This window comes from Actinoplanes sp. NPDC051470 (genome assembly GCF_040682035.1).
GTDB lineage: Bacteria > Actinomycetota > Actinomycetes > Mycobacteriales > Micromonosporaceae > Actinoplanes.
In genome coordinates this window covers 1-57,671 of the sequence record NZ_JBFBAA010000030.1, presented here as the reverse complement: position 1 = coordinate 57,671, position 57,671 = coordinate 1, and the positions used below count along the sequence as shown (strand labels likewise).

Sequence of the window (57,671 nt, the reverse complement as noted above, 5' to 3'; positions counted from 1 at the left end):
ATTCGATCGGTTGGCGATGGCTGTTCTGCTTCCTCGCGGCGCACCCGATACTCGCGGTCTACTTCCGCCGCCCCCTTCCCGTCCCGCGCCTTCTGCTGACCCAGCAAGGCGGCGGCCTCGCGGTGGCCGCCTTCATGCGGCCGATCAAGCAACCCGCCGACGGCGAACCACTCGCTCCCGACAACCGCCCCGATACCGGCTGCAGCGAGGCCTACGATGGCAAGGCGAATGCGGCTTCGCGATCCTGTCATCCGAGACAGCGGCGAAGAGTTGCGGTGGGTTCAGTGGGCTTTCGGCGGGAGGAGTTCGGTGGCGAACTGAGGGGCCAGCTCCTGTGCTTTCGCGCGGAAGGCGGCCTCGGCCTGCGAGTCCAACGACGCCGGTGGTTCGGTTCGAGTGCCGACGGGCTGCCCTAACAGCGTAAAGAATTGTTCCTGCCCTGAAGGCGCGCAGAGGCACAGCAGTCGGGCGGGCCCGGTGCCGGCGTTGATGAACGAATGCGGTGCGTTCGCGGGGATGTTGATGGTCTCGCCCGCGCGTAGGGTCATGGTCTCACCGCGGAAGGTCGCCTGGACCTCGCCTTCGAGTACCGTGAACATCTCCTCGAAGTCGTGGCGGTGAGGCGGCGGCCCGCCGTTCGGCGGCACGTGCATGTCGATGAGCGTGTACTTGCCCGCGGTGTCCTCGCCTCTCATGAGGATCGTGTACGTGTCGCCGACGAGTCCAATGTGGGTAAGGCCTTGGTCCGTATCGGGTCGGGCAACGGTAATCCCGCGCGACAGGTCGTCAGCCGGGATGGACGTCTTCTCGTAGGGCACGCTTACTCCTCGATCGACAACACATATACGGAGGGTTTCCTCCGCTTACACTTCGCGTCTGGGGGGTGTCCATCCGGTGGAGCGGAGCCAGGTCGGCAGGTCCCAGGCGCTGGGGTGGATCGCTTTGACGGCGCTGACGTCGGCCTGGTAGGCGGGGGTCTCGGCGAACCAGCGGAACATCGCCTTGGCATCTTCGCTGTCCCCGAGGACCTCCAAGGGCAGTGCCTCGTACCGGGCCGGAAGCCCGGCGTGCTCGCCGAACGCTGCGGCGATCTGGCTGCCGGTGCGCTCGTCGCCGGCGATTTCGATGGCCCCGTCGGGCGCTTTGGCGTCTTCGAGCAGGAGCACGGCGCTGATCTGCCCGATGTCGTGGACGGCGATCAGCTGTAGCGGGATGTGGTCGGGCAACGGCAAGCGCAGCACGATCTCGCCGTTTTCCACGGTCAGTCCCCTGGAGACGAAGTTCTCCATGAAGGCGACCGGGCGGACGTACGTCGCCCGCAGGCCTGACTGATCGAGATGCTGCTCCACGCGGCGTTTCGACTCGAAGTGCGGGATGCCAGAGTCGCGTTCCGCGCCGCCGACCGAGCTGAACACGACGTGTGGCACGGCCGCCGCGACCGCCGCGTCGACCAGGGCAATGCCCTGTCGCGTTTCGCCCTCGATGGCGGCGGCGCTCTGACCCTCGGGGGTGGTCATGAAGAAGAAGGCAGCCACCCCTTGCAGGGCGGCTGACAGCGACGCGGCGTCATCGATGTCGATTCGCGCGAGTTCGACGCCGCGGTCGGCGAGCGCCTGCGCCTGGCCGGATGCGGGGTTGCGGACGAGGGCGCGCACCCGCGCACCGCGGGACAGAAGCGCGTCGACGACCGACCCGCCCTGTTTGCCGGTCGCGCCGAAGACGGCGATCCGGCCAAGCGAATGTTCGTTCATGGTTCCTTCTCGCGTCAGGTGCACGTCCGCACCTCATCAAGTTTGTTCATCCACTATAAGGTTCATCGACTGAACTATCTGGCACAGCGTACACTACTTCAGTCGGTGAACAATCGCGCTGGAGGATCGATGGGCCGCACGGACCGAGCTGGTCGTCTGGCCGAGGCGCGGCGGCTCTCACGGATGCTGGTGACGTTGGCCGAGCGGTCGCGTTTCGACTTCGTCGAAGCGATCGAATCACTCGGCCTGCCCCTACACCTCGCCCGCGCCCTCCTGCGGCTGGAGACGCCGGCGGCGATGAGCGACCTCGCTGACCGGCTGGACTGCAATCGCTCGAACGTCACCGCCATCGCCGATCAACTCGAACAGCGGGGACTGGTGATGCGGGTGCCGGGTGCCGACCGGCGGGTAAGACTCCTCGCGCTCACACCGGACGGGAAAGCCGAACGTGACCGGGTGGAGACCGCTGTGGCAGAGCAGAGCCTGGTGCTGCGGCGCCTCAACGACCGGGAACGCGCGGTGCTCGCACCGATGCTCGAACGCCTCCTCGAGCCGGAGGAGAGAATCGACTAACGGCACCACGTCGGAGATCTTCAGTCGGGCACGTGGATTGCGGCCAGGTGAGTGCACATGATCTCGTCTTGCGGCAGGTCAGTCACCGACCAGCCGCAGAGCCAGGTTTCGGTCGTCGCGGCGCCGTTCCGCAAGGCTGTACGCCGCCGGTTCGGCCGAAATCGAACGAGGGCGTCACCCTCGCCGCTTCCGCGGTACGGGTATTTGAGGTGCTGGGTTGCGCTGGCCTGGTCCATATGACACTGGTTGAGCGCCGCGCAGCTGACGGCGAGATGGCTGCGGACGTCCACCATGTCGAACCCATGCCGAGTCCCGCTACGTGCCGCTGAGGTAGCGCAGCACCGCGGCGACCCGCCGGTCCACCTGGTCGTCGGGCGCGAGGTTTAGCTTGGCGAAGATGTTACCGATGTGCTTGTGTATTGCTCCCAGTGTGATGAACAGTCGCTCCGCGATGGCGGCGTTGCCCAAGCCTAGAGCCATCAGGCTGAGCACCTCCCATTCCCGCGAGCTCAGCAGGTGCAAAGTGCTGCCGGGCCGGGTGGCGGCGAGTAGCGGGCCACCCGGTTCCACCTTGAGGGTCGTCTCGCCGTCTATCCGGCGCAGCGAACTGACCAGGAACGCACCGTAGGTCTCGAACGCCTCGCGCAGGCTGGCCTCGTGCGCGCGGAGCGCCGGGCCCCCCGGGGAGCCGGACCACATCGGCGAACCAGCATTCCGAGCTACGGTGCTCTGTTCGTTGTCATTCATCGACGTTCTCCTGGTTGTGTTCCGACTCCGGGAAATGCGGAGTGAACGGCCGACGCCCGGTCCGAACCGCCAGCAAATCGGTGAGTACTTCGCGGGCCTGTGCGTCGCGGGCCGGTGCTTGGTAGGGCCGCCTGCGTCATCGGCCGCGACCGGTAACGTGTTCGACCTCTCCCATGTCCTGAGTCTGCGACGAGTCAGCCGGCGGATACAGGCACAAGTGAGCCCCGGATCAGTGCGGCACCCCTGGACGTGAACCCCATCGCCGGAAGTGAGCGCGCTGCCGGGGCGAGGGTGGACGGACCCTGTCTGTCAGCAGTCCCACCGCCATCATCAGCAGAATCAGCACCGAGCCGATATTGAGCGCGACGCGCAGCGACCCGAACTTCTCGGCCTCCGGTGTCATCGCGGTGAACGGGGCCAACGGGTCGAACTCGGCAGCGAACCAACGCGGCCGCCCCGGCCACGTTCTACGGCGGTGACCACCACGGCTACACCGACTACCCGGCTCTCGCCGTCGCGTTGAGCTGACCGACGACCGGCTCGGCGCCAACGTGATGCGGGCTGCGCTGTACGGCCGAGGGCAGCCCGCCATACCGAGTTCGTTGCGGGGGCGCGTCAGTCCCGCGGTGCCGGCTCGTTCGCGAACTCTCCGGTTCGCGCGGCCCATAGGGCAACCTCGACCCGGTTGCTGACGTTCAGCTTGGTGCGGATGTTGGTCAGGTGGCTGGCGACCGTGCGCGCGCTGATAGAGAGCTCGCCGGCGATCTGAGCGTTCGTCAGACCGTCGGCCACTCGCATCGCGACGGCGAGCTCCCGGCGAGTCAGGACGCCGGTGGGGTCTTCGTCGATCGGCCGGTCACCGTTGACCGCGAGATCGATGAGCTGCGGAAGGGTCATCGCGGAGCCGGCCGCCGAGGCCGCTCGCGCCGCCGCGAGGCCGATGGTGTGTTGCGCGGTGCTCGTCGCCGCTTCGAGCTGCCGAGTCCAGAACGTCTGTACCTGGCGGCCGATGGCGGCAGTTCCGGCCATCAAGGTGAGTGCGAGCACGTGTTTCTTCCGACGCACGGCGAGGAGCGCCGCGCACTCGATAGCGCTGAGGACGTTGTCGTGATCGGGAACCGGGATGGTGAGCACGGCCATGACGTACTCGGCGGCGGCCGCATCGTCGCGTTGCATGGTGGCGGTCACAGCGGCGGTGTGCAGCAGATTCATCCCGGCGTGGTTGGCGAAGCGGACCGTGATCGGCTGGTCCTGGTCGGCCTGCGACTCGTACGTCTGGATGGCCTCCGCGACGGCGTTGCTCGCCGCCGCCAGGTCTCCGCCGGTGAGCAGCAGCCACGCCTGTTTGGTGAGGATCCAGTCGACCTGGTCGGTCCGGCCCGCCCGGAGCAGCAATGCGATCAACTCCTTGCTCACCTCTACACCGCCGGCGAGGTCGCCGTTCGAGCCGCGCGTCATCATGAAACTGGTGAGCGCCATCGTCAGCGCGTTCACGTCATCGAGCTCACGTGCCAAGACGACAGCGTCGTCCGAGTGACGGACCGCCGCGTCGAGATCGCCTTGGCGGGCGGCGTTCTTGGAGAGCCAGGACAGCGCATTCGCGCGATGGAGTGGCGAGGTCAGGGGATTGTTCAGTACGTCGGAGAGGAGCTTTTCGACCTCGGCCAGATCGGAATTGTGGGCGAGGAAGCGCGAGAGCAGAATGGCCAGGCCTGGGTACGACGGATGACTGATGGTGGCCGCGACGTCCACTGCGTTTCGAAGGTTGTCCAGCTCGGCGACGATCCTTCGCTGTGTCATCGTCATTTCGTCACGCCGCTGGTATTCCGCGAGCTGCCGTTCGAAGGTGGCGAGCCAGTCCAGCAGCAGGAGCTGAGTGGGCACGACTCCGCCGGCATCGAGCAGGCGCTCCTGGCCGAACATCCGCAGCGATTCGAGCATCCGGAATCGGCCGGGGCGCTGCGGATCGATGACGATCATCGACTTGCGGGCCAGGCCGGTCAGCTGTGCCCACACGTTCGCCGGCGGCAGGCCCAGGTCGGCCGTCACGGCGGCGGCGCTCTGCTGATCGAAGCCGCCGGGCAGGACGGAGAGCCGGGCGAACATCTCCTGTTCGGGCTTGTCCAGTAGGTCGTAGCTCCATTGAATCGCGTCGCGAAGGCTCCGCCGGTGACCGACTGCTCCGCGCCGGGCATCGACCAGCAGATCGAGCCGCTCCGCCATCTTGGGCAGCAGGGTCTCCGGCGTCAGCACGTCCATCTGGCCCGCGGCAAGTTCGATCGCCAGCGGCAGACCATCGAGGCGATCGCAGATTTTCGCGATGACGTCGGGCCAGTCGGCGGGATCGAAGTCGGACCTCGACTCGGACGCCCGCGCACTGAACAGGAGTACCGCGTCGGCCCGCATCGGCTCGAGCACCATGACGATCTCGCCCTGCGCGCGAAGGGCCTCCCGGCTCGTGGTCACGATGTGCAACTCCGGTGTGGCGGCCCGCATCTTCGAGACGACATCGATCAGGCCGTCGACCACGTGCTCGCAGTTGTCGAGCACGAGCAGGGCGGGTCCGACCCCGGCCGGCTCACCCGTTCTGCCCACCACTGACGCCACCTGCCACGGCTTGGTGACGCCGGCCAGGCCGACCCACCTGACTCCACCGGGGTAGGCGGGCTCGACTCGCCGGGCGAACTCCGCGGCGAGTCGCGTCTTACCGACACCGACGGGGCCGATGACGCTGAGCAGCCGCGTCCCGGGCAGCAACTCGGACAGGTCAGCCAGTTCGCGCTCGCGTCCGACGAAGCGATCGAACCACGGTGGCACCCAGCCCGCCGCCGGTGGTGAATCCTGCGGGTGAGGTTGGGGCTCGGGGGTTGCCAGGTCGGCGCCGCCACTGCGGTACTGGCGGTGCAGTGTCGAGACCGGGATGTCGAGCAGATCAGCGAGTTGCCGCCAGCTGAGGCCCCTCTCGCGTCCGAGTTCCACCGCGGACCGAAGTCCCCAGGCGGCCACGCGTTGCGCCTCGGCGAGCGCCGACGCGATGGCCGCCGTCCCAGAGGCGTTGATGGCGGAATCCGTCACGGCGGCGAGCCGTCGCAAGTAGAACTTCACGTCCCGGCTCAGACTGTCGTCTTCCTGGCGTCCCAACGTGCCTCCGTGAGCTCATGACAGGCCGCGCCGATCGCTTCGCCTTCTGGGCCGAGTCGACGACCGACGAATCAACCGTTGCCGAACACGCTAATGGGGAGGTCGAAGGTGATCCTCTCACGGTGGGTGCTCAGGGGTGCGAATCGCCCATCACCGCATGCCGGGCTGCGCTCTTGAGGGGTTGATCAACTGCGGGTTTGGTGTTGAGGCAATCACGACGGCACGATGGCGGTGTGTGTGCGGCCGTCTCGTCTCGTCCCGCTCCGCAGGTCCAACTGCGGTGCTCGAGCCGCTGACGTACGTCAACGAGGAGACCGGGTACACCATCGCCCGGGCCGCGACCGGTCGTGGTTCGGATCTGCTGACTGTGGTCGGCGCCCTGCTGGGTGCACAGCCAGGTGAGAGTCGCGGTTGCAGGGCTGATGGTCGTCGCATCCGAGTACGCCGTCCGGGTACCGATGTCGAGGCGGCTTGCCTACCTCACCTAGGGTCAGCGGGTGTCTGAGGAGCCGCACCGTGTCGGGCGTGGTGGTACCGCCGCCTTCCGCGAGGTCATGCTGGGGTTGGACTGCGGCCAATGATCTCGACGTTCCTGGTCGAACATCGATGGCTGCCCGCGGTCGCCTTGGTGCTGCTGTTCCTCGTCGGACCATTGATGGGAAGCTGGTTGGTCACCCGGCCGAGGACAGCCTGGGTAATGACCGGTGTCACGTTGCTGCCGCTGGCGTTCCTGACCCTGCTGCCAGAGAACCGCCAGCTTTTCGCGCGCTGCCAGGTGCAGTGGGAAATCCCCCCGCTCACCGGTCCCGAGTCCATGGCGAACATCCTGCTCTTCGTCGCGCCGGTGTTGCTGGCGGGAGTGGCCACGCGACGCCCGGTGCTGGTCATGGTGGCCGGCAGCGGGCTGTCGGCGATGGTGGAGGCGTTCCAAGCCGCCGTGCCGGCCCTCGGTCGTTCCTGTGACTCCGACGACTGGGTGCACAACACGATCGGCGCGGTCCTCGGCACGCTGCTGGCGGTGCTGTCGCTGGCGCTGGCTCCCTACTGGTCGCGACGGGCTCGCTCCTCGTCTGTCGAGATCCATGATTAGGCCGACGCATCTCTGGGAGCCGACGCCCCCAACTCGGCATGTCCCCGCGCGTATGCGGCCCTACAACACCACAACACGCCGCGAGCGGGTCGAAGGGTGGCTGGCACCGCACATGGTCCGCCTGCTCGGCATGCGGCGGTTCGCCCGGATAGTGGCCCGCCCCGGTACCGGCGGAGGCCCGCCCCTGGCACCCGATCAGGTCGCATGGCTTCAAGACATGCTCGCGACAAACGCCACCACGCAGATGGCCCGAGCAGCAGCAGAGCTTTCCCGCTTCGACAGCAGGCCTTGGCTGCACCAGCGCATGACCCGCTCGCGGCCCTCGACTGGATCGGGCAGCGGCGGCCGTCTTGGCTGTCTACCCGGCGAGCCGGCCGACACCACAGAATTGATCCACTTCGGGAATGGCCAGGTCGCTCGCCTCGGGCCGCCACCGCGAACACGAGACCACGCCTGGGTCGAGCAGTTCCAGCCGGTCGAGGAACCGAGTTATCTGTTGCGCGGAGCGGAAGGTGATCGGGGGCGTGGCGTTCTCGTTCCAGAACCGCCGGGCTGCCTCGGCCTCGGCGGGATTCACCTCGTTGCTGGCGTGGGCGATCGCCAGGTAGCTGCCGGGCGGTATCGCGTCAAGGAGCCGGTCGACGATCGCTTGCGCCTCGTCGTCATCGATGACGAAGTTCAACACGCCCAGCAGGGTCAGCGCGACCGGTTGGGTGAGGTCCAACGTCCGAGCGGCCTCCTGTAAGACCTTCTCAGGTTCGCGCAGGTCGGCCTCGACGTAGTCGGTGACACCCTCGGGGGTGCTGGTGAGCAGTGCGCGAGCGTGCACCAGCACCAGCGGATCATTGTCGATGTAGACGATCCGCGACTGCGGGGCCACGGACTGGGCGACCTCGTGAGTGTTGTCCGCAGTGGGCAGCCCGGTGCCGACATCGAGGAACTGGCGTATCCCGGCCTCCCCGGCGAGGTATCGCACCGCGCGGCCGAGGAAGGCCCGGTCGGCGCGGGCGGTGGTCCGCATGTTCGGCAGGAACTGGAGGATCTGCTCACCGACCTCCCGGTCGGAGGCGAAGTTGTCCTTACCACCCAGCCAGTAGTTCCAGGTCCGCGCGGTGTGCGCCACACCAGTGTCGAACTTCGACGCGTACTCCGGGCTGTCGGCCATCTGTGCACCCTCCGACTTCACATGCGCGGCGACCTCGACGCTACGCGCAGCATAGGCGCCCGGTTCCTGCCCGCTACGACCGCCCGCGCCCGCTCAACCCATTGACGTCAGTTGCCCGGACACCGCTCCGGGGCGTGGTTGTGAACCGCCGTTGCGTCACTCGTCCGTGGCCACTCCACCGCGGTTGTGGCGGCAGGCGGAACGTTCCGCACGGCTCGGAGGGCGTTCCGGAGCGGCGGGAGCCGCTGTTCCGGGTAAGCGGGCAGGCGTGAAAGGGACATTCATCGCTGGGCCGGATCGCCGGACTACCGATCCAGGAAGTCAAGATCGACACGAGTTTCGTACGCGACCTCACCACCAAACGGGACCGGCAGGCGGTCACCGGCGCCGTCCTGCATCTGGGCCGTGGTACAGATGCGAAAATGGCCGGCATCGCTGATTCGTGGGAGTGACATGACATCCTTGTTGCCGGGTCGGGCGGCGGCTGTCCTGGATTTCGGGCCGGGCCGGGTGCTGCTGGACTCGGTCACCGGTGGCCCGACCCAGTTCGTCGATCTGGATCGGCCGAACCGTCGGTATCTGTTGGATGCCGGCGTCAGCTGGCACAGCGTGGAGCATCAGTGGGGCGACCAGGCCGCTCCGGCGCCGGTTCGCGACGCTGCTGGCAGACAAGGCCTACAGCAGTGCGACGTTCCGCCAGGCCTGCCGCGAGCGCGGCAACGAACGATCATCCCCAAGCCCAAGACCACAGGGATCAAGGGCCTGGGCAAGCTGCGCTACGTCGTCGAGCGGACCTTCACCCTGCTGCATCAGTTCCGTCGCCTCGGCGTGCGCTGGGAGGCATAACCCATCGATGAGATCCCGAATCCGCAGCCGACCGGCGAACGCCGCGACCACCGGCAACGACCACCGACGTACGGAACGCGGGTCTAGCCGACCTCCTCCTGCACCCGCAGGACCACCACCCGCTCGGGACGTGCACCGGGGATACGGAGTCCGGTGACGGCCAGGGCCCGACCGCTCAGGACGATGCCCGTGCCGTCGTGGTACCACGGTGGCGGCGCGAGGCCGGCGTCCGGCGTGCCGACGACGACGGGAACGATGCGGTACCGCCTGTGCGGGTCGAGGCCGGGCAGCGTGAACCGCCCCCGGGGCGACCCGTCAGAGCGGCTCAGGTAGCCCAGGAACACCAGCGCCTCCGACCGGTCCGCGCTCACGACGCCGTGGATGGACAGGGTGGCGTCGCTGTCGTCCGAGCGGATCACGTCACCGGTGTGCAGCAGCTCCCGGTGCGCCTTGTGGAACGCCACCCACTCGGCGAGGTCGTGGATCTCGCTCGCGGAGGCCTTGGCGAGGTCACACTCGATCCCGAAGTGCCCGTGGACGGCGGTGCCGGCCCGGAACGACAGCTCGTGCCGCCGTCCGGTCGTCTCGTTGACCGGCGAGCCCACGTGCGCTCCGACCAGTTCGGGCGGGAGCAGCTGCATGGTCCACAGGTTGATGCCCTGGCGCTCGAGAGGGTCGACGCAGTCGCTGGCCCACACCCGGTCCGTCCGCTCGAGGACGCCGAGGTCCACGCGCCCACCACCCGAGGAGCAGGACTCGATCTCGAGCCCCTGGAAGCGCCGCTTGAGCTCGTCCATGAGGCGGTATGCCGCGAGCGTCTGCCGGTGCGTGCCCGCGGCGCCGGTCGGCATGGTGCCCGCGTCGACGAGGTCACGGTTGTGGTCCCACTTGATGTAGGCGACGTCGTAGTCCGACAGGACCCGGGTCATCTGCTCCAGGACGTGGGCGTAGGCCTCGGGGCGGGCGAGGTCGAGGACCTGTTGGTTCCGGCTGCGGAGGGGGAGTCGTCCGCCGGTCTGCATGACCCACTCGGGATGCGAGCGGGCCACGTCGCTGTCCTCGTTGACCATCTCGGGCTCGAACCACAGCCCGAACTCCATCCCGAGCTGGGTGACCCGGTCGACGAGCGGTGAAAGGCCGTGCGGCCACACCGTCTCGTCGACGACCCAGTCGCCGAGGCCCCGCCGGTCGTCCCGGCGTCCGCGGAACCAGCCGTCGTCGAGGACGAAACGCTCGACTCCGAGTGCGGCCGCGCGCTCGGCGAGGTCGAGGAGCCGGTCGACGTCGTGGTCGAAGTACACCGCCTCCCAGACGTTGAGCGTGACCGGCCGGGGCCGCGCGGGATGGGTGGCCCGGCCCCGCAGGAAGCGGTGGAAGCGGTGCGCCTGGTCGTCGAGCCCGTCGCCGTATGCCGCGTAGAGCCAGGGCCCGCTGTAGCCCTCGTCCCGCCCGAGCCGGACCTCGCCCGGGAGCAGGAGCTCGCCGCCTCCGATGACCTGCGCGTCGGTGGGGAGGCGCAGCGAAGTGACGGTGGTTGCCGCTGAAGGCCACGTGCACACCCCAGACTTCGCCGCGGGAGAAGCCGAAGCCCGGGACGCCGGCACTGAGGATCGTCGCCGCGTCGTGGCCGGTACGTCCCTTGCGGCCCTCGCGCTCGTGGATCCCGGTGATGAGCGCGCGGCGCTGGGGGATGCGCTCCTTGCTCCAGCGGCCCGCGAAGTCGAGGATCTCTCGCGCTCGGGAGGGGATCGGCATGGCCAGGCTGAGTTCGCTGACCGTGTAGGCGGTGTCGCCACGGTTGGTCAGGTGGGCACGGGCGCGCAACAGGCCGCTGGCCAGGAGTTCGACCTCGAGCTCGAGGCCGAGCATGGCCACCTCGTCGCGGGCGTGGAACACGATGGCGCTGGGCCCGCCGTCCACCAGCCCGTCGTCGACCGTCGCTCCGGACCCGACGTCGAGGCTGGTCACCTGGAACCGCGGTGACCAGTCCGCGCCGTCGCGGTGTCCTGCGGCGCCGGGTCGGCCCTGCCAACCGGCGTGGTGTTCGGGGAGGATGGCCAGGCGGACCGGCTCGTCCACGACGTTGCCCTCGCGGGACTCCACGTTCGCGGTGCTGAGTGCGCGCAGGTCCTCCCTCGACTGGGCACCCAGTGCGGCACCCCAGTGCACCACGGCCGGCAGCCGGCCCTGCGTCGAGTCGAGGACGACGCTCACACCGGACGCGGTGAGGTGCACGAGCACGTCCGGCGCGGACTGCGGCACGTCCGTCACGACAGCGCCGTCAGGCGCAGGTCGAGGGTGCGCGTCTCGGGACGCAGGAGCGCGTCCGGCCATACGTCCGGTCCACAGGCCCGTGATCCCAGGCCGGTCTGAGCCGCGTCCAGGTAGAGGTGGCTGTGTCGCGGCGCGGGCAGCTCGTGCTGGTGCGTCGCCTGGCCCACCTCCTCCGCGGTGTGTCGAGCCAGGGTGAACCCCGGTCGCCGACCCTGATGGTCCGCGGCGGCCTCGATCCGGAGCCAGCCCCCTCCGGCCGTGGCGAGGTCGAGGCTGCGCAGGTCGCTGCGGTGACCGCTCTCCTGGGGCCACGCGTAGGGGAACGTCAAGTCGGCGATGCCGGCCTGGTATCGGCCGACGAGCACGCCACGACAAGAGTCGGGGTACGACTCCCCGGGACCCGTGCCGAACCACGCTGCCCGGTCCACCTCGACGGGCAGGTCGAGGCGGACACCCAGTCGGGGCCACACGAGGTTCCAGCGGGAGGAGGGGACCAGTCGCAGGCCGAGCCGGACGCCATCACCCTCGACCTGCCAGAGCTCCTCCACGGTGACCGACAGGCGCGAGTCGGCGGCGGCCCAACGGCTGCTGCGCCGGAGGCCGTCGGCGGTCCGGTGCACGCTCACCAGACGTCCGTTCAGCCGGTCGAGCCCGGCGTCCCGCCATTCGGAGGCGTACGACGGCCCCGGCGTGCCCAGTCCCAGGTGCTCCATCGGGTCGGTCACGTCGTAGCTGCCCATGTGCGAGCCGGCGTCGTTGTCGGTCGGGGCGCGCCAGAGAGCGAGAAGCGGACCACGGACCGGCGAGCCGGCCAGGGCCACGAGGTGGCCGTCCGTGAAGTCCGCCAGGCCGATGGAGTAGTTACCCGCGACGGGGAGCGCGGTCGTGTTCGCCGGCCTCTTCGTGGGCATGGCGGCAGCGGGACCGGTGGGAGCGGTCCGAGCCTGGGCGGAGGCCAGGACGTGGCCGGCCGGGGCCCAGGCCGTCCTGTCCTGCAGTGCCGCCGACACGGTGAACCATTCCTCGCCCGCTCCGGCCCGCACTCCCTCGCCGGGCAGGGTCAGCTCGACCACGGCGGTGCCGCCCGCTGAGACGGGTCCACCGTCGTCCCCCACGACCTCGAGCACCCCCTCGTGGACGACCCGGCCGTCGTGCTCGAGGCGCCAGGGAAAGACGAGGTCGTCCGTCGGCGCGGAGTGCCGGGCGTTGGTGACGGTCACGACGACGCTGCGCCCGTCCGTGCGGACGTCGAAGCGGATCGGTGCCACTACCGCGGCGAACTCGACGAGGCCCGGTGTGGGTGTGCCGTCGGACAGCACCATGCCGTCCATGCAGAAGTGGCCGTCGTGGACGCCGGTCTCCCCGAAGTCACCGCCGTAGCCGAAGTACTCCACCCCGTCCGCCGTGCGGGTGCGTAGGCCGTGGTCGCGCCACTCCCAGACGAAACCGCCGTGGAGCCTGGGGTAGCGCCACACGAGGTCCTCGTAGAGGTCGATGCCCCCGGGGCCGTTGCCCATGGCGTGGACGTACTCGCAGAGCAGGAAGGGCTTCGTGCGCTGCCGGACCGACTCGGCCACGGAGGCCTTCTCGAGCGCGCCCGTCGAGTCGCTGCCGATGCTCACGACCTCGGCGACCGAGGGGTACATGCGCGAGTAGACGTCGGTGTACTCGCCGGCGCGGTCGCCCTCGTAGTGGACGGGGCGCTCCGGGTCGCGCGCGTGGACCCACGTGGCCATCGCGGCGAGGTTGGCCCCGGTGCCCGACTCGTTGCCGAGCGACCACATGACGACGCTCGGGTGGTTCTTGTCCCGCTCGACGGTCCTCTCGATGCGGTCGAGGAAGGCGTCGCGCCACCGCGGGTCCTCGCTCGGGTTGCCCATCCACTCGTCGATGCCCGGCGCCAGGGCGCTGCCCCCGTGGTGGAAGGAGTGCGTCTCGACGTCGCACTCGAGCATGACCCAGAAGCCGAGCTCGTCGGCGAGGTCGAGCACCCGCGGGTGGGGCGGGTAGTGCGCGGTGCGGATCGCGTTGACGTTGTGGCGCTTCATCAGTTCGAGATCATGGCGTACGAAGTCTTCGTCGAAGCCGCGGCCCAGGTCGGGATGGGTGTCGTGCCGGTTCATCCCGTGCAGGACGACCCACCGCCCGTTGACGAGGAAGCGGTCGCCGACGACCTCCACGGTGCGGAACCCCAGCCTGAGCGAGACCGTCTCCGCACCGCCCGCGGAGACGACCGTCGCGTCGTACAGCCGGGGTCGCTCCGCCGTCCAGGGCTGCACGACGCCCACGTCCACGGGCGCGGTGTCGTCGGGGGTCGCCCACTCGACGTCCACCCCGAGGTCGGGGATGCGCAGTCGCACCGGGTACGCGGTGTCCGCGGCGGTCAGCTCGGTGGTGACGAGTCCGTGCCCACTTATGTGGTCGTAGCCCGCGCGGAGCCAGACGTCTTCGATGCCACCGACGGGCCGGGCCTGGAGGGTGACGTCACGGAAGATGCCGGGGAGCCACCATTGATCCTGGTCTTCGACGTACGTCGAGGCCGACCACTGGTGCACCCGTACCGCCACGGTGTTGGTGCCGGCCGTCACGACGCCGGTGACGTCGAACTCCTGGGCGAGCCGCGAGCCGGTGCCGACGCCTACCTCGGTCCCGTTGACCCAGACCCGGTAGCGCGATTCGACGCCGTCGAAGCGCAGGACGACGGCCTCGTAGGCGTCGCGGTCGTCCCACTCGGCCGGGACGACGAAGGTGCGACGGTGGTCGCCGGTGGGGTTCTCGTCAGGAGTGAACGGCGGGTCCTGCGGGAAGGGCAGTTGCACGTTGGTGTACTGCGGTGAGCCGTAGCGTCCCTCCCCGTGCAGGACCCAGTGGCTCGGGACCGGCAGGCTGTCCCAGCCGGAGTCGTCGTAGGCGGGCTCGGCGAACGCGTCCGGTGCCTCACCCTCCGGCAGCACCCCGGGTGCGCCGAGCGTGCCCGGCACGCCGGCCAGGAGCCGGAACCGCCAGTCTCCGTGCAGAGACAGGTGGGGCGCGTCGGTGTGGAGCCACGACCGCGCCTGCCGTCGCAGGCCACGTCCGGGGCCGACGTCATCCAGATAGGAGGCTGTTTCCGGTGCCAACGTTGGTCCTCTCATGCCGCGACGCGTGGCGCGCGAAAGCGCAGGGTCAGCAGCTCGAACGGTCGCAGGGTCACCTCGACCCGGCGTGGCTCGACCCGCCGGACCGCGCTGCCATCGATGGGGCGCTCGAGCAGGTCGGTGGCCTCGACGGCGTTCCAGTCCACCGATGTGGTCACGGCCGCCTCGGAACGGTCGCCGTGGGCCTCGTAGAGCCGCAGGACGAGGTCGCCGCTTCCATCCTCGGCCAGCTTGACCGCCTCGACGACGACGGCGGGGTTCGAGACGGCGACGAGCGGAGCCACGGGCGCGCCATGCAGGGCGCGCAGCGGGAGGTGCTGCCGGTAGCCGTCCGCGACGGCCTCGGGAATGCCACCGGGACGCAGGCTGACGGTGAAGCTGTGCTGCCCCTGATCGGCGGAGGGGTCGGGGTACCGGGGCGCACGCAGCAGCGAGAGCCGCGCCATCACCATCGGGCGCCCCGACGGTGCCGCGATGGTCCGCAGGTCGTGGCCGTACACCACGTCGTTCGCGATCGCCACGCCCCAGCTCGGTTCGCCGACGTGGATCCAGCGATGGGCGACGGTCTCGAAGCGCGCGGCGTCCCACGACGTGTTGCGGTGGATCGGCCGGTGCAGGTGTCCGAACTGGAGCTCCGACGTGGCCCGGTCCGCGCGTACGTCGAGAGGGAAGGCCAGTTTGAGCAGCTTCTGCGACTCCTGCCAGTCGATGTCGAAGGCCAGGTCGAGGTGGCCGTCCACCACGCTGATTCGTACGTCGACCGCGGACTTGCCGATCTCGTGCCGGACGACGACCGCGTCGCTGTCACCCTGGACCCGGGCCGGCTCGAGGAGCTCCCGGCCGGACCGCTGGTCCTCCTCGTTGATGTCCCACGCGTCCCACTCGCGGGGGGTGTCACGCAGCAGCTGCAGCACCCCGCCCGCGGTCCCCTCCGGGAGGACCTCACGGTCCGCCACGAGGTCGCGGATCGAGACCAGGGCGCCCCTGGCGTCGACGACCACCCGCAGCCGGTCGTCCTCGAGGACCCAGGTTCCGTCCTTCGCGCGGGGTGCTGCCGGTGCGGGCGCGGACGCCGGACCGATCCCCATGGCCGGAACGCCGTGCTGCGCCAGGGGACCGGCGTTCGCGGCCAGCGGCACGTCATCGTCATCGTCACCGTCACCGGCCAGGGCGGCCAGCGCGGTCTCGATGAGTCCCTGGAGCAACGACTCGACCCGCGCGTACCCTGCTTCGGCGTCCTGGTGGACCCAGGCGATCGCGGTGCCGGGCAGGATGTCGTGGAACTGCTGGAGCAGGACGGTGCGCCAGGCCTCCTCCAGCTGCGCCATGGGATAACTGGCGCCCTTCAGGATGGCCGCCGTGGCGGCCCACAGCTCGGCCTGGCGGAGCAGTGCCTCGCTGTGGCGGTTGCCGCGCTTGGTCTTCTGCTGCGAGACGAGCGCGCCTCGATGAAGTTCGAGGTACATCTCGCCGACCCACACGGGTGGGGCCGGCAGCTCCGCCTCGGCGGCCGTGAAGAAAGACGTGGGGTCCGTCAGGCGTACGCGGGGTGAGCCGTCGAGGTCGGCCTTGCGCGCCGCCATCGCCAGCATCTCCCGCGTCGGGCCACCTCCTCCGTCGCCCCAGCCGAAGAGGCCGAGCACCTCGCGGGCCACGCCCTTCTCGCTGAAGTTCCGTTCGGCGCGAGCCAGGTCGGGGGCGTCGAGGTCGGAGTTGTAGGTCTCGGACGGAGGCAGGTGCGTGAAGAGGCGCGACCCGTCGATGCCCTCCCAGAGGAAGGTGGAGTACGGGATGGCGTTCGTCTCGTTCCACGACGGCTTCTGGGTGACGAAGTACCGTGCGCCCGCCGCCGTGGCGATCTGCGGCAACGACGCGGTGTAACCGAAGGAGTCCGGCAGCCACACCTCGTCCGACTCGACCCCGAACTCCTCGAGGAAGAACCGCTTGCCGAGAACGAACTGGCGGGCCAGCGCCTCGCCCCCCGGCATGTTGGTGTCGGACTCGACCCACATCCCGCCCACCGGGCGGATGCGGCCCGCGGCGACGGCGTCGCGAACCCTCGCGTAGAGCCCCGGCTGGCGGTCCTTCAGCCAGGCGTACTGCTGGGCCGAGGAAGCGGCGAAGACGAACTCGGGGTCGCGCTCGATGAGGTCGAGCACGTTGGCGAAAGTGCGCGCCACTTTGCGCTCGGTTTCGCGGGTGGGCCACAGCCAGGCACAGTCGATGTGGGCGTGTCCCACGGCCGAGACGCGAAGCGCGCTCGCCGGTGCCTTCGCCGAAAGGACCGGCGCGAGGACCTCGCGCCCTTGCGCCGCCGTCCCGGGCACGTCGTCGGGGTCCATGACGTCGACCATCCGCTCGAGGGCGCTGACGATGGCCGCCCGGCGCATGCCCTCCGGTGGCAGCACGTCCACGAGCCCGTCGAGTGCGGCCACGTCCTGCAGGAGCTCCCACACGACGATGTCGCGTCGCGCGACTTCGATGCGGCGCAGGGTGTAGTGCGGCTCGTCGCCGGAGGTTCGCAGGTCACCGAGCAGGGTCGGCTCGTACTCGTGGGGGACCTGCACCACGGGGTTGGCCGCGGCCTCGATCAGGAGGTGGAAGGGGCCGCGCTGCGGCAGCGGCACCCACGCGTTGAGCGGCTCGATCGCCTTCACGATCGAGCCGTCCGGTCGGTAGGCCGTGGCCTCGGCCTGGAACCCAGGCTGCTCGGCGGTGAAGCCGAGGTCGACGACGAGTTCGGTCTCCTCCGGCGCCCAGGAGGTGGGCGCGACGCCCCGCACATCGAACCACACGGTGTCCCACGGCCGGCCCCACGGCATTCCCATCTCCACGGGCTCGAAGCGCCGGCCGCGGGCCTCGTCGAAGGGGACGGGCTCACCGCCGACGACCCAGGCGCTCACCTCGACCGGCCGGGTCTCCGAGTAGACCGCCGGAGCGAGGCGGAACCGGGTGAACCGGCGGACCCGCTGCATGGCCAGGGCGACGCTGTCCAGACGTACGCGTCCGTGGGGGTTCTGCTCGACGGTCACGAACTGGTCATCCCTTCAGCGCCCCGCCGAGGCTGGAGCGCAACAAGTGCTTGCGGACGAAGACGTAGAGGATCGCGGGCGGCGCCATGTAGACGATCGAGCTGGCGGCGAGCAGGCCCCAGTCGACCTGATTGTGCTCGCTGAAGGCGCGGAAGAGCCCGATGGACAGGGGGTAGAGCTCCTGGCTCTGGAGCATCACCAGGGGAGTGAGGAAGTCTCCCCAGACACCCATGAACGTGAGCATGGCGGCGGCGCCCAGGCCGGGTCCGACGAGCGGGAGGACGACGCGGCGGATCGCCTGGATGCGGGTGCTGCCGTCGAGCCAGGCCGCCTCCTCGAGCTCGATCGGCACGGCCGAGACCGTCCCCTTGAGCAGCCACAGGGTGATGGGCAGCTGCAGCACCGCCTCGACGAGGATCAGACCGTGCAGGGTGTTGGTGAGCTCGAGCTTCACCATGATGAGGTACAACGCCACGATGGTGGCGGGCGCCGGGACGACCCTCACCAGCAGGATGCCGAACATGAACAGCCGTCGTCCACGGAACTCGAACCGGGCGAGGGCGTAGCCCCCGGCCAGCCCGAGGACGAGGTTGATCGCCGTCGCGCCGACGCCGATGACGAGGCTGTTGACGAGCAGCCGAGGAGTGCCCGAGTCGGTGAAGAAGTGGACGAAGTTGTCGAGGGAGAGGGAAGGGGCCTGGACGTTGGGTCCGGCGTTGGCGTCGACGGCGCTGAGCACGACCCAGGCGAAGGGCACGACGCAGAAGACGACGAGCAGGGCGATCAGCATGTAGCCGAGCACCCGCTTCACGACATCGATGCTCGTGAGACGCCGTTTCCTCCTCGGCGCGGCGAGGTCTGCCGCAGGCGACGGCTCCCGGCGGCTAGTGACGGCGGTCATCTCACACCTCGACCTTCGCGAGGCGGACGTAGACCAGGCCGAGGACGAGCACCAGCGCAAGCAGGATCATGGAGGCCGCGCTGCCGATGCCGATCTGCGAGAACTGCAGGGCGCGCTCGTAGATGTAGATCGCGGAGATCGTCGTGCGCCCGCCCGGACCGCCCTGGGTGAGGAAGTAGACCAGTCCGAAGGCGCCGATGGTGCTGATCGTGGTGAGGAGCAGATAGAGGAAGACCGGTCCGCGGATGAGCGGCAGCGTGACGAAGCGGAAGACCTGCAGGGCTGTGGCGCCGTCCATGCGCGCAGCCTCGATGAGCTCGCCGGGAACGTCCTCCAGCGCGGCCTGGAACATGATCATGGCGAAGGCGATGCCGCGCCAGATGTTGACGACGACGACGGACGCCAAGGGCACGACCTGCAGCCAGTCGGTGGCATCGGCGCCGAACAGCCCGGTCAGCTGGTTGAGGGTGCCCGCTGAGTTGTTCGACAGCACACTCGCCCAGGCCAGGGACGCGACCACCTCGGGAACCACCATCGGCATGAGGATCGCGGCGCCGACGAGTCCCTTCCCCCGGACCCAGGGCCGGGCCAGCAGGACGGCGGCCGTCATCCCGAGCACGGTCTGGCCGATGATCGCCGAGTAGAGGACGAACTCGCCCGTCCGGCCCAGTGATGCCAGGAACTCGGAGTTCGACAGCAGGTAGGTGTAGTTGTCGACACCGACGAACTGCGGGTCACGCGCGGCGAACCCCGTCAGCTGGGTGTTGGTGAGGCTGAGGTACGCGCCGTACACGGCCGGCGCCAGGATGAACACGACGATGAGCAGGGCCGCCGGTCCGAGCAGCAGCAGGACCACGGGCCAGGTACGTCGGCGGCGCCGCTTCGGCGACGCCTGCCCCGTGGGGCCGGCCGCCGCCGAAGCGGTTGCGGCGATGGTGGTCATGGGTGTGCGGTCACTCCTTGACGAGGTTGGGCCCGAGGAGGTCCGTCGCGTTCTTCAAGAACGCGTCGTAGGCCTGCGCACCGTCGGCCTTGCCGTTGATGATGAGCTCGGTCGCCGCGGCAACGGCCTGGGCCACCTGCTCGGCACCGTCGCCGGTCGGCACGTAGACACTGGTGGCGAGGTCTTTGCCCGCCTGCAGGAGCTTCGGCTCGTCGGCGTACGGCTTGACGTCCGCGAGGTCGTCGCGCGGCGCCGCGGCACCGGAGCTCACCAGCTGGTCCGCGAGGGGCTTGCCGGTGGAAAGGTACTGGGCGAGGAGCATCGCCGCGTCCTTGTGCGGGGACGAGGCGGGGATGCCGTAGCCGAACCCGAGGCCGCTCCACCCGAAGGGCGCGTCACCGCTGCGCAGGCCGGGGTACTGCCAGGTGTCGACCTTCTCGTTGAGGCCCTTGATGGGCGCCTTGCCCTCCGGGCCCCAGTCGAACTTCCACCCCGAGGTGCCCTGCGCCGAGACCTGGATCTTGCCCTCGGGGAACTTGACGTACTTCGTCGGCTCCCAGGGGTTGGGGTTCTCGAGGTCCTGCACCGGGAGCAGGCCCTTGGAGTACATGGTGTAGTACAGGTCGAACACCGCTCGGAAGCCGGGGCTCTTGAGGTCCCACTTGCCGGTCTCGAGGCTGTAGTAGTTCTTGTCCGTGCCGCCGAGGATGGGCTGGAAACCCTCGGTCCACGTGCTACCGCCCCACGCGGTCCCGGCCGGGATGACGATGGGCGTGCCGCCGGTCTTCTGCTTGATCTGCTCGAGGCGCGAGAGGAGATCGTCCCAGGTGGCCGGCTGGGCGGTGTCGATGCCGAACTGGGTGAGCTGGTCCTTGCGGTAGAAGAGGTTCTGCACGCCGGTGTCGTGAACGAGGGCGTAGATCTTGCCGTCCTGGCGGACCATGGCCTTCTTGATCTGCGGGTAGTAGTGGTCCCACCCGTCCCAGTCCTTGAGGTAGTCGTCCAGGGGGGTGAGGTACCCGGCGCCGGCCCACCCGGGGACGAGGCTGTCGCCGATGTCGATGAGGTCGGGGGCCTGTTTGGCGATGAGCTGCTGGGTGACCTTCGTCTTGAACTGGTCGTCGGTGAGGGGATCGGCGACGAGCTTGACCTTGATGTCCTTGCCCTGCTTCTTCATGTCGGCCTCGAAGCCGGGGATGAGCTTGGCCACCGCGTCGATGCGCGACTGCTGGAACTCCATGACCGAGACGGTCACCGGTCCGTCACTGCCGTCCTTGCCGCCATCTTCACTTCCACCGGAGCAGGCGCTCAGCGCGCTCGCCACGATGGTCCCGGCGGCGACGATGGCGATAATACGTATCCGCTTCATCGCGTCCTTCTCCTGCTCACGGTCCGTGGACCTCTTTTACCCAATCGATGGGGAAACAACGTTGCGACAGTAATCCGTCGTTAACATGCTGGTCAAGAAGGCTGGGTCTTCCGCCTGCGATGGGGTCGATCCGGGCCGGTCGCATCTTGGCCCAATCGGTGGGAGAATGAGGCGCCACGGGTGCACGCCCGGGGACTGACGGACGTGTGAGGGAGGACCGACGTGCTGCGCGGGAGCAACCTGCTCCGCCTGGCGGACTTCAATCAAGCAGTCGTCCTGGACCTCATCCGCCGCGACCCAGGACGCAGCAGGGCCGACGTGCAACGCACCTCCGGGCTCTCCTCGCAGACCATCTCGAACATCGCTCGTCGCCTCATCGAGGGCGGGATGGTGGAGGAGAGCGCGCCGCTCGACGCGGTGCGGGGGCGGCCGAGCATTCCGTTGAGGGTCAAGGCCGACGGAGCGTTCGCCGTGGGCGTGCACCTCGACCCGGCACGCCTCACGCTGCTGCTGCTCGACCTCGCCGGCGAGGTCCGAGAGCGGCTGCAGCTGCGCATTCCCGGCGACCTCAACCCTCGCGACGTGATCTCGCTCATCGCCCTCAACACGGGCCGGCTCATCAGCGCCGCCGGGGCGGATCGGCACCGCGTGCTGGGTCTGGGCGTCGCGGTGCCGGGGCCCCTCGACGTCGTCAGCGGTGTCATGCTCGACCCGCCGCAGCTCCCTCGGTGGCACGACGTGAGATTGCGGGCGGACCTCCACGACTTCACGGGCATGCCGGTCCTGCTGGACAAGGACGTCACGGCGTCGGCCACGGCCGAGCTGCGCACCTCGGCCAGCTCGGACTTCCTGTTCCTCTACCTCGGGTCGGGTGTCGGAGCCTCCGTGGTCACGGCCGGCCAGGTGCTGCGCGGCGTGAGCAACAATATCGGCGAGGTCGGCGACATCCTCGTGGACCCCTTCGCGGAGGACCTCGGCTGGGGCGGGCGACGGGGTGGACTGGCGGCTGCCTGCGTCCCCGAGGCGCTGGTCATCCAGGCCGCACAGGCCGGACTCATGCCGCTGCCCAACCTGACCGACTACTCGGCCATCGACGACGCCTGCACCCTGATCTCGGAGCTCGCCGCCTCCGGTGACCCCAAGGCCTCCGACCTCCTGCGGCGGGCGGCCCACCGCGTCGCCGTCGGGATCGCGGTGCTCGTCAACTTCCTCGACGTCTCGCGCGTCGTTGTCGGCGGGCCGATCTGGGACCGCCTCAGCGAGGCATTCCTCCCCATTCTTGGACCCGCGGTCCGGAACGAGCTCATCGTTCCGCGGGAGTCGTTCTCCGTCGAGGGTTCCGTGGTGAGCGAGCAGGTCGCGGCGCTGGGCGCGGCAGAACTCGTGATGGACCACTTCCTGGCGCCCCGGGCCAGCGTCCTCGTCATGGACTGAGGGTCCACGAGCGCGACCGAATGCCGCCGGGTGCTGCGAGATCTAGCTCTGCACGGCGTCCGATTCGGTGGGGCTCTCCCGTGTGGTCTTGGGTTGCGGGGGTAGTGCTGACCGGCAGCACCGCACCATCGGTCGGGGAGAGCAAGTGTCCAATGACCAGGAACGGTTGGACGAGGAAGAGGCGGAGCAGGTCGAGGCGGTCCGGCCGCCCGACCTGAATCAGGAGTCGGATCGGTCCGCGACCCGCCTGGAACTCTTCTTCGACTTGGCCTTCGTGCTGTTCGTGGCGCGCTGCGCGGACGTGCTCGCGAAGGACGAGACGTGGCACGGCGCGCTGGTGTTCTGCGCCGTTCTCACCATCGGCTGGTGGGCCTGGGCGGTCCCGCGTCGAGGTCCTGCTGGCCGACCTCCTCACGAAGCGCTGAGGTTGCCCAGCGACTCGACGAGGTTGTCCCAGGTCTCCCCGTCGTCCTCGGTGTCCCCGTGCGGTGCCGCGAACCACGCCAGCCCTTGCGCGATCTCGCTGAGGTCCCACCGCAGCCGATAGAGCTCGAGCGCATCGGCCCGCAACACCACCCCGGTGGCGGCCGTGTAGGCCTCCTGCATCCCGTCCAGCTGCCAGACGTCCCGCTCGGGCGGCGCGACCATGGCCGTCTCCCAGTCGATGAGCAGGCACCGCCCACCGGCCCGCATCGTGTTGCCCGGGTGCGGCTCCCCGTGCGTGAGCACCATCTCCGGCGGCGACGAGCGGACACCGTCGACCAGCGAGCCGTACCGGGCCGTGGCCGCGGAAACCGGGCTCAGGTCAAGCTTGGCCACCCGAGGCCCGTAAGGCCCGGCTTCCGGACGCACCGGACCACCGGCCGGAATCGCATAGTCATCCGCACAGGCCAGGTCCCGGACGGAGGCCGGAGCCGCGTGAACGGCCACCACGAGGTCGAGCATCGCCGCGCGATGGGAATCCGAGTAGTCGTCCCACCCGAAGCTCTCACCCTCGACATGCGGGTAGACCGTCACCGCATAGAACTCCCCGACGCGCACGACAGGCGCCCCGACCGGCGCCACGACAAAGTCGCATCCGGAGTCCCGCAGGGCGGTAGCCGCGGTGAGCGAGGCCAGTAACTGGTCGAAGCCACCCAACTGGTCGAAGCCACCCTTGCGCAGATCGACCACCGAGACGAACCACCGCCTGCCGCTGGCGTCGACGACGGCCCAGTGATGCGCCCCGAAGCCGACCGCCCGATAGTCCAGCGTCGCGGCGGTCAGCGACCAGCCGGCGGCGAGAGCGTCGCGCACCACCGGCTCGGACAGGTCATCGGGCGGAGTCAGCACAGGCTCACGATAGGACCCCCGGCAACCGGATTTCAGCCGGCGCGGCGCTGGAGGAACTCGTAGACGTCCTGGGCGTCGACGCCCGGGAAGCTGCCCGGTGGCAGCGCGGCGAGCAGGTGGCTGTGGACCCGGGCGCTCGGCCAGGCGTGGCCCTCCCACGTGTCGACCAGCGTGGCGGGCGGGCGGCGGCAGCAGGACGGATCCGGGCAGCGGGACACCGTACGCCGGGAAGTGTCGCTTCCCCGAAACCACGCCGAAGCCGCGCTACGGGCAGAACCTGTCCCGGAGCGATCGACGTGCATGCCAATCACTCAACGGACAACAGCCGACACCGATACGCGTCGATCAGCTGAGACGCGGAAGAGTCTCTGGAGAACCGTCCCACTTCATCTCATAGGCGCCGGCGTTCGACTGTCCTCGGGCGTACGGACGGCCGATGCCCGAACCGGATCGACGGGCTAGCGCAGCATGACGACGGTCCTCCAGCACCCGGGAACTTCTCGACGCTAGCCGCAAGGATCAGGGTATGACCTCGGGAAACGCCGAATTCGTGCTCGGTGGAAGGACAGTCAGATGGCGCGGGAGGCGCCATACAGGTTTGGCTGGGTATGAGGGCGCCGGAGGTGTCAGAACCGCTCAGCCCGTCATGGCGTGACGTTTCGGCCAACGAAGGCGCGCCTGGTTCGCTGCCGCGGACCTGGGCTTCTCAGTGGGGCATCTGGGCTGCTGCTGGCGGCTCGGGCGGCAGCTGCTCACGTTTGCGGCCGATGTGCTGCAGGGTCTCCTGCAGCGCGGAGACCTCGCCGAGCCACTGTTTGGTCGGTGCCTCGGCGATCCGTTCATGGGTATTGGCTTCGATGGCGTCCAGCAGCGGCCGCTGCGCCGGGTCGAGCCGCAGGTGGGGGCAGCGGATACAGGCTTAACCGAAACGATCTTGGATTCTCGGCTTCCAGGGTGACGCGACCAGTCCGCAGGCTAAGGGGCCGAAGGTCGTCGTCCACGTGTGCAATGACCTCGGCGGCTGGGGCAAGGGTTTCGTGGTGGCGATCTCACGTCGGTGGCCGGAACCTGAGAACGCCTTCCGGCGGTGGCACCGCGAGCGCGCGGGTAACGACTTCGGCTTGGGCGCCACCCAGCTCGTGCAGGTGCGGCCCGACCTGTGGGTGGCGAACATGGTCGGCCAGCACGGCATCCGCCGGGGCAGCGCCGGCCCGCCGGTCCGTTACGACGCCATCGACAAGTGCCTGCACACCGTCGCCGAGGACGCCGTCCGGCTCTCCGCTTCGGTCCACATGCCGCGGATTGGCTGCGGTCTGGCGGGCGGTCGCTGGGAACGCGTCGAGCCGCTGATCGTCGCTGCGTTCTGCGAGTGCGACGTCCCTACTACCGTCTACGACTTCGACTGATCCCGGCGATGCCCGGGGTTGCCGGGAGCATCGACCGGGCGCTGGGCTGTTCCCTGGTTCGGTGGACGAGCTTTGAGCCTGTCCTACCCGAAAGGATGGTCGGCATTTTCCGGCGTGGGACGGTGTGGCGTGGCAGGGGTGCCGGTACCCCGGCGGGGATCTTGCTGGCGAGTGTCAGCTGGCCGACGTGATGGATCGCAATGTCGTGCGCGTGCCACACTCCCGAATGGGTAGGTGCGGTGTCCGGATACCGATCGTTCGAACCCTGACGGCCGTCACCCGATCGGTTTGCGGCTTGGTGACGTCGAGTGCAATGGCTTCATGACTGCTAAGCGCCGGATCGCCGGTCGGTCGGTACGGGAAGCGATGCGTTCACAGCGGTGGCAGCTGACGACTTCGGTGCTCGCCATCATCGCCAGCGCCGCAGTCCTCGTGCCGTGGTCGTGGTCGTGGTGGCGGCAGGGTGCACGGCTGGCGGACGAGTTCGGCTGGCGGTGGTTCCCGCTCGTCCAGCCGCCAGCCGACCTGGGCCAGGTCGAGCCGAGGTCCAGGTGATGGCCGAGCATCCGGCCGGTGGCGGCACCGCCGCCGACCCGCGCAGTCCATCTCGGACACTTGTCGAAAAGGCGTGAATCCGACTGTATCGAGATTCTCGGCCCGCCGGACGGGATGCTGATCCGAGGGATTGGCCACTATGGATGAGGTGTGAGGGATGCCGCGTCCGGAACGTTCGCTGGATCCTGCTGCCGGTCCGGTGCAGATGCTGGCCGCGGAGCTTCGTGACCTGCGCCGGCTGGCGGGAAACCCGGGATATCGCGACCTTGCCGCCGAAGCCGGCTATTCGGTCGCGGCGCTGGCCAATGCCGCTGGTGGCCGGAGTCTGCCGAGCTTGGCGGTGACGTTGGCGTTCGTCCGCGCGTGTGGCGGCGATCCGGCCGACTGGGAGCGGCGGTGGCGTCAGGCCTCGGCCGAGTGGGCGGCGTCGCGGGAGAACGGTGTGCCGCGGCAGTCCTCGCCGGCCGAGAAGGAGCCGCCCTATCTCGGGCTGATCGGCTACGGCGTGCAGGACGCGGAGCGCTTCTTCGGGCGGCGGCGAATCCTGGCGCGATTGGCCGAGATGCTCGGCCGGCACCCGTTCGTGGCGGTGTTCGGAGCGTCCGGCAGCGGCAAGTCCTCGCTCCTGCGGGCCGGTCTGATCCCCGCGGTACGGTGCGGCGGCGACCACGTCGAGCTGATCACTCCGGGTGCGGAGCCGCTCAGGACGCTGCGTGACGCGCTGGAGCGGGTCCCGGTCCTGCTGGTCATCGATCAGTTCGAAGAGCTGTTCACGCAGTGCCGTGATCCGGCCGTTCAGGGCGACTTCATTGCCGAGGTCGCGGACGCGGCGGAGGGTGCCGAGCCGCGGACGCGAATCGTGATCGGGGTCCGCGCTGACTTCTACGCACGCTGTGCGGAGTCCGCGCCCCTGGCCCGGCTGCTCGCCGGGGCCAACGTCCCCGTGGGCCCGATGACCCCGGACGAGCTGCGCGAAGTGGTCACTGAGCCGGCCCGGCCCGCCGGCCTGACTGTCGAGCGCGCGTTGGTGATCAAGATCGTGGCGGATGCCGAAGGGCAGCCGGGCGCCCTGCCGCTTGTCTCTCACGCGTTGCTGGAGACGTGGCGGCAACGCCGCGGCAATGTCCTGACGGTGGCCGGGTACGAGGCCGCGGGCGGGATGAGCGGCGCGATCGCCCAGACAGCGGAGTCGGTCTACCAGCGTCTGGACGCGCGGAACCGGGAGACGGTCCATCAGGTGCTCACCCGCCTGATCACGCTGGGCGAGGGGGTACCGGACACCCGGCGCCGGGCCCGGATCGACGAGTTCGACCAGCCCGGCGTGAGTACGGTGCTCGCCGAGCTGGCCGGCGCACGTCTGCTGGTGCTCGGCACCGACACCGTCGAGATCGCTCACGAGGCGCTGATCCGGGCCTGGCCCCGGCTCGACGACTGGCTGCACGCCGACCGCGGCGAGCTTCATCTGCACCACAGGCTCACTGAGGCGAGCCTGATCTGGCGATCGCATGACCGCGACAGCGGCGCGCTCTACCGCGGCGCGCCACTGGCTGCGTGGGACGGGCGTGACCTGCGGCGCCTCAATGCCCTGGAGCGCGCGTTCCTGACCGCCGGCCGCGAACGGCGGGCGGCCGAGGCGATGGCCCAGCGCCGCCGCGTGCGGCTCGCCCTGACCGGACTGACGGCCGGTGTGGTGGTGCTGAGCGTGCTGGCCGCCGTCGCGGGGGTCCAGGCGCGCCGGGCGAACGAGCAGCGCGACCTGGCCCGCTCTAGCCAGCTGGTGGCCAACGCCCGGGCCCAGCTGCAAGTCGATCAGGAGGTCGCGCTGTTGCTGGCGATCGAGGCGGACGACACCCGGCCCACCGAGGAGGCCCAGGCGGCGCTCCGCCAGGCGGTGGCCGACTCACGGGTCCGGGCAACCGTGCCCGCGGGCCAGGGCCAGGTGATCCAGGTTTCGTACAGCCCGGACGGCCGCATGGTCGCCAGCGCCGGCGATGACGGCACCGTCCGTCTGTGGCAGCGCGCCGAGCCGGACGGGCTGATGGCGGCCCCACGCGTCCTGCGGCACGGCGACTCGGCCGTGAACGGCCTCGGCTTCAGCCCGGATGGACGTCGGCTCGCCGCGGGCGGGGCTGACGGCCTGGTCACCGTGTGGGATCTGGCCGGCGGTGCACCGGTCGTGCTGCGGGGACCGGAGACCGTCGTGCACGCTGTCGCGTTCAGCCCGGACGGCCGGCGGGTCGCCGTCGCCGGCGACGACGGCACCGTCCAGATCTGGGACCCCGCCGGCCGGCGGCCACCGCTGACCCTGACGATCGGCAGCCCCGCGCTCAGCGTCGCCTTCAGCCCGGACGGAAAGCAGGTCGCCGTCAGCGGCACCGGGACGATCCACCTCTGGAACGCGACCGGCCGGGGCCGCCCGAGGGTGCTCACCGGTCATGAGTGGACCGTCAAGGATGTGACGTTCAGCCCGGACGGACGCCACCTGGCCAGTGCCGGCTCCGACGGCACGGTACGCATCTGGCCGGCCGCCGGTCCCGGAGCGCCGGTCATCCTGCGTGGCAACGACTCCTACGTCGAGTCCGTGGCGTTCAGCCCGGACGGTCTCCGGGTGGCCAGCAGCCACAGCGGCAGCAACACCATCCGGGTCTGGAACACGACCGGCGAGCAGGACCCGGTGGTGTTGCGCGGGCATGACGGAGCGGTGTGGAGTGTCGCGTTCAGCCCGGACGGCCGGCGGCTGGCCAGCGCGAGTACCGATGGCACGATCCGCTTCTGGGATCCCGGCGTCGCCGCCGACCCGCTCGTCCTGCGCGGCCATCATGGGGCGGCGTGGACCGTCGCCACGGGCGCCGACGGGCGGCTGATGGCCAGCGGAGGGTTGGACAAAGCAGTGCGCGTCTGGCGAGATCCGTGGCGCTCGGATCCGCTCGTTCTGCGGGGCAACACGGATGAGGTCCTGGCTGTCGCGGTCAGCGCGGACGGCCGCTGGGTGGCGAGCGGCGGACGGGACCGGACCGTACGCGTCTGGGACGCGCGGACCGGCGAGGCACGTGCCGTGCTGCGCGGCCACACCAAACCCGTCTTCGGTGTCAGCTTCAGCCCGGACGGTCAACGCGTGGCCAGTGGCAGCAAGGACGGCACGGTACGCGTCTGGTCGCTGGCCGGCGGCTCACCGCTGGTGCTGCGGGGCCATGCCGGCGGCGTCCGTGCCATCGCGTTCGCGCCGGAGGGCCGGCGCATCGCGAGTGCGGGCGCCGACGGCGCGATCCGCATCTGGCCGGCCGACGGCACGGGAACACCGACAGTGATCCAGGACCAGCCGTCCGGCCGCCAGGTATGGGCGGTCGCGTTCAGCCCGGACGGCCGGCGCCTGGCCGTCGGCGGCCAGGACGGCGCGCTCCGGCTCTGGTCCAGTGACGGCCAAGGTCCACCGCTGTCCCTGCACGGTCATCGCGACGTCGTCTGGAGCGTCGACTTCAGCCCGGATGGCCGGCTGCTCGCCAGCAGCGGCCAGGACGGCGACGGCGTGCGGATCTGGCAGGCCGGGACCGGCCGTGAACTGGTCACGGTGCGGGGCCACGGCGCCTCGGTCGAACAGGTCAGGTTCACCCCCGGCGGCCGGCTCGCCACCGCGCACGGCGACGGCACCATCCGGCTCTGGCACTGCGAGGTCTGCGGACCGATCACCGAGGTCCGCAGCAGGGCGAGGGCCCGGGCGACCCGGGCCCTCACCGCCGAGGAACGTGACACCTTCGTCCTTCCGTCCCGGTGAAGCAGTGTCAACAGCCATCCGGCCAGCTGTTCCACCGGTGCGATTGGATGAAGACCCCCGCGTTTTCAACGTACTGGCCGCCCCGCTGCTCGAGCCAGACCCAGAAGTTCTGATAGCCGGCGCTCAGGTAGAAGCAGACGCCGCTGTAGGCCGAGTTCTGCCCGTTGTTGTAGAGGGCCTTCACTGCCTGGTCGTCAGCCCAGGAACAGACGACCGGCTGGGCGTACCAGTTGTCGTCGGAGTTGCTCCAGCTGCATCGCTGGCTCGTGCCGCCGTTGGTGTGCGGCCAGGCGCATACGCTGCCCGCCGGGCAGGACAACGCGAGCCGGGCCGATACCTCCGCGGGCGTGGAGGCGCCGCCCGGATCCGGTCCGGCCGCGGCGGCGCCGGTGCTCCCCAACACCAGGGCCCCGATAAGCACCAGGGCGCTGAACACCCGGCGCAGGACGTGATTCATCGTTTGCTCCCCTTCGCCTGAGGCGCCGGCCGGGCCACCTCGGCAGCCCGGCCGGCGGCAGTGCTAATAGCCGTACATGAACGTGTCGTCACCGTCGTTGAACGTGTAGTAACGACAGTGATAGGTGGTACACATGTCCCAGTACGCGTAGGTGTCCCCGGTGTTGTCGTTGAGGATGTACTGCGTCCCGGCGTTGTCGCAGGACCGTGCCTGGCGCACCTGGCCCGGGTTCCAGAAGTAGACCGACACGCAGCTGCCGTCGGTGTACATGTCGAAGACGTGGCCACGGTATTGGCCGTCGCCGTCGCACGTGCTGGCGTACTGGGCGGCCTCCTGCCCGATGAGGTTGCCGCCGTAGTACATGGTCACCGCCTGCGCCGTGCCGTAGCAGGCGGCCTGCGCCGGTGCCGCCGGCCCGGCCACGGCGCCCACCACCGCGAACGCGAGCACGACCAGGGCGGCTGTCAGCCGCCGCACCGGACCGCGGCGGACGGCGGATCTGTCGGATGGCAACATTGTCCTTTCCCCTCTCGCTGGCGGAAACCCGGCCTAATAGCCGTACATCGTGTCGTCGCCCGGGTTTCCGGTCGTGTTGAACCGGCAGACGTACGTCGTGCACATGTCCCAGTAGGACGCCAACCGTCCGCCGTAGGTGTCGTTGAAGATGTACTGAGTTCCGGCGTTGTCGCAGGACCGTGCCTCGCGCACCTGGCCCGGGTTCCAGAAGTAGACCGACACGCAACTGCCGTCGGTGTACATGTCGAAGACGTGACCGCGGTATTCGGTGTCGCCGTCGCACGTGCTGGCGTGCTGGGCGGCCTCCTGTCCGATGAGGTTGCCGCCGTAGTACATGGTCACCGCCTGCGCCGTGCCGTAGCAGGCGGCTCGCGCCGGTGCCGACAGGGCGACGGCCCCGGTGGCGGCGACGGCGAACGCGGCCAGGCCGGTCAGGAGCCGCCGCACCACTTGTCTGAATATCATCCCGATCCCCTCGTTCCGGATGACCGATCTGGTCATCGAGCGGGCAATTGATGCAGGGCCGACAGCTCGTACTCGCGGTGCACGGCCTCGACCACGGAATTCAGCGCCGTGCCGCAGGGCTGCTCCACCACCGCGACGGCGATCTCCTCCCGTTGCAGCCGGCGCAACTGCGCGAGCCGCGGCGGCGGGAACACCTCGGCCAGCGTCAGGTCCGACGGGTCACCACCGCGGTCGGCGCGAGCGGTGGCCTGGGCCTGGAACGCCGTCGTGTACGGGCGCGCCTTCCGCTGGAAGTCGGCGGTGACCTCAGCCGGTGTGCTCGCCGGCTGACCGGCCGCGCTCATGCACGACCGGTAGGCCGCCCGGGCGCGCACCACCCGGGCGTCGCGTTCCGCCGCGGTGGCGATCTCCCGCAGTTGGTCGCCGACGGCAGAACTGGTCACGAACTCACCCGCGCCGGAGATCGGCGGGACCCCCAGCACGGACATCGCCCGCCGGTCGCAGGCATCCCGCGCCGACCGGTACGCCTGACGCTGCTCCGCGCTCAGGGTCCGGAGAGCCTGCCGGTTGGGGTCGACGACCGGCCGGCCGGGCTGCACCGATCCGATGCTGGTCGAGATGCCGAAGCCCGCGGTGGCGGCGAACTCGGCGGGCGCCAGGCCGGAGGCCAGCGGGGGTGGCAGCGGGCGATGCCACGGCCGGTACGGCAGGCCGTCGGCGGCCATACAAGCGGTGACCACGGCGTCCCAGCGGCTCTGGTACTCATCGACGGCTCCGCTCGGCTGCGGTGTCGTCGTGGTGGTGAGCACGTCGCGGATCTGCTCGATCTCGGTGTCGCTCAGGCGCTCGCCGCCCTCGACCCGGCAGGCGCCGAGCAGCAACGCCATGGCCACCGCTACGGTCAGCCGGCGGACGTTCCGCGAAGACGTCGACACGGTTCCCCCTCTCCCGAGTCGCTCGGCACCGCACAGGTGCCGGTCCCCAGGGAACCCGGCGGCCGGGTTGTTCAGTAGCCCCGTGAGCAGGTAAACAACTGGGCCTGGGGTCGGGCCGGCTGGTGCGGGCGCCGGCACCGGTCAAGATCGGATGGTGCAGCGGTGAACCGTTGTGCTCCTGGCCGGTGGCATCGCCGCCGTCGCCTCGGCCCGACGGGTCCTCGCGGCACCGGCGGCGGTTACCGGGTACGACTCGACCATGGCGGCCTGCGCCCCGCACCTGCACCACGAGCAGCGGATCGGCCGGCCGAAGGTGCGGGCGCACTTCGCCGGCCGGCCATCACTACCGACGACCGCGAGTACGGGTCCGGCACGTCAGCCGGAACCGCCCTGCCCCGAGCCCGTCCCGCAGCGGGCCTCGGGCCGCTCAGTCGTTCAGCTGGGCGCGTTCGATCTCGGCGAAGGCCGCCGTCAGGCAGGCCGTGACCTGCTTGTTGGCGGCCTCGTCACCAGCGGGGGTGTCGCCGAGCAGGTCGGCCAGGAGGAGGGCCCGGGAGGACGGGGGAGGCAGCGGCTCGCCGTCGTCGTGGACGCCCAGGGCGCCGGCCAGCAGGAGCAGCAGCACGTGCGGGTCGGTGTCGGGGTGCCAGGTCAGGGCGGCCCGGGCGCAGCGTTCGAGGATGGCGCGGACGTCGTCGCCGTCGACCCCGTCGGGGTGGGTGTCCTCGAGGACCAGATGGACTGTCGCGCTGCGGGTGGCGCGCATGGCTTCGAGCTTTTGGGCCGCAGCCGCCATGGTGGTCTCGATCGCGGCGACCTCACCGAGCCAGCCTTAGGCCGTGCAGTGTCCAGTTCGCGCCGAGCGCGGCGTTGGTCTTGTTGAAGACCATCCGGGTCGCATCGTAGGTCAGCGGACGGAACGGCCGCCGCAGTGTCCACCACACCGCCTCCTCCGGCCCTCGCGGGACGATGTCCCGCAGCTCCTGCTGGTAGAGCCGCAGCCACACGAACGCGTCCGTCGAGGCCGGCAACCGCTGCAGTGCCCGGCTCCCCTTACGGACTACGCCGATCACCTGATCCTCCGGGGTGACCAGGCCCTGACAGACGCCGAGCAGCTCCGAAGCGCGGGCACCGGTGGAGATGTAGAACGCGATCAGCGCCCGATCCCGGTTGCAGTCCAGCGCCGCGAACAGGTCGTTGAACGCCTGATCCGGGATGCTCCGCGGAGCCGGCTTGGGCTCCTTCGGCTGATACGCCGCACGCCGAGACGGCGATCGGAACGGCTGCATCGGATTGTGATGGGCATTGAGCCGCTCCTCACCGTCGCCTTTGACCATGGGGAAGGGGTTGACCAGCGGCCGGCCGTGCATTTCCCGGTGGTACTCGTAGAAGGACCGGATCACCGCCCGGGCGTGCCGCCTGGTCCGGGCCGCGTAGTTGCTCGCAGGCGTCGCTTTGCCGGTGACCGGGTTCACCGACCCTGGTGCCGGCGCATCAGGGCGACGCTGCCGCGACGGCTTCTTGGCGATTTTGAGCCAAAATGCGAAATCACGGGCCTCCACGCGGCGCAGCTGGAAGTGTTTCTCGAACCCGGCCCATTCGTCGGCGGTGACATCGCGGTACTCGGCGGCGTCGCGCACCGCGCGGCGGCGGGTGATGAATTGCTGGTGGCGGGCGATGACGTCGTCCTGGAACACGGCGGTGTAGCCGCGGGTGGTGTCCAGGTCGAGGTGCCCGAGCAAAGCTGCGGCGATGTGCAGGGGCAGGCCGTTGCCGACGGCTTCGGTGGTGAACAGCCGGCGGAAGTCGTGCGGGGTGAACCTGATCGGCTCGTCGCCGGCGCGCAGCCCGGCCGCTTCGGTGGTCGCGGCCGGCACGGTACGCACGTAGTGCGGGGACAGGACTTCCTGGCGTGCACCGACCAGGCGGGAGAACAGGTGCGGCAGGGCCGGCCCATGGTTCTTTCTCGGCCGCGTCGTAGCGCACGGCCAGGGGGATGGTGTCGGCGCCCGCGCGGGCTCGCCGCTGCACGGCCAGCAGCACCTGGACCAGCTCGGGGCTCATCGGGATGACTCGTTCGCGGTCGGGTCGGCTGGCCGTCGGGGTCGCGCAGCCAGATCCGGTCCCGGACCCAGCGGCCCCGTTCTGGCGGATCGTGCCATACGACTACGACTGGTACGGGTCGCGTTGGGTGTTGCGGGACGCCTCCAGCGAACCTCCCTTTCGCCTCGGTTATTGCCAAGCGTCTGCGAGCGCTCCAGCCGGTGCTTAACCAGGTTAATGAAGCGACCGGCCTTGAACTGAGCTTCGATGGTCAGGCGCTGACGCTCGAAACGTGGGAGGGAGAGGCCACGACATGACCGGCAAGGCGCCCGAAGCTGTTGCAGGCATTGAGAGCCGGCACTAGGAAGCACTGCAGACCCTCGGCATTGCGCGCCGGGCGTGGGACGACTGATCGGCTCTGGCCGATCGCGCGAAATGCCGCGCCCCGATGCGCGCAACGCCGCACCGGCTGAGCCGGCGGCGGCTACGGTCGGTACACCGCTGGAGCACGAGCCGACCGGGAGAACACCATGCCGACCGCCGACCGCGTCGCCGCAGCCCAGTACGAGCCGGTGTGGCTCGACGCGGACGCTACAGTCGAGAAGAGCATCGGCCTCATCGAGGACGCGGCCGCCGAGGACGTCGTCCTGCTCACCTTCACCCAGACCTAGGTCGCGGTTACCCGCTGTCCCTGTGGCTCGGCCCGGCGGCCGGCAGATGCCCCAAATAGTCAGGTGCCACGCGAACCCGCTCATCGTGGACGGCAGACACCGTAGCGTCGTGGCGACTGGCCAACGCTGGCGTTGGCATCAGATCGGCATAGGAGAACAATGACCAACGCTACCTCTGAAAAGGTTGCTCTCCTCATCGGAGCGTCCCGCGGGCTCGGGCTCGCGATGGCCACGGAGTACGTGACCCGTGGTTGGCAGGTGATAGCCACTGTCCGAGGCGCCGGACGGACACAGTTGCACGACTTGGCGGAATCATCCGGCGGCCGGCTGACCGTGGAGAAGGTTGACATCACCGTGCCGGCGCAGGTGGCCGCTCTGCACCGGCGGGTGGCCGACATGAGGTTCGATCTACTCTTCGTCAACGCCGGGATCAGCAACGGCGATCTGGAAGTCAACGACGTATCGACCGAGACGTTCCACCGCGTGATGGTGACTAACGCATTAAGCCCCATGCGCGTGGTAGAGGCATTCCAGGACGTCGTCACTCCGGCCGGCACGATCGGGGTGATGTCGTCGCGTCAGGGCAGCATCACGCTCAACGATAACGCCGGCTACGAAGTTTATAGGGCCAGCAAATCCGCGTTGAACCAGCTGATGCGCAGTTTCGCCGCCCGCCACGTCGACGACCCGCGCACCCTGCTACTCATCTCGCCGGGCTGGGTAAGGACGGAGTTGGGCGGTCCATCCGCACTCCTGACCATCGACGAGAGCGTCCCAGGGGTCGTTGACACGATCGAGAAGCACGTCGGCGAGGGTGGCTTGCATTTCCTCGACTACCGGGATCAAATCGTGCCCTGGTAGCCGAGTTGACGCCAGTCCCCGGCTCGGCCAACACGTTCGTGCTCGGCCTCGGCCGTGAGCGGTCACCCGAATTGCGCGCCCGGCATCGGGACCCGCTGATCCGGACCGTGGGCGGTGCCGGCGCACCGCTGCGAGCCTTCTGCCTCGAGAGGAACTGGTGGTCACAAGGCGCCGGCCATCACCTGCGACACGTTGGCGCACCTGACCGCTGCCCCGTAGGCGTGCCTCGTCAACCGCCTGGGTGAATCCTTCCCGACGCGGGGGAACTGACCGACCTCCGACGCCCCGGTGGGCGCGCATGAAGCAGGCGTGAAAGATCATCCCCGCCTCGGAGTTGACCGCGGTGACCAGTCTGCCACGTTGCGCTGCCGGCCTCTGCGACGACGTCTGTTGCTCGCCGCGTCATCTGGGGCCGGCACCAGCCGGTTGCACGGAGGCAGCAGCTGCCGTCGCCTCATCGTGACGCCACGCCGCGCCTTGTCAGCGGTAGATGAGGGCGCCTGCGTGGGGTCGCGCAATGCGCTATCTGGGGGTGCAACAGCAGATGGGTGCACCGCGAGGAGCGACCTGGTCGCAGCATTGAGGAGTTGAACCAGTCAGTCGAGCGGTTCCGCTGCCCGCGCTGGCGGTTTTCCTTGCCTTGACGCCGATGGCAACCGATAGCGTGCCGGGCGTCCTGGACCTCCGAACAATGGAGATCGGTCTTGAAGTTCGCTATCAGCTACAGCACTGCTTCGCTCGGCGTGGATCCTGAGCACATGGTCGCCTATGCGCGTCACGCGGAAGCATGCGGCTTCGAGGCGCTGTACATGCCGGAGCATGTGGCGCTGTACCGCGGCGCAATGCTCGGATCGATGGAGTTGCCGGCGGACCTGCCGCTGGTCGACCCGCTCGACGCGCTGAGTTTCGTCGCAGCCGCGACCAGCCGCATACTGCTCGGTACCGGTGTGCTGCTGGTGCCGTATCAGCATCCGGTCGTGCTGGCGAAGCGCCTCGCCACCATCGATGTGCTCTCCCGGGGGCGGATGCGGTTGCTGACCGTAGGGCTGGGCAGCCTGCCCGGGGAGGCGCGGGCGCTGGGTGTCGACTTCCGCTCGCGGGGTCGGCGCGCCGACGAGGCTATCGACGTGTTGCGCTTGCTGTGGTCCGGTGGTGCGGACGGCGTCAGTTTTCGCGGTGAGTACTTCGACTTCGACGAGTTGTGCAGCTTCCCGAAGCCGTACGGCGTGACCACCCTGCCGATTCATGTCGGCGGGTCGAGCCGGGCCGCTGCTCGCCGGGCCGGACAGCGCGGCGACGGCTATTTTCCCGGTGGGATGCTGAGCCCGCAGGAGCGCGCCACCCAGCTTGATCTCGCTCGGTCCGAGGCCGCGGCGAGCGGTCGTGACCCCGGCGCGCTGGAATATACGAGATGGGCTTCGATCTCGATGACCCAGGAACGAGCAGAGGCGCTGGCCGCGGAGGGCGTCACCCGAGTGGTGGTCAACGTGACCTCAAGAGACCAGACCGAACAGCAGGACGAGATGTCGGCGCTGGCGGAACGCTTCGAGCTGGCCGGCCTCGACAGGCGGCGCTGAACTGGCCACGCGCAATGCCTGCGATGCGGCGCGCCTGCCGCCATTCAGGCAACCCTTGCCCACGGTCGGCCACCCGAGCGCTATCCCGTCGTCGGCGATGCCGGTCTCGGCGGCGACGCGTCCGTGCGCACCAGTGCGGTGGCGTCGCGTGGAACCCGCTACGGGCGGGGGAACATGAGCCTGCTGTGCAGGGCCGGGCTGCCGCCGTCGCCGTCGGTGACCACCGTGTAGAGCCAGCTGTCGTCGGTGGACCAGGCCAGGCCGCGCGGCGCGACGTCGTTGGCCGCGGTCTCGCGGGTGCCCAGCTCCTGGGTCCACTCCGGCTCGGTGCCGCCCTCGATGTAGCCGAAGAGGTCGGTGTCGTCGCCGCGCGGGCTCCACGAGCCGAGCGCCAGGCGGCCCCCTGGCGCCACCGCGACGGCCGTGGGGTACGGGCCCGTGAGATAGGTCCGGATCTCGGCCAGGCCGAAGATGGACAGCTCGGGGTGGAACTGTGCCCCGGTGGCCAGGACGATGTCGGCGGCGCCCGCGGTCACCGCGAGGTCGCTCACGATGCCGCGGATGCGGGCCTCGCAGGGGCCGGGGCCCCAGCACATCGGGTCGGGAGCGCCGCTGGTGATGTCGAGGACCCGCAGCTCCGAGCTGCTCAGGTCACGGGCGGCGACGATAAGGCGCACACCCCAGCCCTCGCGCTCGAAGACCGTCAGCAGCGGGGCGCCCTGGGCGGTCGGAAGTCTGGTGACGTACGTGGTGATCGCGCCGGTCTTGAGGTCGAGCGCACTGACGCTGCCGTCGGAGCCCTCGGCGCACGAGGAGGCGAACCACAGCTTGCCCACGGCGGTCACGACGTCGCCGGGGCACGCCCGGCCGACCGGGTAGCGCCGCAGCTCCCGCCGGGTAGCGGTGTTGATCGCCGAGATGGCGTGGGCACCGCTCAGCGCGGCGTACACGCGGCGGCCGTCGGCGCTGGTCGCCAGGCCGGACACGCCGGTCTGGCCGTTGATCGTCCGCACCAGGTTGCCGGTCTGGTCGGCGACCACGATCCGGTCGCCGCCGGCCACGTAGAGTTCGTGGCGGAGAGGAACGACCAAAATGTCCGCGTGATCCGGCAGCGGCAGGGGCGTGACCGTGTACGTCGCCGCGGACGCCGGGGCCGCTCCCGTCAGGATCCCCACTGTCGACAGCGTCGCTGCCAGAACCGTGTGTGTGATCGCTCGAAGCCGCATGTGCGCTTCCCTTCGACGTCGTTCTTCCCCGCTGCTTGACGTTTGGGGTCCGGCCAAAGCACCGACCGCCATCCTAAATGGAGCCGTACGTCGCCGCTGCCCTGTCAGGATGTCCCACGGGTTTTCCGGTCTGGACACCACGTAGAGGCCCCAGCTCCAAGAGTGACCGATCCGGCTGTGAACCGGAGCGCTGGTTGGCCGTACGGCCGGGTCACTCACCGGGATGACCGGGGGAAACATGCGGGGCGTCAGGAGGACCACCGCCGACTGACCGCGGAACGCGGCTGAGGCTCGGAAATTGGTCGAGATCCATTTCTGGACCCGGTTGGCCCGACGGCCCTACGATCGCAGACGCCCTGTGCTCCGGAAAGGAGCTGCGGATCATGCCGATCGCTTTCGCCCGCCGCGCATGGCGGCGCCATGTCGCGATTCTGGTCGTTCTCGGGGTCGTCGGGGCCGGATGCGAGTCCGGTGGTTCGGCGACCGCGGAGGGCCAGGCGGCGGATCGTTCCGCCGATGCCGCTGTGTCGGTCGCGGGCGTCTGCCCCGGCACGGTGGTCATCCAGACCAACTGGTGGCCACAGGCCGAGTACGGCGGCCTGTACCGGCTGCTGGGCCGGGACGTGCGGATCGACACGAGCAAGAAGCTGGTCTCGGCGCCTCTGGTGGCGAGCGGCGCCGATACCGGCGTGCGGATCGAGATCCGATCCGGTGGTCCGGCGAACAATTTCACGCCGGCCTCGAAGCTTCTGTACGTCGACCGAAGTGTCACCCTCGCCGGCTCGGACCTGGATCAAGCGGCCCAGTTCAGCAAGGAGTCTCCGGTCACGGCGGTATTTGCCCCGATGGATCTCTCGCCGTTGGTTCTCATGTGGGATCCGCAGACCTATCCGGCCGTCAAGACGATAGCCGACGTCGGGCGGGCCGGCGCCCGGGTGCTGACCTTCCAGGGATCCACCTATGTCGACTACCTGACCGGCGCGGGGATTCTGCGCAAGTCTCAGGTGGAGGGCTCGTACGACGGTACGCCGGCCCGGTTCGTGGCGGAGAAGGGCAAGGTCGTCCAGCAGGGATACCTGACCAATGAGGTCTACGCGTACGAGCAGGAGATCTCGCAGTGGAAGAAGAAGGTGGGGTGGGCCTTGGTCAATGACGCGGGATATCCCAACTACCCCGAAGCGCTCACCGTCCGGCAGGGTCGTAGGACGGAGTTGGCGTCTTGTCTGGAGAAGTTGGTGCCGATCCTCCAGATGGCGACCGTCGGCTACGTCGCCGATCCCAAGCCCACCAACGACCTTCTCGTACGGCTCGCCGACGAATACGGCGCCTATCCGTACAGCGCCGCCCGGGCCGCCCACGCGGTCACGGCGATGAAGGACAACCGCCTTCTCGGCAACGGTGCGAACGCCACGATCGGTGACTTCGAACGGGAACGGGTGCAACGCATCGTTGACGTCGTCACGCCGATCTTCGCCGGACAGCGGCAACCGGTGAAGGACGGGCTGTCAGCCGACGATCTGTTCACCAACGAGTTCATCGATACCACGGTCAGTCTGCCGTAGGAGCCGCCGTCATGTCGCCAGCATCAGTACCGCTGTTCAACCCGATCGCCGAGCTGTACGAGCGGTACGCCGAGATCAACGACGCGATCTACCGGCCGCACATCGCCCGCGCGCTTCCGGCTGCCGGTGCCCGCGCGGTGGACCTGGGGTGCGGCTCCGAGCGGTTCACCGGATTGCTGGCTGAGCGCTGCGGGCAGGTCCTGGCCGTCGACATCGCCGAACGGGAGGTGGCGATCGCCCGGGCCGAACGGGCCCGCCCGAACATCGAGTACCGCGTCGGCAGCCTGCTCGACGTCTCGCCGGACCGGGACGGCCGGTTCGACATCGTGCTTTCGGTCAACACACTCTTCCACCTGTTCGCGGAGCACGACGCCGATGCCGTGCTCAAGCATGTGCGGTCACTGGTCGCACCGGGCGGCGCGGCGGTGATCGTGGACATCGTCACGCCCGGCCCACGAGCCGTGCCGGTCCACCGCTGGTGGGGCTTCACCGATGCCGTACGCACCCTGGTCCGGCGGCGGTCGTTCGGCGACGCGTGGACGGTCTTCCGGTTGCGCCAGCACCCGGTGTGGATGCGCCATGTCCGGAGGAACCAGCCGTTGACCCGGCCCCACTTCCACAGCCGGTACGCCGCGCTGTTCGCCGGGGCCGTGTTCATCGACACCATCGACCCGTTCGTCTGTGCCGTGGTCTGGCGCGACCCGGAGCACCGCTGATCAGGCTCAGGATCCACCCGGGCGAGCCGACTCGTGCCACCCGCCGACCACCCATCGGGCCAGGAACCCGAAACCCCAGAACACACTCAGACCGAACAGCGAGGGCAGGATCACGGCGGCGAAGAGCTGCTCCGATTGCAGCCGCTGACGGTACAGCTCGATCAGGATGCCGATGCCCGGCTGGCCCTGCTTGAAGAAGTTCAATGGCGACTTCGGTTTCGTCCGGGCCCACGCCTGTCGTATCGTTCGGGGCAACCACATCCGTCGGCCGATCCCCATCGCCCCGACCGATGAGGGAGTTCTGCCATGGACGTGCACACCGACGAGAGCGCCGCCGCCAACGGCGCCTCCGTCTTCGAGGTGAAGCCACCCGAGCTGCCCACCTGGGAAGCGCCGTCGCCCGCCGTGCCCGCGGTGGTCCCGCCGCCCGCGCCGATCGCCGAGCCACCGGCCGAGCGTCCCGCGCAGCTGGGCTGGCGCGGCCGGGCCAACCGGGTCACCGGCGGCCTGCTCAGCCTGTCGGCCGGCCGCGACGAGATCAACGACCGGTCGGCCCGCAAGCGCCTGCTGCGCCCGTTCAGCCGCACCATGACCGTGGTCGTGGCCAACCCCAAGGGCGGCGCCGCCAAGACCCCGACGTCGCTGCTCGCGGCGGCGACCCTCGGCTTCCACCGTGGCGGCTACACGCTGGCCTGGGACAACAACGAGACCCGGGGCACCCTCGGCATGCGCGCCGAGGAGGCCACCCACCACCAGACGGTCATCGACCTGCTGCACGACATCGAGGAGTTCCTGTCCACCTCGGCCAGCGTCGGCCGGCTCTCCGGCTACCTGCGCCCGCAGAGCGCCCGCTTCGACGTGCTCGCCTCCGACGACCAGCCCGGCAGCATGGTGATCGTCGACGACAACGCGTTCGGCAAGCTGTGGACCGCGCTGTCCCGCTACTACCGGCTCCTGGTCGTCGACACCGGCAACAACGTCCGGGCCCCGAACTGGGTGGCCGCGACCGACCTGGCCGACTGCCTGGTCGTGCCGACCACCGTCCAGCAGGACGTGGCCGAGAGCGGCCTGTGGATGCTCGACCACCTCGCCCGCAGCGGCTACGCCGAACTGGCGGCCAACGCGGTGGCCGTCGTGTCGTGCGCCGACCCCAGGACCGACCAGAAACTGCTGGCCGACATCGTGGAGCGCTACCGGGCGGTGGTGCGCGACGTCGTGGTCATCCCCTTCGACCCCTACGTACGCTGCGGCGGCCGCATCGAGTACCACAACCTTGACGACGCGACCCGCCGCGCCTGGCTGCTCGCCTGCACCTCGATCATCGACTCCCTGGGCATCCGCGACCAGTGACCGGCGGCTGTCACAGCCCGGCCGCGCGCGGTGTCCTGTGGTCGTCCAGGGAGACGAACACGAGGGAGAACGACGTCATGGAACCCCGTTTCGACATTTTCGGCAGTGCGCTCGGTATGAAGTTCGCGAAGCGGTTCGCCAACGCCGGCCAGGTGGTCCAGCAGTCGTCGCTGCCGGCCGGCCTGCAGGAGCTGATCTCGCTGCGGGCCAGCCAGATCAACGGCTGCGGCTGGTGCGTCGACATGCACACCAAGGAGGCAGTGGCCGCAGGGGAGAGCCCCGTCCGGCTGAACCTGGTCGCCACCTGGCGGGAGTCGACCGTGTTCACCGAGGCCGAACAGGCGGCGCTCGCCCTGGCCGAGGAGGGCACCCGCCTGGCCGACGCCGCCACCGGCGTGTCCGACGAGACCTGGGCGCAGGTGCGCAAGCACTACGACGACGACCAGGTGGCGGCGCTGGTGTGCGGGGTGGCGCTGATCAACGCGGCCAACCGGCTGGCGGTCATCGTGCACCAGAAGGGCGGCTCGTACGAGCCCGGGATGTTCGCCGCGGTCCTGGCGAGCTAGCCCTCAGCCGACGGTGGCCGTCGCCCGTTCGCGGGCGGCGGCCACCCGGCGCAGGGACTCGCGGACCGCGTCGTCGGAGCGGCCGTCCCGGTCGGACAGCTCGCGCAGGAGCACCAGCGACGGCTGGTCGGCGGGCCCGTCCACGGCGAGCACCCGGAACCGGGTTCCGGCCCCGAACTCAACCGTGCGGTCGTCGCGCCGCTGTCCGGCGACCGTCCAGACCAGCACGGCCGCGTCGGCGGGGGCGACATCCGGGTTGGCCGCGCGGGCCGGGCCTTCGGTGGCCAGCGTCCGGCCGGCCGCCCACGAGCCGGCCGGCGGCAACCAGGCCGCGCTGAGCGCGGTTCCCGCCAACTCCCGCTGCCGCCCGTCCGGGTCGTCGGCCGGTTCCGTGGGTTCGACGGCGGCCAGGCGGACGGCCTCGAGCGGGATCGCCGGCGCCGGTAAGGTCTGGACCGGGACGGGCCCGGCCTTCAGCGCGTCGCCCGGGCTGGGCGCGTGGTGGACCGTGGTCGGCGGAGGGTTCACCGGCGAGGCGGGGGCCGGGGTGGGAGCGGCTGAGGCCGGGACGCGCGGCGTGATCAGCGGGTACTCGCCGGTGCCGAGCTGCTCGGCCGCCGGCAGGACGGCCAGCTCACCGTCGCCCACCGTCACCAGCAGCGGGCCGTAGGTCTCGGTCAGCGAACGCCACCCGGCGGCCCGGCCGTCGACCGGCGGGCTCGTCACCACCAGCCGCAGCCCGGGCAGCAGCGGCGCCAGCGCGGCCACCCGGCCGGGCAGCGTCACGATGTCGGCCTGGGCGGCCGACCCCAGCACCAGCAACGGACGTGCGTCCGCCGGCACCCGGCGGGCCGCCTCCAGCTCAGGGTCGTGGTCACCCCGCAGCCAGAGCCCGGCCCGGACGACTTCCACGGTCAGCCCGCCGAACCCGGCCGCTCCACCGGTGTCGGATGGCAGGCGGCTGTTCACCAGCTCGGGCGCGGCCGCGGCCCGGTAGCGGAACCGTGTGCCCCACGGCTGCCAGCCCCGGTGACCGGAGGCGTCCACCGTGGTGAGCGCGGGCGCGCCGTCGGCCCCGGTGTCCGGCACCCCGGCCAGCACCTCGATCGTGCCGCCGTCGCGGGACGCCAGCCGTTCGGCCACCCGGTGCAGGCGGGCGCTGTCCGGGCCGTAGGGCACGAGCAGCAGCAGCAGGCGGCGGCGGACGGTCTTCGGCAGGGCGTCGAGGCCGGCGGCGTCGTCCAGGGGTGCGCCGGGGTGGCCGACCACCACGGTCGGCTGGTCGGGGTCGACCGGGATGGCCAGCACCGCCGGCGGCAGCACCGGGCCGGCGCCGCCGTGCAGCCAGGCGCCCGACGGCGTGGCCGCGAAGCCGACGGTTTCCGGGAGGTCCCACGACGGCGACGGGTGGCGCGGCCCCTGCCGTATCGGCGGGCGGCCGGGCCGGTAGACGTTCCACCCGCCGCCGGACACGAACACCCGCCCACCGGGCAACAGCATCACCGCCCCGCTGGGCGCGATCACCTCGATCCGCAGCCGGTCCGAGAGCGGCCTCGCGACGTCGGGCCGGCCCGAGTGGGACAGCACGAGGCGGATCGACTCGCAGCCCACCGGCAGCCGCTCGGCGAGAAGGGTGGCCAGCTCGGCCACCGCCAGCGGCGGGTCGGCGGCGACGATGACGGTGTGCCGCCCGGGCTCGCGGGGGAGCGCGGTGACCACCGCCTCGGGCGGCCCGTCGACGCCCCGCAGGACGACGGTCGTCTGTGGATGACCCAGGACACGCACGGCGGACCGAATCGGCACGCCACCATCCTGGCCGATCCGGCCGGGAGACGGAAGCCGGGGCTCAGAAGGGCGGCGGAGCCGGGGCCATCGGCTGCGGGCCGACGGACCGCAGGTAGTGCTGGAACTCCGCCTTGGCCGCGACGATCTGCCGGAGGAAGTCAGCCCCATGATCACAAATCTTTTTCGCTGGAAGCTACGGGCGCAGAGGTCCCTGGCCACCGCCCAGGCAGCTACGACACCGTGATCGACCGGTTCCCGTGCAGAGCGGCCGCCGCCGCACCCACCAGATAAGTCACCGACCATCCGTAAGTTACTCGCCGGCTACTACGCAATGGCATGGCCGCGCTCGCGGGAATCGGTGCGGCCGAGGCGGTGGACGCGGTGTCGTTCCCGGCGCGGGCGGTGGTCTTGCTCGACGCCCAGCGACTCCTATGACATCCCGACCACCCCGCGTTGGCACAACGCCGGCATGGCCTGGCCGGCGACGCCGTCCCGGCCGCCGCCCAGGGCGCATCGAGGGCCACTGAGGATGCCGTGGCCCTGGCCACCGCCCTGCCACGACCACGACAACCCGATATCCGCCTTGGCCGCGGCGGAGGAGACGGTCGCCGCGAGCGCCCGCCTAGGATCCCAGTAAAGGCCACGCTGGACGCCGACCACCCGCACCCCTTATTTACCAGGGTCTCAGCGTGGTGGACTCAGCCCTCGAGAATCGCACGCAGCCAGGACTCCGACGTATTGACATGCAAGAGCGCGGCCGATTGCGCAAGGAATGGATCGCGGGCTTGCAGGGCGTCGTGGATCGCCTGATGCTCGTCGATGGTGGCTTCGGTGACGTTACCCAGCACCAGGCCTCGCCAAATCCGCGCGCGGACCGTCTTGCCCGACAGGCCGTCCAGCAGTGACGTCAGTGTCTCATTTCCGGCCGACACGACGACGGCGTGGTGAAACGCCACATCGGCTTGGATGAGCATCTCCGGGTCGGAAGCGGCGTCACGCATGTCTTGCAGCGCGCCGGCCAGAACTTCGAGCTGCTTGTCGGAGATGCGCCGGGCCGCCAGCCCGGTTGCCGCGGGTTCGAGCAGGCGGCGGACCTCCATGACTTCGAGCAGGGTGTCACGCTGCAGCAGTTCCACGGCGAAGCCGATGCCCTCGAGCAGGAGCTTCGGCTCCAGGCTGGTGACGTAGGTGCCGTCGCCGCGGCGTACATCAAGCACGCGTGCCGATTCGAGGACCTTCACCGCTTCCCGTACGCCGCTGCGCGAGATCCCGATCTGGGCGGCCAACTGGTTCTCCGGCGGGAGGCGGGCGCCCGGCGGCAGTTCGCCCGACTGGATCATGTTCCGGAGCTTGGTGATCGCCTCGTCGGTCAAGGCCATGAATTCTCCTCGTCGCGAGGTGGACGCTGGACTTTAACAGACATCTAATGTCTGCCCCTCGTATTCGCATTTGTGGGGAAGACGCGCTGGTCTCGTGGTCCGGAAACATCAGATGTCCGCGGGCGGAACTTCCTTCCGGCCGACGTTCAGCGCAGGCGGAAGCGCACGACCACCGGTGTCCCGGCGGTGTTCTCGGGGTTCTGTACGCGGATACCTCCGCTGACCGCCTGAGCGGTGACGGGGGTGCCGTCGGGCAGCGCCGCGGACTGCTCGTCGACGGCGTCGGCCCGGCACGGTAGATCGGCCGATGTCCGGGTATCGACGATGCCGTACAGGAAACCGCCGCCCTGAGTCCAGCGCATCCACGGTTCCTCCGCCGGACTCGCGATGGCGGTGTCGACCGGTGCGGCGGCGTGCACGGCGGCCGCATTGACCGCCATCCAGGTGGCGATGCCCTCCAGGCAGCTCCGCTGCATCTCGGGGATCCGGCCGGCCGCGTCAGGGCCGACGTTGAGGAGCAGGTTGCCGCCGCGGGAGACGACGTCGACCAGTTCCTTGATGGCCCCCGGAGCGTCGAGATAGTGACGGGAGTCCTCCAACTCGTTGTACCCGAACGAATATCCGATACCGCGGCAGCTCTGCCACATCCCGTGACCTTGGACCTCGAGGCCCTGCTGGTATTCACTGGTACGGAAGTCCCAGTGGGTCAGCCCCCACCGGTCATTGACCACTCCGTCCGGCGTCGTCTTGTAGAACCGGTCGAGCACGTTGGCGAAGCTGATCGGTCCCTGCGGCACGCCGGCCGCGGGGTAGCCGATGTCGCCCCACAACACGTCCGGGGCGTACCGGTCGATGAGGTCCATGGCGTGTCGGTAGACGTATCCGGCGTACTCCTCGCCGCCGGGCACGAAGAAGCTGTCGCCATCGTCCACGATGGGTGGTGTGGGTGCGGCGTGCCAGTCGAGGCCGCATGAGTAGTAGACGCCGAATCGCAGACCGGCGTCGCGGGTCGCGGCGGCGAGGTCGCCGATCAGGTCACGCCGAGGCCCGCGGTGCACTGTGTCCCGTGCGCTCGTGCCCGGTGCGTCCCACAGGGCGATGCCGTCGTGATGCTTGGTCGTCGGGATGACGAAGCCGGCGCCGCACCGGCGAAAGAGCGCCGCCATGTCCGCGGGATCGAAGGACTCGGCCGACCAGGCGTCCAAGAAGTCATCGTAGGGCGCACCGCCATAGATCTCGCGATGGTGCTGTTGCGCCGGCGACCCGTCGATCCGGATGGTGTTGTAGTACCACTCGGCATAGGGGTTGTGGGCGAACCAGTAGCTCTTCTCGATCGTGCCCAGCTCGCCGATCGGCTCGGCCCACGCCGGCACCGAGTAGGCGCCCCAGTGGATGAAGATGCCGAGCCCGGACTCCTTGAACCAAGCCGGGGTAGGCCGGACGAACCGTTGATAGAGCTCCGGGCGGACGGCATCGGCGGCGAACATGGCCACGACTCCTTCACAGGCTTTCAGTACGGCCGGCAACGGTACGGATCAGGGCGTTGCGGTAGCCGACGCGGGCGGCTGGTCGGCACGCCACGTCGCGCCGTCGGGAAAGACGTAGTCCTGCAGCGTCTGGGGGCGCATCTGCGCGGAGTACCCGGGATCCAACGGCGCCAGGTAGCGGCCCTTTTCCACCACGACTGGGCTCAGGAAGTGATCGTGCAGATGGTCGACATACTCGATTGTCCGGTCGTCGGTCGTCCCGGAGACGGCGACGAGATCGAACATGGCCAGGTGCTGCACCAGCTCGCAGAGCCCGACGCCGCCGGCGTGTGGGCATACCGGCACCTCGAAGACAGCGGCCAGGAGCAGGATCGCGATGTTCTCGTTGACGCCGGCCACCCGGGTGGCGTCGATCTGCACCACGTCGACCGAGCCTGCCTGCAGCATCTGCTTGAAGACGATGCGATTCTGGACGTGCTCACCGGTTGCTATCCGGATCGGCGCCACCTCACGGCGGATCGTGGCGTGCCCGAGGATCTCGTCGGGGCTGGTGGGCTCCTCCACCCACCACGGCGCCCACGGGGCCAACGCTTTGATCCAGGTGATCGCTTCGCTGACACCCCACCGCTGGTTCGCGTCGATCGCGATCCGGATGTCCGGGCCCACGGTCTCCCTCGCGAGGCGCATCCGGCGGATGTCGGCGGCCAGATCGCCACCCACTTTGAGCTTGATCTGACTGAAGCCTTCGGCGACCGCCTCCTCGGCCAACCGCGCCATCTTCTCGTCGGCATAGCCGAGCCATCCCGGTGTGGTGGTGTAGGCGGGATAACCGGATCGCAGCAGATTCTGGCGCCGAGCCTCGCGTCCCGGCTCTGCTCGGCGCAGGATTTCCAGTGCCTGCTCACGGGTCATGGCGTCGTCCAGGTAGCGGAAGTCGACGAGGTCGACGAGTTGCTCCGGCGTCATGCGCGACAGCAGGTCCCACAGGGGCAGGCCGGCGCGTTTGGCGCGTAGATCCCACAGCGCGTTGACCACAGCGGAGATGGCCATGTGCATCACGCCCTTCTCCGGGCCGAGCCAGCGCAACTGGCTGTCGTCCACAAAGGAGCGGGCGGTGGCGCCCATGTTCGCGAGAGCTGTGTCGACGTCGAGGCCCAACACGTGCTCGGCCAGCGAGTTGATCGCTGCGACCTGTACGTCGTTGCCGCGTCCGATGGTGAAGGCGAACCCGTGACCCTCGAGACCGTCGGCGGCGTCGGTTCCGATGACGAGGTAGGCCGCCGAATAGTCGGGGTCCGGGTTCATCGCGTCCGATCCGTCCAGGGTGTGCGAGGTCGGGAAACGGACATCATGGGTAACAAATGATTCGAAGCGACTCATTGTGCGGCTCCCAGCGTCCCGTCAATGGCTGCGAGTCCGCCCAGCAGGTGCGGCATCTTGTCCGCCGCCTGCAGGTGTTGCTCGTCCACTCGGACTCCGGTCCGAACGATCCTCAGACATCAGATGTATGTCAAGTCCGCCATGAGGGCGTCGACCCTTCGAGCGGCCCTGTCAAGGGAAGAAACCCGGGATGTTGTTACGAGCTGATTAAGAAACGTTGACATCTTTCCGCCTCCTCTGCCAAGGTGGCGATAGAGACATCAGATGTCTGATGGTGTTGCATTCGGGTGCGGCCGCGGCCGCGCCGAGGTCGTGCCGGGCGCCGGCGGGACCCCTGTGAATCGCGAACGTGCCGCACTTTTTCCTCTCGCTTTGCTTCTCGCCGACGAACCGCCGTCGGCCAGAACCACGACCCCTCCGGAAGGAGCGGCATGCGAACATCCCGTCTGACCTCAATTGTCTCGATCGCTCTGGCTACGGTTCTCATCGCCGGTTGCGGCGGCGGAGATTCCGGGTCGTCCGAGTCCGGCGACAAGGGCGTCACCTTGAACTGGTTCATGTGGTCCGGTTCGGATGTGGAGAAGAACGCCTGGCTGCACATCGCCGACATGGTCACCCAGAAGTATCCGGACATCAAGATCAGGTTTGAGACCGCGCCGTTCAATGACTTCTGGACGAAGCTGACGACGCAGGCGGCCAGCGGCAACGCCCCGTGCGTGATCGGTCTGCAGGGCCAGCGAGCTCCGCAGTTCGGCAATCTGCTGGTGCCGTTGGACGACTACATGAGCAAAGCCGGCATCAAGGCGGCGGATTACGTGCCGAGCATCACCACGGGCCTGCAGTACAAAGGCAAACAGGTCGCCCTTCCGTACGATGTGGGTCCGTTCGTGATGTTCTACAACAAGGACGCCTTCAAAGCCGCCGGGCTCAAGGAGCCTGCGATGGGCTGGACCACCGACGAGTTCATGAGCGACGCGAAGGCGCTGACGAAGGCACCGAAGTACGGGTTCTGGGCGCAGAGCGACATCGGTCAACTCCTGCCGTGGGTGTTGAGCGCTTCCGGCAAGTCGGCGCTCAACGCCGAGGGAAAGCTCGACGTCGACACCCCGGAGTGGCACACGGCCGCGCAGTGGTACACCGATCTGGTCAGCAAGGACAAGGTCTCCGCGCAGATTCCGAGCGCGAACTCCTCATCCTCGACCGCCAACCAGTTCCTGGCCGGCAACGCCTACATGTCGCTGGACGGCCCCTGGGACCTGATCAACGCCCGTGAGCAGGCCAAGTTCAAGGTCGGGATCGCCCCGATGCCGGCCGGCGCGAGCGGCTCCAAGACGTGGTCCGACGGATCCGGGTTCGGCGTCACGAGGGACTGCAAGAACCCCGACCAGGCATTCAAAGCCGTCAGCGTGATGGTCGGGGCGGATGCCGAGAACTATCTCGGCAAACTCGGGCGGGCCTACCCGGCCCTCATCTCCACCCAGAACTCCTGGTACGAGGGGAACAACACGCAGGACGTCAAGCCCGTCATGGACTACTCGCTGACGAACTCAATCCCCTACACCACGATCCCGAAATGGCAGCAGGCCGTGACCGCCTTCTCCAAGCAGGCTGTGGCCACGTACAACGGCCAGGGCTCGGTCAACGATCTTCTGAGCCAGACCCAGGCACAAGGTGGTTCATGACCTCATCCGACGCGGATGCCGGCCCCCGGCCGGCATCCGCGTACCTCGGACAGGAGAACATCTATGGCCATACTTCCGGTCGACGTCACTGAAGTCGCCAGCACCCCGGGCGGGCGGAAACGGGGCGACGGCCGGGTCGCCGTTGGTTTTCTGGCCCCCAGCATGCTCGGTCTGCTCGCGTTCACGGCGTTCCCCATCGTCGCGTCGCTGCTGCTCGGATTCTTCGACTGGCCGGTGATCGGCGATCACGCATTTACCGGGACGCAGAACTACGAGTCCCTGTTGCACAGCTCGGAGTTCAAGACGGCGATCATCAACACGGTCGTCTTCGTCATTCTGTACGTCCCGCTCAACATCGTGATCTCCCTCGGCCTCGCGGTCTGGATCGGTCCGAAGATCCGGCCGCGTGGCCTCTACCGCACGATCTTCTTCATCCCGGTCGTGACGCCGGTCGTCGCCAACGCGGCGATCTTCTCGCTCATTCTGTCGCCGAACGGGTTGATCGACTCGCTGTCGCTGACATGGTTCGGTGTACAGGCGCCGAACTTCCTCGGCTCGACGACCTGGGCCATGCCGGCTGTCGTCCTGCTGTCGATCTGGCAGGGCTTCGGATACAACATGCTGGTCTTCTCGGCGGCTCTCGACGCCGTTCCGGCCAGCCTCACCGAGGCCGCGACCATCGACGGGGCCAGTCCATCCGCCCGGTTCTTCCGGATCGTGCTGCCGCTGATCACGCCGTCGATCTTCTTCGCCGTCGTGCTCACGCTGATCTCGTCGTTCCAGGTCTTCACCCAGGCCTATGTGCTCACCGGCGGCGGCCCGGGCAACGCCACCACCACGATGGTGCTCTACCTGTACGAGCAGGGCTTCCGGTTCTTCAATCTGGGGCTGGCGTCGGCAATCGCCTGGGTTCTGTTCCTGATCATCTTGATCATCACCATCGTCCAGTTCATCGGGCAGAAGAGGTGGGTGCACTATGACCAGTGATACCTCCAGCGCCATCGGGACTCATCCGCCCGAGCCGGCGGTGTCCGCTCCTACGCCGGTGATCCGGCGATCCCGGGCCGCGGTGCTGCGCGCGGTCCTTTCTCAGACGCTGCTTTCGCTGGTCGCCCTGCTGTTCCTATCGCCAATCATCTGGATGGTGCTGTCCGCGCTCAAGCCGAGTGCCGAGGTCTTCACCGTCCCGCCCAAGCTCTTCGGCTCGCGCATCATGTTCAGCAACTTCCCGGAGGCATGGAACTACCTGCCGTTCGGCCGGTTCATCATCAACACCGTCTTCGTAGCATCCGTTGGCACAGCCATCACGCTGGTCGCCTCGGCACTGTCCGGGTACGCCTTCGCCCGGCTCAACTTCCGCTTCCGCGGCGGCCTGTTCGTGCTGTACCTGAGCACTCTGATCGTGCCTCAGGAGGTCATCGTGATCCCGATGTTCCTGGTGATGAAGGAGATCGGCTGGGTCAACTCGTACCAGGCACTGATCCTGCCGTGGGCGTTCACCGCGTTCGGCACGTTCCTGCTACGTCAGTTCTTCCTCACCGTACCCAAGGAACTGGAGGAGGCCGCCAAGCTGGACGGGTGCGGGCATCTCCGCATCCTGAGCCGGATCTTCGTCCCCGTCGCCGCCCCGGCGTTCGCCGTGCTCGCGGTGTTCACGTTCATCGGCTACTGGAACAGCTTCCTGTGGCCGTTGATCACCGTCAGCGACACCAGCCGGATGACCGTGCCGCTGGGCCTGCAGCTCTTCCTCGGCCAGCAGGGCCAACGGTGGGAGCTGCTCATGGCGGCCTCCACCATCGCGATGGTGCCCACCGTGGCCCTGGTCCTCGCGCTGCAGAAGTACCTAGTCAGGGGCATCATGCTGTCCGGTTTGGGCGGGCGCTGATCCCTTCAGTTGTGGAGCCAACGGCCCCGCGGCCGCGGTTCCGGGTGTGCGAGCGTGATCCGCAGGGCGAGGCCGGGCGCCGACGCCGGGCCGGCGGGCAGTTCGACCTCCAGGGCGGCGTCCGTACGCCGGAAGGTCAGCGGCTTTCCGTCGCCGAGCAGCGCCACCTCGCGCACACCCGGCACCACCACGCCGGACGCCTGCCCCAGGGCGGTGATGCGAACCAGGCCGTCCTCGGGCCAGGCCGTGCTCATCGCGTACACATAGGTCTCGTCGGGGTAGACGTGTTGGGTGAAACGGAAGTCGCGGGACGTCAGCTGCAGTGGCGAAGCGTCAGTGAAGGAGCCTTCCGGGACCGTGGTCGGGCCCTCGCCCGGCACCACCCAGGGCGAAGTGCCGTATATCGCTTCGCCGTTGACATTCAGCCAGTCGCCGACGCCCTCAAGCAGCTCCCGCTCGGGTGGAGCCACGGTGCCGTCGGGCTTCGGGCCGATGTTGAGCAGCAGGCATCCGTTCTTGGCGACGACGTCGATCAGCTCAGCGACGATGTCCCGTACCGACTTGTAGTCGTGCCCGTCGATCCAGCCCCACGAATTGCGAGACACTGACGTGTCGTTCTGCCACGGTTCCTCGCGGATTCCGGCGAATCCGCCTCGCTCGACGTCGAACACCGCCGTCCCGGGCCTGAACGCACTGTGCTTGTACTGTATGACGACCTCGCGTCCCCACGCGGCCGCCCGGTTGTAGTAGTAGGCGGCGAGCTTGCGCAGGTACGGCTCGAATCCGGGAGTCTCGATCCACCAGTCGAACCACAGGACCTGGGGCCGGTAGCGGTCGATGATCTCCGCCGTGCGGAGCAGCCAGTCCTCGAGGAAGGCCTCGTTCGGGCTGGTCTCCTCCCGCTGGGCCGGCCCGTAGAGGTCGGCGAGCTCCGGATCGAGAACGTCCGAGTCGAACCTGGCGCCGCCGTTGAAGTAGAACCAGTGCTCGGCGCGGTGTGAGGACGCCCCCGGAACGAGCCACTGGCGGCCCAGCTCGGAGACGAGCTCACCGTAGGCATCCCGGCGCGGGCCGACGAGCGGGGCCTTCCACCGGGTACGGGGCTCGTCATACATCGCGAAGCCATCGTGGTGTTCCGCGACCGGCACCACGAACTGCGCGCCGGCCCGCCGGAACAGGGCGGCCATATCGCGCGCGTCGAAGCGGTCCATGGTGAACCGCGGGATGAAGTCCTTGTACCCGAACTCAGCCTGGGGCCCGTACGTGGCGACGTGGTGCTCGAAGTCGGGTGTCCCTTGGCGGTACATGTTCCGCGGATACCACTCGGATCGGAATGCCGGCACGGAGTAGACGCCCCAATGCACGAAGATGCCGAATTTCGCCTCCCGGAACCATCGTGGCACCCGGTACGCCGCCAGAGATTCCCACGTGTCGTCGTACGGGCCGGCGTCGATGGTGGCCCGGATCTCGGCCAGCCCGACTGCGTTCTCGCGGGCGATCTCGGCCGGGATCCAGCCATCGTCGGCCGCGTGCCGCTCGGCGTCACCCACGAGCGTCCTCCTGCTCCGTGCCGGTATCTGCCCCCGGCGGGCGAAACGATTCGCTCTACCATGTCGAGGCTAGGCAGTGTTGGTCGACGATGTCAACGAGCCTGCATGGTGAAACGTTTCGTCAATCTCCGTGATCCACGCTGCTGTGGGCGCGTGGAGCCGCTAGGCTGCGGACGGGTCGGCGCGGCAGGCAAAGAAGGGCTCGGGTGGCAACGTACAAGGATCTTCGGGCGCGCACCGGACTCTCGCTCGCCACGATCTCGAAGTACTACAACGGCGGCAATGTTCTCGAGGAGAACCGCGTCGCGATCGAACGAGCGGCGCTCGGCCTTGGATATCGGGTCAACGGGTTCGCCCGCAGTCTGCGCACGAAGAAGTCCCGCACCATCGGAGTCCTGCTGCCCAAGCTCGACAACGAGTTCCACCTCACGGTGATCGCGGGCGCCGAAGCGGCGCTGCGCCTGCACGGGATCAGCGTTCTCGTGTGCGCCGGCAGCGATACCCCGGGGGCGGCGGTCGAGTTCCTGCTCAGCAAGATGGTGGACGGCATCATCGCCGTACCGACCGAGCATGACCGCGACGCTCTGCAAACGGCGGTGAGCCGCGGCGTTCCGCTCGTGCTGGTCGACCGCCTCCTCGATGGCCTGGCGTCGGACGCCGTCGTGCTCGACAACGAGCTGGCCGCCCGGCAGGCCGTCGAGCACCTCGCCGCTGCGGGACACATCCGCATCGCGGCACTGGTGGGAGACCAGAAGTCGTGGACGATGCGCAAGCGCCGAAGTGGATTTCTCGCCGCGATGAGCCACGCCGGCCTAGCCGCGCATCCGAACGAGGTCATCGCGGGTCCGCTGACGGTCGCCGCCGGCCGCGCTGAAGTCAACCGGCTGCTCGTCGCGCCGTCGCGCCCCTCGGCGGTGGTCTGTTTCAACTACGAACTGACCGTCGGCGCGCTCATCGCGATCAACGAGCACGGGATCGCCGTACCGGAGGAACTGTCCGTCGTCGGCTTCGACAGCGTCGAACTCGCCCAGGTCACTCGGCCACGACTGTCGATGATCACGCAGCCGACGGCGCAGATCGCGGCCCAGGCGGCCGCCCTCATCTACGCCCGCCTGTCGGTTGATCCATCCCCGCGGATGCACACGGTGGTAACGCTCGCCAGCGAGTTCGTACCAGGAGGATCGGTCGGGCCACCCGGCGAGTAAGTTCCGCGGTCCTGCCGCTGAAGCTCTGGCAGCCTCGCTGGTTCGACGGGGTCGCGCTGGTCGTGGGATCGACGGCGCCGGATCTCGCCTACGTGCTGGACGGCTCGGGATTGCCGGTCTGGCCGTTCTCACACCAGGTGCTCGGGCTGGTCGGCTGGTGCCTGCCGCTGACGCTGGTCCTCGGGTGGCTGATCCGCCGTGCCGCCCCGGCGCTGGCGGTTCATCTGCCGCAGGCCGGCCCGTTCGCGCTGCGCGACTACGGCGCGCTCGGCGGGGTACGACACCGGTGGCCGCTCACCGTCGTTTCGGCACCGCTGGGTGCGGCCAGTCACCTGCTGCTCGACCAGCTCGAGCTGCGGGTGCCGTGGACCGAGTACGCGATGCACGTCGTGGGTGCCGTGGTCTTACTGGTGCTGGCCATCCGGATCGGCCGTCGGCGGCTGATCCGCCGGTGGCATGGCGCGCCACCGCCCCGGTCTCGGCGGCCCGGGCTGTTCTGGGGTGTCGCCGGCGCGGTGGCGCTGCCGCTGATCGCGGTGACCCCGTTCCTGCCGGGCGCGTCGCTCTACCACACCACGGGCGCGCGGCTGCTGTGTGCGGTCGGCGCCGGCCTGCTCATCGCCTCGGGCGCGGTTACGGCGGCGAGCCGGCGGCGCAGACTAGTGCTTGCCGGTTCAAGCAGGCGTTCGGCCACCGTCGCGCCGCATCCGTGCAGCACCCAGCGGGGGTGCCGCCGCCGCGCTGCACTATCCGTCGCTGCATCCGACCTCCCTACCGACAGCGGTTGGGGGTCTTCTCAGTGCACTCATCTGCCGCAGACCGATCGTTACGCAGAGTGGCTGGGGATCAAGGAGGTGCTGCGATGACGTGCCGATATCAGCCCAGGCGTACACCGGTATTCCGTGAGAATTCCGCAGCAAAGTCAGCGCGGCGCACAGCGCGGCGCTCGGCGATTCATCGCCTGGGAGGTCTCACGGGGTGTACAACGGCACGTCCTTGCTTAGACGCCTTGGTTCGGCAGCACTGCAATGGCGCACCAGAGCTCTGTTCCACTGACTTCGAGCGCACTACCGCGCGGACGGCGGCCCGGCTCGATGCTCGATCCCGAACCAGGTGCGCAGCGTGTCGATGGACACCGTGGTCTGGCTCGGGATGGCGTCGGTCAGGCAGCGGTCGGTCAACGTCGGCCAGAGCCGCCAACCCGGCCCGCTAGCCACCTTCATGAGCGTCGCCGTCAGCGCCCGGCCGAGCGATCGGTACTCGGGCAACGCCGTCGCGACGTCCTCCTCGAACGTCCGGATCGACCCGGCCACGACGGCCGGATCCTGGACCCCTGGCACCATGGCGTATGACAGCAGCAGCCCCCAGGTCAGCAACGGTCGCGCCGCATCATCGTGGCGCCAGGCGCCGGGCTCGTGCAGCCGGCACCACGCCAGGAAGCGGACCGTGTTCTCGGTCACCTCAGGACCCAGCTCCAGCGCCGACTCGATCAGCTGGGCCAGTTTCGCGGCCGGCACGTGCGTGTCGTCCGCCCGCACGAGCACCAAGCAGCAGAACAGTCGCGCGACCTGCCCGCGCTCGCCAGCCCATTCCGGTCGGAGTTGCTTCCCGTTCAGCGGCTCATGGCTCGCGAGCTCCAGCACCTCGGCCGGATTCCACGGCAGTTCCTGCGGCACCTGGTTGACGACCAGCAGCTCCTCGATGCCCCGCCGGTGCTCCTCAACCTGCTTGCCGTGGTCCAGGAGAGCTATTTCGCGCACGATCGAGGCGTTCAACCGGGTACGCACCCAGTCCCTCAGCGGCAGCTCCGCCGGCCGCAGGCCATCCAGCAGCCGGGCAAGTTCCGCGCTGGGTCGCATCACCGGTTGGACCACACGTGCGGCGGAATGGCCTCGAGGATGTCGATGAGCAGGTCGAACCGGCTCAGAACCGTCGCCGGACCGTAGGTGCCGGGCCACCAGCACACCAGGTCGTCGCCGCGGATCCACCAGGCCACCCGGTCCCGGCGCAGCAGCAGCTCCATCATCCCGGGATCGATGACGTCGTAGGCGAACTTCGGCTCGGCCGCGTGCACGGCGAAGGCGTGGTCGAACTCCTCGTCCGCGAATCTGAGGGCGGGGAAGCCAACGCCCCTCGCGACCCGGTACATGAACGTCGTAGGGTCGACGGTGAGGTCCGGCAGCGGCGCGGGGAGGCGCACCGTGCACACCGCGAACCGACGGGTCTTCGTGGTGGGGTAGCCCTCGGAGTCTCCGCTGGGCTCCTCGTACGAGTACTGGAAAGCCAGGATGGAGCGTCCACGGTAGGCGCCGGTGAGCACGTCCCGGGCCTGCCGATCCTCGCCGCGCCCGAACGGGTACTCGGGCCAGCGGCTGACGAGCGAGGGGTCGTGCTGCTGCGGCTGCCAGCCACGTTCGGCGGCGAACGCGGTGAGTGCGGCCCAGCGCCGCCGCGGGGCGTGGACCCGGTAGCCGACGACCGCGCTGATCACGACGAGCCCGAGCAGTAACCAGCCCAACGTGGCGAGGGCTTCTCCGGCGAGGCGCGGCATCGGGTGAGCGTAGCGCCGAGCACTGTCGAGCGGTCGGCCCGGCTCCGGGCGGTGGTGTGCCGGCAGCTCCGTAAGGGCTGGTCCCAGGCGTCGATCGCGAGCCGGTTACCGGCGGACTACCCCGAGGATCAGACTTGCCGGGTGTCTCACGAGGCGATCTACCAGTGGGTGTACGCCCAGCCGGTGTCCACGAACGGCTGCACTCTTCTGCCGCGATCCGCGCGCTACGCAGCGTTACGGCGATCCGCCGGGTCGGCTTACGGACATGCCGATGATAGTGCGGTGAGATACACGCGAAAATGGTTACCGACCGGCAGATTGTTTGTCTTCGCTCTCTGTTGTCCACCCCCAGCC

General features: G+C 69.2%; 47 protein-coding genes and 4 pseudogenes. 21 read left to right on the top strand and 30 right to left on the bottom strand.

Features of this window, described 5'->3' with window-relative positions; all coding sequences use genetic code 11:
• Positions 1-281: 281 nt before the first annotated feature.
• A complete protein-coding gene (locus AB0M54_RS37420) occupies positions 282-818 on the bottom strand; it encodes a cupin domain-containing protein (RefSeq protein ID WP_364333027.1) in 537 nt (178 codons plus the stop codon).
• Between the two features lie 45 nt (positions 819-863).
• Positions 864-1,751 carry an NmrA/HSCARG family protein gene (locus AB0M54_RS37415; RefSeq protein WP_364476622.1) on the bottom strand — a complete coding sequence of 296 codons (888 nt, stop codon included), beginning with the start codon at positions 1,749-1,751 and terminating at the stop codon, positions 864-866.
• A gap of 129 nt (positions 1,752-1,880) precedes the next feature.
• On the opposite strand from AB0M54_RS37415, the gene AB0M54_RS37410 reads away from it, so the two are divergent.
• Positions 1,881-2,324 (top strand): MarR family transcriptional regulator, encoded by a 444-nt coding sequence (locus tag AB0M54_RS37410; protein ID WP_364476621.1) that lies wholly within the window; start codon positions 1,881-1,883, stop codon positions 2,322-2,324.
• A gap of 20 nt (positions 2,325-2,344) precedes the next feature.
• On the opposite strand, the gene AB0M54_RS37405 is transcribed toward AB0M54_RS37410, so the two are convergent.
• From AB0M54_RS37405 to AB0M54_RS37395, 3 genes and pseudogenes are all read right to left on the bottom strand, one after another.
• Positions 2,345-2,617, bottom strand: coding sequence for a hypothetical protein (locus AB0M54_RS37405; protein WP_364333036.1), 273 nt, complete (start codon positions 2,615-2,617; stop codon positions 2,345-2,347).
• Positions 2,618-2,639: 22 nt separating this feature from the next.
• Positions 2,640-2,876, bottom strand: a pseudogene (locus AB0M54_RS37400) (LuxR C-terminal-related transcriptional regulator); the annotation flags it as partial.
• Between the two features lie 810 nt (positions 2,877-3,686).
• Positions 3,687-6,164: a LuxR C-terminal-related transcriptional regulator gene (locus AB0M54_RS37395; protein ID WP_364476619.1), complete on the bottom strand. Its 2,478-nt coding sequence runs from the start codon at positions 6,162-6,164 to the stop codon at positions 3,687-3,689.
• 283 nt (positions 6,165-6,447) lie between these two features.
• Here AB0M54_RS37395 and AB0M54_RS37390 point away from each other — a divergent pair.
• Together AB0M54_RS37390 and AB0M54_RS37385 are read left to right on the top strand one after the other, a co-directional pair.
• A pseudogene (locus AB0M54_RS37390) lies at positions 6,448-6,632 on the top strand (hypothetical protein); the annotation flags it as partial.
• Between the two features lie 157 nt (positions 6,633-6,789).
• Positions 6,790-7,302 carry a VanZ family protein gene (locus AB0M54_RS37385; RefSeq protein ID WP_364333042.1) on the top strand — a complete coding sequence of 171 codons (513 nt, stop codon included), beginning with the start codon at positions 6,790-6,792 and terminating at the stop codon, positions 7,300-7,302.
• A gap of 358 nt (positions 7,303-7,660) precedes the next feature.
• Here the strand turns inward: AB0M54_RS37385 and AB0M54_RS37380 are convergent, their stop codons facing one another.
• Positions 7,661-8,467 (bottom strand): SAM-dependent methyltransferase, encoded by an 807-nt coding sequence (locus AB0M54_RS37380; RefSeq protein ID WP_364476617.1) that lies wholly within the window; start codon positions 8,465-8,467, stop codon positions 7,661-7,663.
• A 453-nt stretch (positions 8,468-8,920) separates the two neighbouring features.
• Here AB0M54_RS37380 and AB0M54_RS37375 point away from each other — a divergent pair, with 453 nt between their 5' ends.
• Complete coding sequence (locus tag AB0M54_RS37375) at positions 8,921-9,313, top strand: hypothetical protein (protein WP_364476615.1); 393 nt, start codon at positions 8,921-8,923, stop codon at positions 9,311-9,313.
• An 83-nt stretch (positions 9,314-9,396) separates the two neighbouring features.
• On the opposite strand, the gene AB0M54_RS37370 is transcribed toward AB0M54_RS37375, so the two are convergent.
• The 7 genes and pseudogenes from AB0M54_RS37370 to AB0M54_RS37340 form a co-directional block, all read right to left on the bottom strand.
• Positions 9,397-10,872, bottom strand: a complete 1,476-nt coding sequence (locus AB0M54_RS37370; RefSeq protein WP_364476613.1) for an alpha-galactosidase — start codon at positions 10,870-10,872, stop codon at positions 9,397-9,399.
• A gap of 19 nt (positions 10,873-10,891) precedes the next feature.
• A pseudogene (locus tag AB0M54_RS37365) lies at positions 10,892-11,647 on the bottom strand (glycoside hydrolase family 36 N-terminal domain-containing protein); the annotation flags it as partial.
• Complete coding sequence (locus tag AB0M54_RS37360; RefSeq protein WP_364476611.1) at positions 11,581-14,706, bottom strand: glycoside hydrolase family 2 TIM barrel-domain containing protein; 3,126 nt, start codon at positions 14,704-14,706, stop codon at positions 11,581-11,583. The gene AB0M54_RS37360 and the pseudogene AB0M54_RS37365, both read right to left, overlap by 67 nt.
• Before the next feature lie 11 nt (positions 14,707-14,717).
• The gene (locus AB0M54_RS37355; RefSeq protein WP_364333056.1) at positions 14,718-17,756 is read right to left on the bottom strand and encodes a glycoside hydrolase family 38 C-terminal domain-containing protein; all 3,039 of its coding nucleotides are present in this window, start codon (positions 17,754-17,756) and stop codon (positions 14,718-14,720) included.
• A gap of 7 nt (positions 17,757-17,763) precedes the next feature.
• On the bottom strand, positions 17,764-18,567 hold the full coding sequence (locus tag AB0M54_RS37350; RefSeq protein WP_364333059.1) for a carbohydrate ABC transporter permease: 804 nt from the start codon (positions 18,565-18,567) through the stop codon (positions 17,764-17,766).
• Positions 18,568-18,658: 91 nt separating this feature from the next.
• Entirely contained in the window at positions 18,659-19,600 is a 942-nt protein-coding gene (locus AB0M54_RS37345; protein ID WP_364333062.1) for a sugar ABC transporter permease, read from the bottom strand.
• A gap of 10 nt (positions 19,601-19,610) precedes the next feature.
• Entirely contained in the window at positions 19,611-20,969 is a 1,359-nt protein-coding gene (locus AB0M54_RS37340; protein ID WP_364333065.1) for an extracellular solute-binding protein, read from the bottom strand.
• 222 nt (positions 20,970-21,191) lie between these two features.
• Here AB0M54_RS37340 and AB0M54_RS37335 point away from each other — a divergent pair, with 222 nt between their 5' ends.
• Positions 21,192-22,403, top strand: coding sequence for an ROK family transcriptional regulator (locus AB0M54_RS37335; protein ID WP_364333068.1), 1,212 nt, complete (start codon positions 21,192-21,194; stop codon positions 22,401-22,403).
• Between the two features lie 67 nt (positions 22,404-22,470).
• A pseudogene (locus AB0M54_RS37330) lies at positions 22,471-22,770 on the top strand (low temperature requirement protein A); the annotation flags it as partial.
• A gap of 44 nt (positions 22,771-22,814) precedes the next feature.
• On the opposite strand, the gene AB0M54_RS37325 reads toward AB0M54_RS37330, so the two are convergent.
• Positions 22,815-23,735 (bottom strand): phosphotransferase, encoded by a 921-nt coding sequence (locus AB0M54_RS37325; RefSeq protein ID WP_364476609.1) that lies wholly within the window; start codon positions 23,733-23,735, stop codon positions 22,815-22,817.
• Positions 23,736-23,767: 32 nt separating this feature from the next.
• The gene (locus AB0M54_RS37320) at positions 23,768-23,953 is read right to left on the bottom strand and encodes a hypothetical protein (RefSeq protein WP_364333074.1); all 186 of its coding nucleotides are present in this window, start codon (positions 23,951-23,953) and stop codon (positions 23,768-23,770) included.
• A 783-nt stretch (positions 23,954-24,736) separates the two neighbouring features.
• Here AB0M54_RS37320 and AB0M54_RS37315 point away from each other — a divergent pair.
• The 3 genes from AB0M54_RS37315 (at position 24,737) to AB0M54_RS37305 (ending at position 29,468) form a co-directional block, all read left to right on the top strand.
• On the top strand, positions 24,737-25,141 hold the full coding sequence (locus AB0M54_RS37315; RefSeq protein ID WP_364476607.1) for an Appr-1-p processing protein: 405 nt from the start codon (positions 24,737-24,739) through the stop codon (positions 25,139-25,141).
• A gap of 321 nt (positions 25,142-25,462) precedes the next feature.
• Positions 25,463-25,696, top strand: a complete 234-nt coding sequence (locus tag AB0M54_RS37310; protein WP_364333080.1) for a hypothetical protein — start codon at positions 25,463-25,465, stop codon at positions 25,694-25,696.
• 157 nt (positions 25,697-25,853) lie between these two features.
• Positions 25,854-29,468, top strand: coding sequence for a hypothetical protein (locus AB0M54_RS37305; protein WP_364476605.1), 3,615 nt, complete (start codon positions 25,854-25,856; stop codon positions 29,466-29,468).
• Positions 29,469-29,475: 7 nt separating this feature from the next.
• Here AB0M54_RS37305 and AB0M54_RS37300 read toward each other — a convergent pair whose 3' ends face one another.
• The 6 genes from AB0M54_RS37300 to AB0M54_RS37275 form a co-directional block, all read right to left on the bottom strand.
• Positions 29,476-29,925 (bottom strand): peptidase inhibitor family I36 protein, encoded by a 450-nt coding sequence (locus AB0M54_RS37300; RefSeq protein WP_364476603.1) that lies wholly within the window; start codon positions 29,923-29,925, stop codon positions 29,476-29,478.
• 63 nt (positions 29,926-29,988) lie between these two features.
• Positions 29,989-30,402, bottom strand: coding sequence for a hypothetical protein (locus tag AB0M54_RS37295; RefSeq protein WP_364333088.1), 414 nt, complete (start codon positions 30,400-30,402; stop codon positions 29,989-29,991).
• Positions 30,403-30,474: 72 nt separating this feature from the next.
• Complete coding sequence (locus AB0M54_RS37290; RefSeq protein WP_364476601.1) at positions 30,475-30,906, bottom strand: hypothetical protein; 432 nt, start codon at positions 30,904-30,906, stop codon at positions 30,475-30,477.
• Positions 30,907-30,938: 32 nt separating this feature from the next.
• Positions 30,939-31,841 (bottom strand): hypothetical protein, encoded by a 903-nt coding sequence (locus AB0M54_RS37285; RefSeq protein ID WP_364476599.1) that lies wholly within the window; start codon positions 31,839-31,841, stop codon positions 30,939-30,941.
• A gap of 427 nt (positions 31,842-32,268) precedes the next feature.
• Positions 32,269-32,607, bottom strand: coding sequence for a hypothetical protein (locus AB0M54_RS37280; RefSeq protein ID WP_364476597.1), 339 nt, complete (start codon positions 32,605-32,607; stop codon positions 32,269-32,271).
• A 52-nt stretch (positions 32,608-32,659) separates the two neighbouring features.
• Positions 32,660-33,718: a tyrosine-type recombinase/integrase gene (locus tag AB0M54_RS37275; protein ID WP_364476595.1), complete on the bottom strand. Its 1,059-nt coding sequence runs from the start codon at positions 33,716-33,718 to the stop codon at positions 32,660-32,662.
• 696 nt (positions 33,719-34,414) lie between these two features.
• On the opposite strand from AB0M54_RS37275, the gene AB0M54_RS37270 reads away from it, so the two are divergent.
• The 3 genes from AB0M54_RS37270 to AB0M54_RS37260 all read left to right on the top strand — a co-directional run bounded on the left by AB0M54_RS37270 (position 34,415) and on the right by AB0M54_RS37260 (position 36,993).
• Positions 34,415-34,555, top strand: a complete 141-nt coding sequence (locus tag AB0M54_RS37270; protein WP_364333103.1) for a hypothetical protein — start codon at positions 34,415-34,417, stop codon at positions 34,553-34,555.
• A gap of 159 nt (positions 34,556-34,714) precedes the next feature.
• Entirely contained in the window at positions 34,715-35,416 is a 702-nt protein-coding gene (locus AB0M54_RS37265; protein ID WP_364476593.1) for an SDR family NAD(P)-dependent oxidoreductase, read from the top strand.
• Between the two features lie 704 nt (positions 35,417-36,120).
• On the top strand, positions 36,121-36,993 hold the full coding sequence (locus AB0M54_RS37260; protein WP_364476591.1) for a TIGR03619 family F420-dependent LLM class oxidoreductase: 873 nt from the start codon (positions 36,121-36,123) through the stop codon (positions 36,991-36,993).
• A gap of 158 nt (positions 36,994-37,151) precedes the next feature.
• On the opposite strand, the gene AB0M54_RS37255 is transcribed toward AB0M54_RS37260, so the two are convergent.
• Complete coding sequence (locus AB0M54_RS37255) at positions 37,152-38,168, bottom strand: hypothetical protein (RefSeq protein ID WP_364476589.1); 1,017 nt, start codon at positions 38,166-38,168, stop codon at positions 37,152-37,154.
• A gap of 434 nt (positions 38,169-38,602) precedes the next feature.
• Here AB0M54_RS37255 and AB0M54_RS37250 point away from each other — a divergent pair, with 434 nt between their 5' ends.
• Positions 38,603-39,781: a hypothetical protein gene (locus AB0M54_RS37250; RefSeq protein ID WP_364476587.1), complete on the top strand. Its 1,179-nt coding sequence runs from the start codon at positions 38,603-38,605 to the stop codon at positions 39,779-39,781.
• A gap of 11 nt (positions 39,782-39,792) precedes the next feature.
• Entirely contained in the window at positions 39,793-40,497 is a 705-nt protein-coding gene (locus tag AB0M54_RS37245; RefSeq protein ID WP_364476585.1) for a class I SAM-dependent methyltransferase, read from the top strand.
• Positions 40,498-40,503: 6 nt separating this feature from the next.
• Here the strand turns inward: AB0M54_RS37245 and AB0M54_RS37240 are convergent, their stop codons facing one another.
• Positions 40,504-40,701 (bottom strand): hypothetical protein, encoded by a 198-nt coding sequence (locus AB0M54_RS37240; RefSeq protein ID WP_364476583.1) that lies wholly within the window; start codon positions 40,699-40,701, stop codon positions 40,504-40,506.
• Between the two features lie 102 nt (positions 40,702-40,803).
• Here AB0M54_RS37240 and AB0M54_RS37235 point away from each other — a divergent pair, with 102 nt between their 5' ends.
• Entirely contained in the window at positions 40,804-41,847 is a 1,044-nt protein-coding gene (locus AB0M54_RS37235; protein WP_364476581.1) for a cobalamin biosynthesis protein CobQ, read from the top strand.
• Between the two features lie 77 nt (positions 41,848-41,924).
• Entirely contained in the window at positions 41,925-42,413 is a 489-nt protein-coding gene (locus tag AB0M54_RS37230; protein ID WP_364333124.1) for a carboxymuconolactone decarboxylase family protein, read from the top strand.
• A 3-nt stretch (positions 42,414-42,416) separates the two neighbouring features.
• On the opposite strand, the gene AB0M54_RS37225 is transcribed toward AB0M54_RS37230, so the two are convergent.
• The 4 genes from AB0M54_RS37225 to AB0M54_RS37210 all read right to left on the bottom strand — a co-directional run bounded on the left by AB0M54_RS37225 (position 42,417) and on the right by AB0M54_RS37210 (position 48,444).
• Complete coding sequence (locus AB0M54_RS37225; RefSeq protein WP_364476579.1) at positions 42,417-44,216, bottom strand: hypothetical protein; 1,800 nt, start codon at positions 44,214-44,216, stop codon at positions 42,417-42,419.
• A 680-nt stretch (positions 44,217-44,896) separates the two neighbouring features.
• Entirely contained in the window at positions 44,897-45,577 is a 681-nt protein-coding gene (locus tag AB0M54_RS37220; protein WP_364333130.1) for a FadR/GntR family transcriptional regulator, read from the bottom strand.
• Between the two features lie 146 nt (positions 45,578-45,723).
• Positions 45,724-47,064, bottom strand: coding sequence for an alpha-L-fucosidase (locus AB0M54_RS37215; protein ID WP_364333133.1), 1,341 nt, complete (start codon positions 47,062-47,064; stop codon positions 45,724-45,726).
• A gap of 48 nt (positions 47,065-47,112) precedes the next feature.
• The gene (locus AB0M54_RS37210) at positions 47,113-48,444 is read right to left on the bottom strand and encodes an enolase C-terminal domain-like protein (RefSeq protein ID WP_364333136.1); all 1,332 of its coding nucleotides are present in this window, start codon (positions 48,442-48,444) and stop codon (positions 47,113-47,115) included.
• Positions 48,445-48,875: 431 nt separating this feature from the next.
• Between AB0M54_RS37210 and AB0M54_RS37205 the strand changes: the two genes are divergently transcribed.
• From AB0M54_RS37205 to AB0M54_RS37195, 3 genes are all read left to right on the top strand, one after another.
• Positions 48,876-50,126 (top strand): sugar ABC transporter substrate-binding protein, encoded by a 1,251-nt coding sequence (locus AB0M54_RS37205; protein ID WP_364333139.1) that lies wholly within the window; start codon positions 48,876-48,878, stop codon positions 50,124-50,126.
• A 63-nt stretch (positions 50,127-50,189) separates the two neighbouring features.
• The gene (locus tag AB0M54_RS37200; RefSeq protein WP_364333142.1) at positions 50,190-51,113 is read left to right on the top strand and encodes a sugar ABC transporter permease; all 924 of its coding nucleotides are present in this window, start codon (positions 50,190-50,192) and stop codon (positions 51,111-51,113) included.
• Positions 51,103-52,011, top strand: a complete 909-nt coding sequence (locus tag AB0M54_RS37195) for a carbohydrate ABC transporter permease (protein WP_364333145.1) — start codon at positions 51,103-51,105, stop codon at positions 52,009-52,011. Before AB0M54_RS37200 ends, AB0M54_RS37195 begins: the two co-directional genes overlap by 11 nt.
• A gap of 5 nt (positions 52,012-52,016) precedes the next feature.
• Here AB0M54_RS37195 and AB0M54_RS37190 read toward each other — a convergent pair whose 3' ends face one another.
• The gene (locus AB0M54_RS37190; RefSeq protein WP_364333148.1) at positions 52,017-53,561 is read right to left on the bottom strand and encodes an alpha-L-fucosidase; all 1,545 of its coding nucleotides are present in this window, start codon (positions 53,559-53,561) and stop codon (positions 52,017-52,019) included.
• A gap of 206 nt (positions 53,562-53,767) precedes the next feature.
• Here AB0M54_RS37190 and AB0M54_RS37185 point away from each other — a divergent pair, with 206 nt between their 5' ends.
• Entirely contained in the window at positions 53,768-54,766 is a 999-nt protein-coding gene (locus tag AB0M54_RS37185; RefSeq protein WP_364476577.1) for a LacI family DNA-binding transcriptional regulator, read from the top strand.
• A complete protein-coding gene (locus AB0M54_RS37180; RefSeq protein WP_364476719.1) occupies positions 54,688-55,632 on the top strand; it encodes a DUF4184 family protein in 945 nt (314 codons plus the stop codon). Before AB0M54_RS37185 ends, AB0M54_RS37180 begins: the two co-directional genes overlap by 79 nt.
• A gap of 201 nt (positions 55,633-55,833) precedes the next feature.
• On the opposite strand, the gene AB0M54_RS37175 is transcribed toward AB0M54_RS37180, so the two are convergent.
• Positions 55,834-56,628, bottom strand: a complete 795-nt coding sequence (locus AB0M54_RS37175; RefSeq protein ID WP_364476575.1) for a hypothetical protein — start codon at positions 56,626-56,628, stop codon at positions 55,834-55,836.
• A complete protein-coding gene (locus tag AB0M54_RS37170) occupies positions 56,625-57,317 on the bottom strand; it encodes a hypothetical protein (protein ID WP_364476573.1) in 693 nt (230 codons plus the stop codon). The genes AB0M54_RS37175 and AB0M54_RS37170 overlap by 4 nt, the downstream gene beginning before the upstream one ends.
• Positions 57,318-57,671: the final 354 nt, after the last annotated feature.

Excerpts from the sequence above, each read along its gene's own strand:
- AB0M54_RS37385 (WP_364333042.1), top strand. The coding sequence starts at position 6,790 with ATGATCTCGACGTTCCTGGTCGAACATCGATGGCTGCCCGCGGTCGCC.
- AB0M54_RS37270 (WP_364333103.1), top strand. The coding sequence starts at position 34,415 with ATGCCGACCGCCGACCGCGTCGCCGCAGCCCAGTACGAGCCGGTGTGG.
- AB0M54_RS37280 (WP_364476597.1), bottom strand. The coding sequence starts at position 32,607 with ATGCGCGCCACCCGCAGCGCGACAGTCCATCTGGTCCTCGAGGACACC.
- AB0M54_RS37305 (WP_364476605.1), top strand. The coding sequence starts at position 25,854 with ATGCCGCGTCCGGAACGTTCGCTGGATCCTGCTGCCGGTCCGGTGCAG.
- AB0M54_RS37300 (WP_364476603.1), bottom strand. The coding sequence starts at position 29,925 with ATGAATCACGTCCTGCGCCGGGTGTTCAGCGCCCTGGTGCTTATCGGG.
- AB0M54_RS37410 (WP_364476621.1), top strand. The coding sequence starts at position 1,881 with ATGGGCCGCACGGACCGAGCTGGTCGTCTGGCCGAGGCGCGGCGGCTC.
- AB0M54_RS37195 (WP_364333145.1), top strand. The coding sequence starts at position 51,103 with ATGACCAGTGATACCTCCAGCGCCATCGGGACTCATCCGCCCGAGCCG.
- AB0M54_RS37265 (WP_364476593.1), top strand. The coding sequence starts at position 34,715 with ATGACCAACGCTACCTCTGAAAAGGTTGCTCTCCTCATCGGAGCGTCC.
- AB0M54_RS37250 (WP_364476587.1), top strand. The coding sequence starts at position 38,603 with ATGCCGATCGCTTTCGCCCGCCGCGCATGGCGGCGCCATGTCGCGATT.
- AB0M54_RS37415 (WP_364476622.1), bottom strand. The coding sequence starts at position 1,751 with ATGAACGAACATTCGCTTGGCCGGATCGCCGTCTTCGGCGCGACCGGC.
- AB0M54_RS37245 (WP_364476585.1), top strand. The coding sequence starts at position 39,793 with ATGTCGCCAGCATCAGTACCGCTGTTCAACCCGATCGCCGAGCTGTAC.
- AB0M54_RS37170 (WP_364476573.1), bottom strand. The coding sequence starts at position 57,317 with ATGCCGCGCCTCGCCGGAGAAGCCCTCGCCACGTTGGGCTGGTTACTG.
- AB0M54_RS37230 (WP_364333124.1), top strand. The coding sequence starts at position 41,925 with ATGGAACCCCGTTTCGACATTTTCGGCAGTGCGCTCGGTATGAAGTTC.
- AB0M54_RS37290 (WP_364476601.1), bottom strand. The coding sequence starts at position 30,906 with ATGATATTCAGACAAGTGGTGCGGCGGCTCCTGACCGGCCTGGCCGCG.
- AB0M54_RS37220 (WP_364333130.1), bottom strand. The coding sequence starts at position 45,577 with ATGGCCTTGACCGACGAGGCGATCACCAAGCTCCGGAACATGATCCAG.
- AB0M54_RS37375 (WP_364476615.1), top strand. The coding sequence starts at position 8,921 with ATGACATCCTTGTTGCCGGGTCGGGCGGCGGCTGTCCTGGATTTCGGG.
- AB0M54_RS37310 (WP_364333080.1), top strand. The coding sequence starts at position 25,463 with ATGACTGCTAAGCGCCGGATCGCCGGTCGGTCGGTACGGGAAGCGATG.
- AB0M54_RS37345 (WP_364333062.1), bottom strand. The coding sequence starts at position 19,600 with ATGACCACCATCGCCGCAACCGCTTCGGCGGCGGCCGGCCCCACGGGG.
- AB0M54_RS37215 (WP_364333133.1), bottom strand. The coding sequence starts at position 47,064 with ATGTTCGCCGCCGATGCCGTCCGCCCGGAGCTCTATCAACGGTTCGTC.
- AB0M54_RS37205 (WP_364333139.1), top strand. The coding sequence starts at position 48,876 with ATGCGAACATCCCGTCTGACCTCAATTGTCTCGATCGCTCTGGCTACG.
- AB0M54_RS37405 (WP_364333036.1), bottom strand. The coding sequence starts at position 2,617 with ATGGTGGACGTCCGCAGCCATCTCGCCGTCAGCTGCGCGGCGCTCAAC.
- AB0M54_RS37200 (WP_364333142.1), top strand. The coding sequence starts at position 50,190 with ATGGCCATACTTCCGGTCGACGTCACTGAAGTCGCCAGCACCCCGGGC.
- AB0M54_RS37340 (WP_364333065.1), bottom strand. The coding sequence starts at position 20,969 with ATGAAGCGGATACGTATTATCGCCATCGTCGCCGCCGGGACCATCGTG.
- AB0M54_RS37380 (WP_364476617.1), bottom strand. The coding sequence starts at position 8,467 with ATGGCCGACAGCCCGGAGTACGCGTCGAAGTTCGACACTGGTGTGGCG.
- AB0M54_RS37210 (WP_364333136.1), bottom strand. The coding sequence starts at position 48,444 with ATGAGTCGCTTCGAATCATTTGTTACCCATGATGTCCGTTTCCCGACC.
- AB0M54_RS37235 (WP_364476581.1), top strand. The coding sequence starts at position 40,804 with ATGGACGTGCACACCGACGAGAGCGCCGCCGCCAACGGCGCCTCCGTC.